Here is a 57,671-nt window from a genome sequence, read left to right on the forward strand (position 1 = left end):
TTTACGATTTATGTGATGAGTATGGCCTGTATGTTATTGATGAAACCAATTTAGAAACGCACGGAACATGGCAATACGGGCAAACAGAAGAGGGAGACACGGTGCCCGGCAGTAAGCCTGAATGGACGGCGAATGTATTGGATCGCTGCAACTCGATGTTTCAGCGCGATAAAAACCATCCATCCGTTATCATTTGGTCGCTTGGAAATGAATCGTTCGGAGGCGATAATTTTCTGAAAATGCATCAGTTTTTGAAAGAAAACGATCCGACTAGAATTGTTCATTATGAAGGGGTATTTCATTATCGGGCATCGGAAGCGGCATCGGACATTGAGAGTACGATGTATATTTCGCCTCAGCAGGTCGAGCAGTATGCCATTGAGGCGGAACAGTCAGGGAAACAGGCAAAGCCATATTTGTTATGTGAATACAGCCATTCCATGGGAAATTCAAACGGAAACCTTTACAAGTATACGGAATTGTTTGATAAGTATCCTATTTTGCAGGGCGGATTCATTTGGGATTGGAAAGATCAGGCACTAAGAGCAAAAACGGAGGATGGAATTGAATTTTTAGCATATGGCGGTGATTTTGGCGAAACTCCTAATGATGGGAATTTTTGCGGAAACGGTTTACTATTTGCGGACGGAGCCGTTTCTCCAAAAATTTATGAAGTGAAAAAATGCTACCAAAATGTTGAATTTTCCAATGCAAATTGGGATGAGGGAAAGATTTTCGTTAAGAACAAATTTTTATTTACAAACTTGCAAGAATTTGAATGCCGCTTTGAAATTGCTGAAGATGGAAAAGTGATCAAATCCGGTGCTGCCGAGATCAATCTCCCTCCCGGATCAGCCGGCGAAATTCAACTCGGGTTCAAGAAGGAAGATTTTAAACCTTTCAAAGGGGAGCTCATTGCAACTGTCAGCCTTCATTTAAAAGAGGGCAATTTATGGGCTGAAAAAGGGCATGAAATTGCATTTGAGCAGTTTATCCTTCAAAGGGCGCTTTGCGCAAAAAATAAGGAAGAGAAACGTGGTGGGCTGGATGTAAAGGAAACAGCTCAAGAGTTGATCATCATAGGGAAACATTTCTCGCTGCGTTTTGACAAGCAAAGCGGCGACCTTCAATCATATGTTTTGGAAGGGAAAGAATTATTCAAAACGTCTGTTTCGCCCAACTTTTGGCGAGCCATGACGGATAATGATAGAGGAAGCAAACTAGATGTCCGCAGTGCTGTTTGGCGAGAGGCCTCAAGCAACCGTGTTCTCGCTGCTTTTGAAGTGAAGCCATTGGATGGACAGATTAAGGTTTCCGTCACATATCGATTGCCGGCCGCAAACGAGTCGAAGTGCAGTCTTTGCTATACGATCAATCAAGCGGGCGAGGTGGAGGTGAATTATCAATTGGTTCCCGGCGAGAACTTGCCGGAAATCCCGGAAATCGGCGTCATGTTTTCGCTGCCTTCTCATTTTGCAAACATTGAATGGTATGGAAAAGGCCCCCATGAAAATTATATTGATAGAGAAAGAGGCGCTAAAATCGGAATATACCGTGGAAAAGTAGAAAATCAGTACACACCTTATTTAAAACCGCAAGAATGCGGCAATAAAACGGGTGTAAGGTGGGCGGCCGTCACCGATGAAGAAGGAGTGGGATTGAAAATTTCCGGGCTTCCAACCATCGAATTCAATGCCCTGCCGTTTACGCCATTTGAACTGGAAGAACATAGCCATTCATACAAACTGCCGAAAAGCACCAAAACGGTCATTCGCGTAAATTACCGGCAAATGGGTGTCGGAGGAGATGACAGCTGGGGGCAAAAAACACATCCTGAATTCACACTTTATGCAAACCAAGCATATGCGTATTCCTTTATCATCACACCTGTTAGAAAAAGCAAATGACTGTAAATTAAATGAATGGATCTGGCAAAATGCGATATTTAAGCTTTCCTTTAGGATGCCTTCATTCTAAAATTCTTTTAGGATGGAGGCAACTGATTTTTTCTTGGCATCTTTGGGGCTGTCCAAAAAGGGGCTTTTTCACAGAAAAAATTAGAAACCTTAATATATCAAGATTTCTAGAACAAAAAAGGGGGCGCCATAAGTCCAAAAATTGACTTATGAGACAGCCCCTGCTAATAAAATCGATATTTGCCGTTGTAATTCCATTATGAAATTCTGGATTTAATTTTCACTTTTTCCTTCCACCTGCCTTGCTTACTTCGCTTTCATCCGTTTTGATTTCTTCTTGCTTGTTTTTGCTCGTATCACTTGCTTTTAATTTGAATTGGGTTTTTTTGATCCCTTTCTATCTTCCTTTAAACGCTTCGGCATTGGGGATGGCCAAGTCCTAATTATTGTGTAAAATCATACTTCCAGGCCAGTAAACCTAAATTCCCGGCCAATCCAACCGCTTCCTTATTACACAAAATTCAGCTCTTAATCCCAACTCTACAACCCAACCAAATGCTTTAATAGCTTTTAGTGTTCTGCCTACGACTCCTGAAGCATGAGCTACATCGTCTTGAGCTATTGAAATTCCTCTGTAGTCGCAGCATACTGAATAAAGTCTCTAGTATTTTCTACAGTACTAGGGGCTCCTTCAATTTCTATATATTCTAGTAGAGATTCAGGTGTTTCGTTTGTTACCTGATTATTAACTACTGCTGTATTATCATTTTCAGCAGCAAAAGTAGATGAGAGAGGTGTAAAAGTAGTACACAAAATAGAAAATGAAGTTGCAAAAATTACTGTTTTCATAAAAGTTTTATTTTTTATATTGAAAGCTCCCCCAAAGTTATAGTATTTTATTTAATGTATTATATTACCAAATAAACATATATTATCCAATACATAAATTTACTAAAAAGGGGAATTTTTCATATGATAAAAAAAGAAAAAGATAGAAATAAATATTCTGTTTCAGATCACATCTTTGCAATAACAGTTGTATCCTTTATGTGCTTAACCATTATCTCGTTGCCTTTCCTACTTTTTTATTCAGTAATGCATCTTATTTCGTTGACAACCGATGTCCGTATTAATTCGTTTGGAACCTTTTCTTCTATCAAAATTATCCTAAAATTTTTTATAACTACTTTAGTCATAACAGGGGTGGTAGATACGATTTTTTCTATAATCTTGAACTGCTCGAAAGGAATTCTTGGTTTTCTTTCTGAAGCGCTTCTGATGCTTGCCTTTTTCTTTTTTTATGTTTTGATTTATTCTCTTGTGTTTAATGAAATTGTAATGACAGATAAAGGTCGTCTTTATGTTTCCTTATTTTTGTTCCTCATGTATTTATCTATTCATGTAGTATATATTGGGTCAAAACGGCTTTATGAATTAATAGTAAAAAAGTAACATATTAACAGTATTTTATCTCCTTACAAATAGACAATAAAAGAAACACATTTGATACACTGTTCTGGAACCCGATCTGAGAGGGATTTGATTTTCATTGTGCTGATTTAACAACAAACGGAGGGAAAAACATGTAGATTGTAATAACTAATATAATAAGTTCAAGTTGTTCACTCATTAATTCTCTAAAAATAATAAGAAGATAGTATTTGCCTTGCCAATATAGAAACTAAAAAAGACACCTAAACAGTGTCTCTTCTTCTTTGTAAACCTCAATCCGTAAAGCAAAAGCCAGCTTATAAAATGCCTTCTCAAGGATACGATAAAATGTCGCCTCGCTAATTCCCATTTCATTGTAAATATCATAATCACGTGGTTCCTCTAAAGACATATTTCGTTTAATATTACTTCTCTTTCGATTGCATTGAGTTTATTTACCTCACGGCGTATTCTCTCCATGTACTCGTCTCTTTCACGCTCAAAGTCCACTTTCTTGATCGCCATACTTTCCGTAGACGAGTGAAACACATTTGTCTGCGACGGCGGCACGAGAGAGTACGTTTGCGTCACGCGTGGGAGATACTCGTTATAATGATCTTGCCGTTTGAAAAATACATTTTCCCCTTCTCAAGCACCGTTGTTGCAGCTGTATCAACGCAAATGCCTTGTAACAAGTTTTTCACCTTCTCTTACAGTTTCGCTATACTGTTTATCAACATTAAATCAACATTTAACATTTCTTCTGGAACACATTCACAAAGCTCTAACCATACTGTTTCTTTGATGCTAGTATAATTCCATGGACACATCTAAGTTAAATTTTCATATAATTGACCTTAATAAAAAATGAAAGGATGTGTCCTTGGGTAACCATGGTACTGGGAAAAATTTAATGAAGACTCCAAAAAAATGGTTGTTGTCTTTACAACACTGGCAGCTCTGTGAAAGATTTATGCAGCGAATATGGCGCATCAGATATATCAATCTACAGATGGGTTAAGCAATAATCCCCCATCGATTTGGAAGATGGAACATCTGTCACTCCGGATGATGTTGTAAGCAGCAAAAAGAAATCCGTCGTCTTCAGGAGGAAAATGACATTTTAAAAAAGGCTATGGCCATATTCGCAAAAAAGTAAGTCAAGACGAGCTTATTTCTGTGATTGATCAACATAAAGACCAGTATTTCATTAAAATGCTTTGCAATGTGTTCGAAATACCTAGAAGTACGTACTATCCACCGCTTCAACATGTTGAGTCGAATCGTTACCGGGAAAACAAGGAATGAACCGACAAAATCATAGAAATTCATACAAAAAGCAAACAACGCTATAATGCTCCCAAAATCCATAGCACTCTTCAAAAAAAAGCTATTTGGTGAGCCTAAAAAGAGTCTAGTGTTTGATGGAAAAAGATGGAATTCGTTCAATCATTTCAAAAAAATACCGTCCATATTCAAGTAATCAAAGAGTGAAAGAACGAGAAAATCTATTAGAACAGGATTTTTCGACAAATTCCATTAATGAAAAATGGGTATCAGATATTACTTCTATCCATACAGTGAAAGAACTGTTGATGTTATATCTGCATTCTAAAAAGGTTATTGGTTATTCCTTTTCGCAGACGACACAATGGATCTGGTGATTCAAGCTTTAGCAAATGCGTATGACACTCAAACTCCGTTATCATTCATATTGACCTAGGTTCTCAATATACAAGCGAAGAATTTACTAAGTATGTTCAATTCAAAGGCATGAATATGGGCAGGTACTTAATTAAAAAATTAACTTTTTTGTGTCCAAAAATTTGACTTAGATCCAGAGTAATGACAAATGCTATTAATTCAGATAATCCAAAATTGTTTTATAAAAATAATTACATGCTTCATCTTCTGATTTAAATTTCTTTAATTGTGATTTCACACCACGTTCACTATAATAAACTTCCCAAATATTATCTTCTTTATTTAAACAAAATACCTCATTAGGTAATCCACCATTTAAGTTATATAAATCCTTTGGAACATTAGCATTAATTAACAATTGTTGCAATTCATTTTTTTTCATACGTCTTTCCTACCCTTCCAAGTATTCCTTACCTATTCATTTTTTTACTGGTTGGTTAAGTTCGTACTGAATACCGAGACCTGGTTCATTAAACCATGGAGCAATTTTACCTGCCTTAACTTCTATTGTTTTTTAACTACATAAACTTTATATGGGTTTAAATACGTTTCAGGAGCTAATGCACGCATTTCATATGTACCATACGGTGAAACAAACGTTCCACCCTCATATCCAAATTTATCAATAATTGTGCCAGGCTTTAATATCATGGTTTCGGGTTCACTCAAACATTTATTCTTATGTTCTTAATGGAAAAACTTTTACTTCAACATCCTCGCTCTCAGATAATTTGGAAGTGTTGACTGTCACATAATATGTTCCCGTTTTATCTATAGCTATATGAAATTTCTCTTTAAATCTTTGATTAGGCTTGATTTCGTCTTTTTATAAAACTCTGTTTGAGGTTTGATCTTTTGAATAAATCACTTCGCCTCTTTTATCCTTTATAACGACGATTCTATTTTTGGTTTACTATGAATGAAAGTTGTTTCAGCTCCGTTATTTCTAAAAGTTGAAATGATCGTTTTTTGACTAAAAATTAGAGATTTATAGTCTGATCCTTTATTTGATGGGACAGACTATTTTTTCGTTTGTAAGTCATAGATTTCCTGTAATCTAAAACTATATATTTATCAGCTGGCTGAAAACGTGCGCTTATCCCATTTTGTTTCATTAACATATAACATTTCGTTACAATGCGCACTTGCTTTTATTACGGTATTTCCTCTGAGACACTGAACCCCTTTTTCTCTTTTCATTGGTTCGTTTCCTCGTTACTTCGTACTTTTTTTATATGTCTTTTGGCTTACAGCCGCCCTTGAAAGCATGTAAGACTTTCTTTCATTTCGGCAGTTCCAAGCTGTTTCCGCCGTTTAGTCCTCTCATGCACCCCTTTTCAATTTTAAGTGAAAAACTGTGTATTAAATAAAAGGTAATAACATTTTACACTAAAAGCATTGAGATTAGATCAAAAGGAGGAGATCGTAATGAGTGACTCATGGCTTGAATTAGAAGGAAAGGTGGCGATTGTAACAGGTGGTGCTTCTGGGATTGGATTACATATCACAAACGAACTGATCCGAAATGGGGCAAAAGTTGTTGTAGCCGATTTAAATGGAGAAAAAGGGCCGCAAGATAATGGTTCTTATTTTCTAAAATGTGACGTTACAAAAAAAGAAAGCGTTGACAAAATGGTGGCTGAAACCGTAAAATTATTCGGCTCAGTGGATATTTTAGTAAATAATGCCGGAGTCAACCTGCCAAGACTGTTAGTCGATGTCAAAGGTGAAAAACCTGAATACGAGTTGAATGAGAAAGATTTTGACTTTATGGTAGCTGTCAATCAAAAAGGTCCTTACCTTTGTGCACAAGCGTCTGCCAAGGAAATGATTAAACAAAATAAAGGAGTTATTATCAATATTGCTTCCGAAGCCGGACAGGAAGGATCATCTGGCCAAAGCTGCTATGCTGCGACAAAGGGAGCATTAATAGCTTTTACTCGCTCGTGGGCGAAAGAACTCGGCAAATACAATATCCGGGTTGTTGCGGTGGCGCCTGGCATCAACGAACCGACAGGCTTGACGTCAGAGGCTTATAATGAAGCGCTTGCTTATACTCGAGGCGTCTCAGTTGATCAATTGTCAACGGATTACAGCAATTCCATTCCTCTTGGGCGTCCGGGAAAATTAAAGGAAATAGCCGATTTAGTTTCTTACTTGGCTTCAGACCGTGCAAGTTATATTACAGGTACGACAGTTAATATTTCTGGAGGCAAATCCCGCGGTTAAGATCACAGAAGCCTAAAAAATGGTTCTATAACGAAATATCACAAAATTCCAATCACTACCTTTGACTGATAGACGAAACTATGTCACTTTATTTTTACGTAAAAGGTGGTGAATACTGTTGGATTTTACAATTGATAGCCGTGTTGTTCAAATGCTAGAAACGTTTCAAAAAAAATCTTATTGTTCTTTGGATTATCTTGCCAACTCATTGGGGGTCAGCACGAGAACAATCCGCAATTATATTAAGCAGTTAAACAGCGAACTGAATGGAATTGCAGCCATCAAAAACGAAAAGGGAAAAGGCTACCATTTGTTTATTGAAGATGGCCATATGTTTGATGATTTCATTGAAACCGTTTCTAAGAAGAAAAACATGCTGGATTCATCACAAAGGCGTATCGCTTTTATCATTGATCGATTAATCAACAGCAAAGGAAGGAATACGCTGGATGAACTCGCTTTTGACATGAATCTGGGGAGAACAACTCTTGTAAAGGAAATAAAAAAAGCTACCGTAGCGTTGGAATCTTACAATTTAGCCATTCATGGAAAACCGAACAGCGGGATGATCCTGAAAGGAAATGAACTGGATATCCGTTTTTTTATATTAGATAACGTCTATGACTATTTATACGGGGATTACCCGCTGGATGAAGATATTAAAGAAGAAATAATGAAGATTGCCAATCACTACAATTTAGAGTCTACCACCCAAAAAAAGTTAATGCAATTTATTATTGTCATGTTGGATCGTTTTATAAAAAATCATCCTCTTACGGAATTGGATGAAAAATATAACAAACTATTAAATACGCAGGACTATTCGATTGCTTCAGAAATCGTTTCCGCAATCGAACGGCATTTGCCGGTTGAAATTTCACAACCTGAAATACTGTTTATAACATTGCCGATCGCGGGAAGAAGAACGCCGACAAACATTCGAACAATTGCAGATATTACAATTTCCGATGATATTAAACGTCTCTTGGACTTAATAATCGAACAAGTAGGGTTTGATAAAAGCATTATTTTCGAAAATGAAACATTTTTCAAAGATATTCTGTATCATTTAACATTTATGCTGAACCGCTTGATGTTTGATGTGCGTTTGAAAAATCCGCAGCTGGCTGATGTGAAGGAGAAGTATCCTGTCGCCTTTAAATTGGCCGAAATTGCCGGGCAAGTAATTGAGAAAGAGTATGGACTGAAGGTTCCTGAAGATGAGCTTGGCTACCTATCCTTGTATTTCGGAGTATTCATTGCCCAACATGATGAAATAACGAGAGCTTTAAAAAAAGTTGCGGTCATTTGCGGAACCGGGCGGGGATCTGCCAAATTAGTCTCTATTCAACTGCAGCGCATATTAAATCCAAATACTCAAATTGATATTTACTCTGAAATTGAAATTTCAAAAGAGCTTTTGAATCAATACGATATGGTCTTTTCAACAGTAAAGCTTCATTTTGCAATTGATCCACCTGTCATCATAATTAACGAAATCTTTGACGAAGCGAGTGTTTCTAGGCAAATAGAAAAGATGACCTATCGGAAAAAATTTAAAATGAAAGATTTTGGCAATCACCGTTCAATTTTAAAACTTTTACTCAACAAAGATAAATTCTTCGTCTTAGATACAAATAAAGGCTACCACGAAAATGTGAATGATATGATCGACGTTTTAGTCAAGAAAGGCTATTTGGACGAAGGGTTTAAAGAGAGGCTGAGAGAAAGGGAAGAGAAAGGATCAATGGTTTTTGACCGGTATATATCCTTGCCGCATACAGTTAACTACAAGTCCAATCAGATTGAAATGGCGATCGGTGTTTTTCCTGAAAAAGCAGTGGTTGACGGGAAGGAAATCAAGCTTGTCTTTCTGTTGGGAATACCGGAAAAAGCCGATAATGATGCAAGCCTCCTGATTAAAATTTACGATGAAATCATCAAAATCGCCTCTGATCAGAAACAGGTAGAGGAATTGGCCGATGCAGCCAGCTACGAAGATTTTACAAAATGCCTCGAACAAGCAAGCAGTTCATCATCAATCTTAGGGATGTGATAGGATGCAATTGATCATCATTATGCTTTTTATAGCAGGAGCATTTATCGTGCAATTGGCATTAGGTTATTTTCAAATTAAACATTTTGCCAAAGCGTATATAGAGCTGCGAAAGATTGGAAAAGTGGCAATCGGAAAGCGCCCCGGCAGAATTCGGGCGGGCACCATTGTATTATTTGCCGTTTCCGACAGCGGGAAGATTCTGAAAGCAATGAAAATACAAGGGGTTACAGTTTTAGCGAAAGTTCGGGAATTGAAAGGCTTTACGGGCAAAAATATAAAGACGCTTGGAGAAGCCGATATGGCTCATTGCAACAAACTATTGAAATCAGCTATTTTGGATGCGGTCAGCAATTATAAGATTATTATGAGCGGCGGGGAAATTCCCGAAAAGCCGAGTATCTTTAAACGAATCATGATGCAGGCAGAAAACATTGTTTCGGTAAAAAAATCATGAAGAGGTGAGGAACGTGGATATTATTGTTACGATTGCTGAAGGTTTTATGAATTTGTTTAAAACTGGCGCAGAAACATTTATTTCGTGGATGCAAAGCATTGTTCCACTTGTGTTGCTATTGATGGTTTGTATGAATACATTCATTCAGCTTATTGGAGAAAAGCGGGTCAATAAACTTGCAATGGCATCTTCTAAAATCCCGTTGTTAAGATATTTAGTCTTGCCGCTTGTCGGTTCCTTTATGCTAGGGAACCCAATGGCGTTGTCATTAGGACGTTTTTTGCCGGAAAGATATAAACCGAGCTATTTCGCTTCAGGTGCATATTTTTGCCATACCAGCAACGGTTTATTTCCACATATAAACCCAGGGGAATTATTTATTTGGCTCGGTATTGCGGCTGGAATTGAGAAACTAGGTTTAAGCACTGCAGAATTGGCTGTCCGTTATTTCCTTGTCGGTCTCGTAATGAACTTCTTCGCAGGCTGGATTACAGATTTTACAACTAAAATAGTAGAAAAACAACAAAATATTAAATTGAAAACAGAAGTAACGTTACATCATCGTTAGAAAAGGAGGAGGAATAGGAAATGGCTAAATATCGGTCGATAAAAATTGTGAAGGGCAGCGGCGGTTTTGGCGGGCCGCTCATCATTACACCGACGGAAAAAAGAAATAAAATTGTTTATATTACCGGAGGAGCAAAGCCTGAAATTGTAGACAAAATTGCTGAACTGACAGGTGCCGAGCCGGTCAACGGTTTTAAAACATCAGTACCGGATGAAGAGATTGCGCTTGCAATTATTGATTGCGGCGGTACATTACGCTGCGGCATCTATCCGCAAAAACGCATTCCAACTGTCAATATTATGCCAACAGGAAAAAGCGGACCGTTGGCTCAATATATTACGGAAGATATTTACGTTTCAGATGTGGGGTTGGATCAAATTCAGCCCGTTGAAGAGAGTGCTAGAGAGGCGGCTCCGGCTGAAGAAAAAATTCCGGAAGAAAAACCTGAAAGAGAGTTTAAATATAGCAGTGATAAAAAGATTTCTGAAACAATGGCAGCAAGCTCCAATAAAAACTTACTAACGAAAATTGGACTTGGCGCAGGAAAAGTCATTAGCACGTTCTATCAAGCAGGACGTGAAGCAGTGCAAACAATGATTAACACGATTATTCCGTTCATGGCTTTTGTATCATTGCTGATTGGAATTATTCAAGGTTCAGGAATCGGAAACGTATTTGCCAAGATCATGTCGCCGCTGGCTGGCGATATATGGGGATTGCTCTTAATCGGGTTTATCTGTTCATTGCCATTTTTATCACCTTTACTTGGACCTGGAGCAGTAATCGCTCAGATTATCGGGACGCTGATTGGAGTGGAAATTGGCAAAGGGAATATCCCGCCAAACTTGGCGCTGCCAGCATTGTTTGCCATCAATACGCAAAACGCCTGTGACTTTATACCTGTAGGTTTAGGACTTGCAGAAGCAGAACCTGAAACAGTAGAGGTCGGTGTACCGTCCGTCCTTTATTCAAGATTCTTAATCGGGGTTCCAAGGGTGTTTGTCGCTTGGCTGGCAAGCTTCGGACTTTATGATTCGTAAATTTGTAATTATAACATCATGAGTTTTGCAAAAATCTGACATATGGGAGGGAAGGCACAACCGTAACAGGTTTGTGCCGACTTTATGACAATCATTTATAAGAATAAAATAAAAGGAATCGGAACAATGGCCGATCATTTTTTGAAAGAGAAAATGATTATTTTATTTGGCAATGAAGCACCGCAGGATCTGAAAGATTTTTGTTATGTCATTGATGTCGTAAAGGCGGAAGGAGTCATTCAAGCTGGACAGAAGCTTTATATTAATAATGAAAAATTTGAGATCACGTCTGTCGGCGATGCTGTGCAAAGAAACTTAACAACATTGGGGCATATTACTTTGCGCTTTGACGGATCGACAACACCGGAACTGCCGGGCACTTTGTACTTGGAAAATAAAGATATCCCTGAAATTGGATTGAATACCGAAATAAAGATTGCAAGTGAATAAAAATTTTGATATTTTCCATTCATCATTGGCTATTCATCCGACTTTTTTCAAATAGGAGGGGAAAAATGAGACTCTATATAGATTCAGCAAACGTAAAAAAAATTACTTACATAAATGAATATTTCCCGATAGCAGGTGTTACCACCAATCCATCCATTGTTACAAAAGAACAACGCCCTTACTTAGATTTGCTTAAAGAAATTAGGCAAATCATCGGCGATGAAAAAGAATTGTTTGTGCAAGTTATTGGCCAAACAGCTGAGGAAATGGTGGAAGAGGCACGATTTATCAATAACCGGCTAAGCGGGAATGTCGTTGTAAAAATCCCTGTAACTGTTGAGGGTATAAAAGCGATAAAGCTGCTTTCTGTGGAAAATCTTCCCACGCTCGCGACAACCATTTACACTCCTTTTCAAGGCCTGATCGCTGCCTTAGCTGGTGCGAAATATGTAGCGCCATATGTAAATCGAATCGATAATTTAGCCGGCAATGGCGTAAAGGTTGTTGCAGAAATTGCAGAATTATTTGCAGCTTATGGCCTCTCAACGGAAATTGTCGCAGCTAGTTTTAAAAATGTTCAGCAAATACATGATGCCTGTCTTGCGGGAGCCCAAACAGTCACCGTTGAACCTGATCTGATCGAAAAATTGATTGCTTTTCCTGCTACTTCAATAGATGTTTTAAAATTTAAAGAGGAATGGCAGAGAGCCTATGGAATGGACAATAAAACTTTATTAGACGGCTAAGAGCAGGAAATACAAAAGCAAAAAGGAATTGCCTGCAATGATTTTTATTGATTTTAAAAAAGCAGGGATAAATCAAATATTTTAGCAGCAGCTTTGGTTTGCACGAAACCCTCCGAAGCGTAAGCGCGCAAATAGAAGCAATGAACAAACACCCCCTGAATCGAAGTTTTAATTTTGATTTACGGGGGTGTTTGTTTTTGACAAAAAAGAAAAGTTAAAAACAGCCGAGGTGAGATAGGGGAGTTTAAAAATCAAGGAAATAACGAAATGAGCCGGTTGCTCATAAAAAATAGTTATTCGTATACGGGAAAATTAAAAACACACCGTCTGTTTGTGATAATCTGGAGGATGTATTCCCGAACGTCCTCGATTTTTTTATTTCTTTGTTTCTATACCACGACATAGAATGTCTGGATGCAGTTTTAACACTCTACAAAATAAAATAAATACAGGCTGCTCTCATCTTTCTCCAATTAAATTGTATCTAGGTTAGGCAATTTCAATTAAAACATTTGATTCTGAGCATGCGAACTGAAGTGATTCTGCAGGCATTGCATCTGTAATAATACGATCTGCTTGGCTCAAATCGGCGAATGAGAATAGAGATTTAACGCCAAATTTGCTGTGGTCAACAACAATATTAACTTCGTTGGTACAACTGATGACAAGTTTTTTGATCTCCGTTTCGTAATTGTTTGAATTGCTGTACCCATGAACATCTGACACACCTGAAGCTCCTAAAAATGCACGATCAAAGGCCATTGTCGACAATGTTGCATAAGCGATTGGACCAACCATTGATGCGGTTGAGTTCATCAAGATACCACCGGTCAACAAGGTAGTTACACCTTTGTCTAGTAATTCCGCTGCTACGTTGAGAGCGTTGGTTACTACCGTAATTTGTTTTGAAGGAGACAAGTGCCTTGCAATTTGTAAAGTAGTGCTTCCTCCGTCAATAAAGATAGATTCGCCATCACGAATCAGTTCAGCCGCTTTCTTCCCAATACGAACTTTTTCTTCATAATGAATACTGTTTCGTAATCGGATTGTATCCTCTTTGACAACAAGGATAGCTCCGCCAAAAGTTCGTTTAAGTAGACCCATTTTTTCCATTTTCTCTAAGTCTCGTCGTATTGTCATTTCAGTAACTCCAAAGTGTTCACTAAGATCTGTAATCTTTACTTCAAAATTCTTTTCCAACATCTTAAAAATTTTTTGTTGACGTTTGTTCATTTGACTCGACTTGTTATACATAACCTCACCCTTGTTTATTTCTTACATATTATTTTAACAAACAAATTGAAAAAAATTTAATAGTGGGTATTTAATGGATTAGATCCAATTGATAATTTCCATTTTTGTTACTGACAAGAGGCTGTGGAAAGCTTTCATAATCTCTTTTATTTTTTTGGTGGAAATCAGAAACATATTCTAGAAATACTTTTTTGTTTATCTATCGTCTTAGGACGAATTTTTTTACATACTCATTTAACCTTATAATTTGGTTTTGTTAAAATATACAACCATTTTGTTTTGTCTAAACAATTAAATGTTTATAAATAACCTTTTTAGTATAAATTTTAACATTGTAGCACATCCAAATCTTTCTTAAACATTTAATTTACTAATAAAAACAAGTGGATTATATGGATTTGTTTTTTACTGTTGAAATTATTGTTAAAATTATCAAAACTTATTGACTATTGTTATTTTTTAAATTATATTATGTTTAAAAATAACATTTTGTGTTTGAAGAGGAGTGAGATAATGTCTAAAGCGGTGATTAGAAAAATACTGTATACGTGGTGTTGAATTATAATGATGTCCAATGGCCACATGGGCTTCTAAATGAGAAATTAGGAGACCGACAGGCAATGCCCAGTTGAATTAAATAGGTTAAGAAATTTGCAATTAAGTTTATTTAAAAAAATGTAAGCGTTTTAATAAAGTTGCTTAAAAGCAAAAATTTTGGGGATGGAAAGTTAAAAGGGGGAAAATAAATGAAAAAATTATTTTTTTTGTTGGTGATTGCAATATTTTCATTTAGCCTTTCAGCTTGTAATACTACTTCATCTGGAGGAGATAGTTCGAGTAAAGATTCTGAGGACAAACAGCTTGTTTTTGGCTATACATGTATGACAATGAATAACCCTTTCTTTCAAGTTTTGGAAGAATCGATACGGAAAGAAGTTGAAAAACGCGGTGATAAGTTGATTACAATGGATCCTGCAATGGATGTTTCTTTACAGATCAATCAAATTGAAGATATGATCACGCAAGGAATAGATGCCATTTTTTTAAACCCTGTTGACTGGGAAGGAATTCGGCCGGCATTAGAAATGTTGAAAGAAGCTGATATACCAATTATTAATTTTGATACCGAAGTAAAGGATTTTGATTATGTTACAGCCTATGTTGGCTCTGATAATAAAAATGCTGGAAAAGTAGTAGGTGAAGATTTGGTTAAACGATTCCCTGACGGTGGCAAAATTGCCATTCTTGATAGTCCAACAATGAATTCAATAAATGACAGGGTTGCCGGGTTTTTAGAAGCGATTGAAGGAAAAAATTTTGAAATCGTTGCCCAACAAGATGCAAAAGGGGATTTGCAGACGGCGTTAAATAAAACAGAAGATATCCTTAGAGCACATCCGGATATTATGGCCATTATGGGCGGAAATGATCCTACAGCTTTAGGAGCTTTGGCAGCCGTTAAAGCTGCAAATTTAAAAGATATTGTCATTTATGGAGTAGACGGTTCGCCAGATGCGAAAAAAGAAATTGCTTCCGGTGGTCAACTAGTGGGAACTGGGGCTCAATCACCTATTCAAATAGGTGTGAAATCGGCTGAGGTTGCTTATAAAGTGATGAACGATGAAAAATTTGAAAAAAGAACACCAGTCGAAACATTCTTAATTAATAAAGATAATGTTGATCAATATGGCGTGGATGGTTGGCAATAAATGAAACAAGAGAATAGGATGATCTACGTTCTAACGGGCTAGATCATCCTATTATGTAATGATCGGGGTGAAAGCATGAATGGGAAACTGTTAGAAATGAGAAATATAGCAAAGCAGTTTTCAGGTGTCTATGCATTGAAAAATGCCTTTTTTGAACTGGAAAAAGGTGAAGTTCATGCGCTGCTGGGGGAAAACGGAGCCGGCAAATCGACTTTAATGAAAATCCTTGGAGGCATCTATAGTGCTGATGAAGGGGAAATCGTGATAGAAGGAAAACCTGTTCAAATAAAAGATGTCAAAGATGCACACAAAAACGGGATTAGCATTATTCATCAAGAAATTGTACTAGTTCCTCATTTAACAGTAGCTGAAAATATTTTTCTAGGTAGGGAAATTTCAACAAAGACTGGCTGGATTCATACAAAAGAAATGTTTGAAAGTGCTCAGCTGTTTCTTGATAGTTTTAACATTCATATCGATGCCAAAACACCCATCCATAAATTAACAGTTGCTCAGCAACAAATTGTTGAGATTATCAAAGCGGTGAAATTTGAAGCTAAGATCATTGTAATGGATGAACCAACGTCTTCTTTATCAGAAAAAGAAGTCGAGTTTCTATTTGAAATCATTAAAAATTTAAAAAAACATGGTGTTGGGATTATTTATATTTCTCATAGAATGAGTGAATTGTTTGCGATTTCAGACCGGATTACTGTTATGCGAGATGGCACGTATATCGGAACGGTAAAAACAAACAACACAAACATTGATGAATTAATTGCCATGATGGTTGGGCGTGAATTAAAAAATTTCTATATAAGAGATTATTTGCCTCCTGGAAAACCAATCTTAGAAGTTCGACATCTTTCCAAGAAAAACATGTTAGAAAATATAAATTTTTCATTGAAAAAAGGGGAGATTCTTGGCTTTGCTGGATTAGTTGGCGCTGGCAGATCCGAACTGATGAAATGCATTTTTGGATTAGATACATTTGAAAAAGGGGAAATATTGATTAACGGAAAGAAAACCAACCATAAAAGTCCTAGAGATGCAATCAAAAATCAAATCGTTTATGTTCCAGAAAACAGAAAAGAAGAAGGATTATTTTTAAACAATACGGTGACGTACAATACGACCATTAATATCCTCAACCAAATAATCAAATTTTTGAAAGTAGATTATAAATTTGAGAAAAGCGTTGTAAATAAGTATATTAATTATCTTTCAATTAAAACATCAAGTTCAGAGCAGACAGTAATTAATTTAAGCGGAGGAAACCAACAAAAAGTATTGATTTCTAAATGGCTTGCAACGAAACCTAAAGTGTTAATCTTAGATGAACCGACGAGAGGCGTCGATGTTGGCGCCAAAGCAGAAATTTATTCCATTATGAACAGGCTAGTAAAAGAAGGTGTTGCTATCATCATGGTATCTTCAGAGTTGCCGGAAATTATTAATATGAGTGATCGTGTTGTGATAATGTGCAATGGAAAAATTGCTGGAATTTTAGAGAGAAAAGAAGCAACTCAAGAAAAGATCATGTACTATGCCACTGGAGGGGAATAATATGTTGCCTTCGTTAAACTACAGGATGGATTCAAAAAATACAATGACCAATAACCCTGTTACAAGATATATAAAAGATAATATAGGAATATTGATAGGTTTTGTTTTATTATGTGTTATAATTGCCATTTTAAATCCTAATTTTTTAACAACTCAAAACTTATTAAATGTTTTAAGACAAACATCTACAAACTTATATATTGCGATTGCAATGACAATGATTATTATCATTGGGGGAATTGATTTATCCGTAGGATCTATCATTGCTGTCTCCGGAGTAGTGACGACAAGTTTAATTGCATTTGAAGGAACGCCTGTCTGGCTGGCTGTTATCATTGGATTGCTTGTAGGGATGATTTTCGGTTTCTTTAATGGTTTTGTCGTCTCAAATACTTGGATTCCGCCATTTATTGTTACACTGGCAACAATGAATATCGCTAGAGGAATTGCTTATGTTTACACTGATGGAAAACCTGTCAGAGTTGTCTCCGATTCCTTTAACTATATTGGATCAGGCTATATTGGAGGTGTTTTGCCTACGCCAGTTTTGTATTTAATAGTCATTTTGGTCATTTCTGCTGTCATTATGAACAAAACTAAGCTAGGCAGATATATGTACGCTGTAGGCGGAAATATACAAGCAGCAAGATTTTCGGGAATTAATATTAAAAAAGTGCAACTTTTTGTCTATACATTTAGTGGTTTAATGGCTGGATTTGCTGGCATTGTATTATCCTCAAGGATGTTTTCCGGCCAACCAACTGCAGGGATGGGTGCTGAACTGGATGCAATTGCTGCAGTAGTATTAGGTGGTACGAGTTTTGCTGGCGGGTCAGGCCGAATTGGCGGCACGGTGATAGGTGCTCTCATTATAGGTGTTTTAAGCAATGGACTAAATTTATTAGGTGTTAATTCTTTTTGGCAATACATTGTAAAGGGGTTTGTTATCCTGATTGCAGTTTATGCAGATGAAATCAAGAAAAGAAAAAAAGAATCATAAATAACCTTCATCCGTTATTCCTTTGAATGGAGGGATTATTTTAGTGAAAGGTATTGCTATTGCCGGCACCATAGCAGTAGATACAATTAAAAGAGTCAAAGGTTTTCCGAAAAAATCTGAACTCTCGTCAATTACGAGTGTGCAACAATCAATTGGGGGAGCAGTATCAAATTGTTCAGTTGCATTGTCAAAAATTGATAAAAAATTGCCAATCGAAATAGTAACGTTAATAGGAAATGATGAAAGAGGCAATTTTATAAGGAGATATTTTCGAAGATTCAAAAATATATCTATGGACAACGTGCAATATATTGGGGAGACGCCTTTTACAGATGTAATATCTGATGAAGTCGATAATAGCCGAACTTTTTTTACTTATAAAGGGAATTCAGTACTATTTGATGAACAAGTTTTAAAGATAGAAAACTTGAAATCGGATATTTTACATGTCGCTTATTTATTATTGCTGGATGCATTGGATCAGGAAGATGAAAAATATGGAACAAAATTAGCGAAATTGTTAAAAGAAGCTCAGGATTCAGGAATAAAAACTTCAATTGATATTGTGAGTGAGAATAGTGATCGATATCAAAAGGTTGTTCCGCCTAGTTTAAAGTTTACAAATTATTGCGTTATTAATGAAATAGAAGCAGGAAGAACGGTCGGAATAGATTTGCGAAATTTAAATGGTGAATTGCGGACGAATCGTATGAAAGAGGTACTGGATCAATTAAAAAGGTTTGGTGTGAAAGATTGGGTTATTATTCATTCACCTGAAGGAAGTTTTGGATATGACGGCAATCAATATTATAGTATTCCTTCCCTTTTAATAGAAAAGCGTTTAATAAAGGGAACAGTAGGCGCAGGAGATGCATATGTGTCTGGAATTCTGTACGGAGCTTTAAATGGTTTTTCTATTGAACACTCTATGGAAATTGCAACAGCTGCTGCGGCATCATCATTACTTGCAGAAGACAGTACATCAGGTATCAAAAGTTATGAGGAATTGATATTGATGTATCAAGAGGTTCCAAAAAGATCAAAAATGGACATTTAATGTGATAAGGGAAGGTGTGATTACTGGAATGTTAGTTACATTAAAAGAAGTATTACAAGATGCAGAAAAAAACCAGTATGCTGTTGGTGCTTTTAATGTTCCGACATTCGAATCGTTAAGGGCAGCATTAGACGCTGCAGAGGAATTGCAGACTCCTATTATTTTAGCTCATGCAGAAGTTCATAGCAGTGTAATGCCTCTGGAATTTATTGGACCGATATTAGTCAATTGTGCGAAAAAAGCTAATGTACCTGTTGTTGTCCACTTAGATCATGGATCTGATATAAAGCTGATAGAACAGGCGATAAATCTTGGATTTACTTCTGTTATGATCGATGCTTCACATAAACCATATGATGAAAATGTGAAAACTGTTCAAGAAGTAGTGGAATTTGCTCATAAATTTAATGTTTCTGTTGAAGCTGAGTTAGGTGTTATTACTTCTTCGGGGATTGGTGGAGAAGAAACTGAAAACCATATAACTTCGGATTCTATTCTGACAGATCCTCATTTGGCTAAAGATTTTGTTGAAAAAACGAATATTGATGCACTCGCAGCCTCGATTGGAACAGTGCATGGAATTTATATGTCACAGCCAAACATTGATTATGAAAGAATAAAAACATTACACGATTTAACCAAAATACCTATTGTGATGCACGGTGGATCAGGATTAAGTAAAGAAGAATATTTGAAAACAATCGAATCAGGTGTCAGAAAAATTAATTATTATAGTTATTCTGCGAAGTATGCTGCAGAGGCTATCAAAGAATATATCAATAAAAACAATAATGTTTTTTATCATGAATTAACATTTATTGCGAAAAAAGTCATTGAACAAGATTTAAGAACAGTAATAAAAATTTTCCGAAATAATTAGATGATGGAAGGTGAAAAAATGACTTTTGAGGAATATTCTCGTGTGAAAAAAAGAGTACTAGATATGTTAGAAAAAGCCAATATTGTTCTGACCAACGAAGAGAAGGAAAATATGGAAATTGCTGATTTTGGTTTAGGGAAAATTGAGAATACAGGGTTGCAACTTATAACATATGTAAATACTCAAAAGGTATGCGCAAAAGAAATTGTATTGCTGCCAAATCAAACTTGTCCAGAGCATAAGCATCCGAAAAGAAAATTTGATGATGGCAAAGAGGAAACTTTTAGATGCAGATTTGGCACTGTTTATTTATATGTAGAAGGAGAAGAGACGAAAAATCGGGCTGTTCAACCGCCGGAAGGAGATGAACAATATTATACAGTATTTAAGGAAATCGTTTTGCATCCTGGTGAACAATATACGATTTTTCCGAATACCTTTCATTGGTTTAAAGCTGGAAAGGAGGGAGCAATTGTCACCGAATTTTCCACAAGGAGCACTGATGAAGAGGATGTATTTACGGATCCAAGAGTAAAAAGAATTCCGGAAAAAAGCTTATAGATGGATGTTTGGATTTAGAATGCCTCTGTTTACGTTAAGAGGAAGATTTTTGATTTATTGCGCATACTCAAATATATGGAAAGTTAAGTTCATATGATTGTGTAAAAGGAGAAATAGAAAAAGAGCCATGTTGCTTCCTATTTCGAAGGTAAACAGTGGAGAAAACAGCAGCAGGAGGAATGCAGCAATGGCTTAATTCATATTACCGTAAATAACCATTAGTATGGCATTAATTAAAAAAAATAGGTATGTCAAGAAAAATCCTTCTAAGTTTTGATACCTAATTGTTAAATAACAATATGGAATGATTTATCGGATACTCCCATTTTAATAAAAACGTACTGAAATGTTTCATCACCAGCTATCGCATGAAAGAAAGGCGTAATTTGTCTTAAATTATTTTGTTCCATATAGTCCAATAACATGTGGTAATCTATTTCCGTATTTTTTTCAAAATCGTCATATAAACAAATCGAGAGCATATTTTCAATAGCATAAAAGCTATGGAAATACATTTCTTTCATACCTTCCATACTATCCTCTTCAATAGGCATAAAGAACTCGGCATTTACCATTTCATCCATCGGCACGTTGTGAATTGAAGAAAAGGCGTATTCGATGGACTACCGGGTTTAGAGGAAGCCTTTAAGGCGGTTTATCCGAAAGCTGACGTACAGCGTTGTGTCGTTCACAAAGTCCGCAACACACTCAGCCGTGTACGGAAAAAAGACCAATTCGAAATGGCGGAAGATTTGAAACTCATTTATCGATCTCCGAATAAAACAATGGCACTGGAGATGTTTCAACAGTTTGAGTCAAAATGATCCAGAATATCCAAGAGAAGTTCAATCTTGGGTCAATGAGTTGGATGTCCTCCTTACATTTATGGATTATCCAGGCAGTATTCGAAGTGTAATTTACACGACCAATGCCATCGAACGAACGATCAAGGAGATTCGGAAACGTCTCAAGCCGATGACCAGTTTGAACAGTTTAGAAGCTGCGGAAAAAGTAGTGTATTTGACGATCAAAGACTTTAATAAGAAATGGGCAGAGCGAAAGTTGCTAGGATTTGCCGAAGCACAGGAAGTCCTCAGCGAATGTTTGAAAAACGTTACAATTAACCAAATACTGCAAATAAACAAAATAAGGGTATCTCCTTTTCCACACAAGAGACTGAATTTTCAGTCTCCTGTGTGGAAGAAACAGACCCTTTCTATTCTAAATCCATTTCAGAGATGCCCTATCTATCTTACATTACACAAAATTCTTGACGGTACCGAATTGCCGAAAAAGTTTATGAAGAAAAAATACTTATCTTAAAATCTTAAATATGAGAATAAAGAATTCAAACATAGGTTCCAAAAAAAGGAAAAATTTGAAATAATTCATTGGTGGGGATTCCCCATAATTCTTTAAAATGAAGCAAGTGGAGAAAAATAGGTCGTCTCTTTCCGCTTGCTTTTGTATGTTTTCGATTTTTTTCTGAAAGCAGCTGGCGTATGCCTGCAGTTTTCAGTATGTTGTGGGCTAATGCCACAATCCCAAATTCGACATGTACTTTGTCGGCCCCCGTAAAGAAAAGCTGCGGAACTGCCATTGCCTTTGTTGCGACTGAACACACTTTCTACTTGGTTTTCCACTGAGTGTAGCTGGCGGCTTTCTCTTCACATTCAAGGGCTGTTTTGCCATCGCTTTTATTTCTTCGAAGAATTATTCCAGTGAACTTGACGGTTTCCCTTTGCTTTCGTGCATTTCGCTTTTAATGGGCAAGCAATCTGTGGATATTCGTATATGTTAAAGCCTTGATCATAGCAAAACTGATTCTTAATATGATGGAATTATCCTCGTTCAATTTGTTGCCGCTACTAGTAATGAGACAGGCGTATCAAGCAATAATTGACAACATGGTAATTTCAGCAATACGAAAAAAATCGGGCGCCATTTTTTACGCCCGATTTTTTTTTATATCCATCCATTCAACCTTTTCCCATTCCTTTTAAAAATTGCAGCAGCATGGTGATCGAACGATTGATGTCCGGGTCTTTTAATGCGCCGATCAATTGGAAAATGGATGTTGTTTTGTCTTCGTTGATGCTTGCGGCAGCCTCCGCCATTCCTGCATCGAGCTTTTCCGTCATCAGCTTTAGTTTTTCAATGTCTATCGTTCCTAAAAGCATAAATAAATTTGCGGCATTTTTAAGAATATCGATATTCGGTTTTTTGCCAGCTTCTTTTATTACATTTTCCAGTATTTGGTGTCTGTTGCTTAAAAGAGCGTTGGCAATTTCCAAAAGACCAGAATCATGGAGTTTTCCTAAAAATGTTATTCCTTCTAATACGGCTTCTTTATTATCTGTAAGGGCTTGTTCAATTTCCGTTATAGCTTGTTTTCTTTTCTCCTCATTGGATATTTCCAGTTTTTTTATCGTAGTAATTGGTTTAGCCATGTACGTTCACCTTGCTTCCCGGAAAGGAATAATCATTTCGTTTCCATTTTTTCTCTACCTGTACACCTATTTGTGGGTTTCGTTTTCCGTTTCGATGGTTGTTCGGTCGAATTGGGGATTCACCTTTTTCTTCCAGAACCACCATTTTTACAGCCAGCTCTTTATAGGCTGGTGTGTTTGTTTCCCGATCCGTATGATTGCCTGTTAATCGGTTGATTGCTGTTTCGCCATTGTCATTTAAAGGAATAAAAATTTCATGTTTTTGTACGCGATCTGTAATGTGAACCCGCCCCTTTACAGAACCGTATTTCGAAATCAGTTTAACAAGGGCTCCTTCTTGAATGCCACGCTCTTTTGCCAATTGTTCGGAAACTTCGATAAATGCATTCGGGGTTTTGCGGCGGATTCCTTTTGATTTATAGGTCATATTGCCTTCATGGAAATGTTCCAGCAATCGGCCGTTATTGACATGGAGGTCATATTCTTCATCAACGTCATACAAGTAATCGACTTGAAGCGGATAAAGATTCGCTTTTCCATCGTCAAAAGGAAAACGTTCTTTATAAAGAAGCGGCGAATCAGTTCCATCTTTTGCAACGGGCCATTGCAGGCTTGAAAACCCTTCTAACCGGTCATAGGATACACCTGCAAAAAGTGGTGTAAGGGCTGCTGCTTCTTCCATAATTTCACCCGGATGTTTGTAATCCCAATTGAAGCCCAGTTCTCGAGCCAATAGACAGTAAATTTGCCAGTCTGGTTTTGAATCGCCAAGCGGTGGCAAAACTTCGTAAAGCCGTTGAATCCGCCGTTCCGTATTTGTAAAAGTCCCTTCTTTTTCAAGGCTGGGGCTTGCCGGCAGGACAACATCGGCATATTGGGCCGTTTTGGTTAAAAATAAGTCTTGCACAACGAAAAATTCCAATTTTTCAAAGCCGCTTGCCACATGATTGATATTGGCGTCTACAATCCCCATATCTTCACCTGTTACATACAGTGCCTTTAACGTTCCTTCGTGCATTGCTTTTACCATTTGGTGATTGTCTTTTCCGATCTTTTCCGGCAATGGAGAGCCCCACGCTTTTTCAAAACGTTTTCGCACCTCTCTATCCGCCACAGATTGATATCCGGGCAAATAGTTCGGCATGCTGCCAAAGTCGCTGCAGCCTTGAACATTGTTATGTCCTCGCAGTGGATAAGCCCCGGTTCCCGGTTTACCGTAATTTCCTGTCACTAATAATAAATTGGAGATCGCTGTACTTGTGTCGCTCCCGCGCTGTTGCTGTGTGACCCCCATTGCCCAGCAAATAACCATTGTTTTGGATTGGTGAATGGTTTCCGCCACTTTGATTAATGTTTCTTGGGAAATTCCCGTAACTTCTTCTGCATATTGCAATGTAAATGGTTCCAAACTTCTTCTGTATTGCTCAAACCCGTTGACCCGTTCTTTTAAAAATACTTCATCATGCCAATGGTGATCGATGATGTATTTAGTCACAGCCGACAGCCAAACGAGATCTGTTCCCGGTTTTGGCCTGACAAACATGTCCGCCCGTTCCGCCATTTCATGCTTCCGCAAATCAAAGACGAGAAGCTTCTGCCCGTGTAATTTTTGTGCCCGCTTGATTTTCGAAGCTAAAACCGGATGGGATTCCCCTGTATTAGCCCCAATTATGATGACGAGATCGGAAGAGGCGATATCTGAAAAAGATCCGGCATCTCCCCCGTACCCAACGGTTCGAAACAAGCCAATTGTGGCCGGTGACTGGCAATATCTTGAACAATTATCAACGTTGTTCGTTCCTATGACTTGCCGAGCAAATTTTTGCAGCAAGTAAGACTCTTCGTTCGTTGCTTTGGAAGATGCAATAAATCCTAATGCATCAGCACCGTGCTTTTCTTTTATTTCCTGAAAACGTTTGGCGACATATTGAATCGCTTCATCCCATTCCACTTCTTTAAAATAATCGCCTTCACGAATTAACGGTTTGGTCAGCCGCTCGTTGCTGTTTACATAATCCCAGCCAAATTTTCCTTTGACGCAGGTAGAAATTCCGTTTGCCGGTGATTCCGGCGTCGGCTCTACTTTTAATATGTTTCTTCCCTTTGTCCAAATATTAAAAGAACATCCAACCCCGCAATAAGTGCAAACGGTTTTTGTTTTTTTAATTCGCTCTTTCCGCAACAAAGCTTCTGTATCCGATACGGTCATTAATGTCCCGTAGCCGGTTTCCACTTCCTTCGTTAAATCAATCATGGATCGCAAAGTGCCCTGTTGAATGTTTGTTAAAAACCCCGCTTCCCCCAGCATCGATTTTTCCATTAATGCGTTGCAGGGGCAAACAGTGACACATTGGCCGCAGTTTACACAACTGGACTGATCAATCGGCACGTCATTGTCCCATACAACGCGCGGCACTTCCCGAGACCAGTCAATTGATAACGTTTCATTTACTTGAACATCCTGGCAAACTTCCACACAACGGCCGCATAAAATACATTGGTCCGGGTCATAGCGGTAAAACGATCCGGAAAAATCCGCTTCATACGGTTTGGCGCGGTAAGGAATCCTTTGATGTTCAATCCCCAGTGATTTTACAGTATTATGAATGACGCAATCCCCATTGTTGTTATCGCAAACTGTACAATATAATTCGTGGTTTTTTAAAATTTGATCCATCGCTGATTTCTGTGCTTCTTTTACTCGATCATTTTCTGTATTTACGACTAATCCGTCTTTAGGTTGAACACTGCAGGATCTTGTCAATTCCCCGTTTACTTCCACCACACAAGTATCACAAGTTTGAATCGGACCTAAACTTTCATGAAAACAAACATGCGGCACTTCTAATTGCTCGTCGAGAAGAGATTGCAAAAGTGTTTGATGCTTTTGAACCGTTCTTTTTTCACCGTTTAGCGTAATAGTTATTCTCCCCATACGATTTCCCCCTGTTATTTTGTAATCCGATGATGATGTGTATAAATGTTCATTTTGTTTTCACGCAAAAATCCTACTGTTGTGATGTTTAAATCATCCGCTAATTTTAGAGCTAAATCGGTTGGCGCCGATTTCGAAAGAAGGATGCCGCAGCCGATTTTAGCAACCTTTAAAACAACTTCAGAAGAAATTCTCCCGCTAAAAGCAATGATTTTATCCGTTAAAGTGATTTGATGAAGCAAACAGTAGCCATATAGTTTATCTAATGCATTATGGCGTCCAATATCAGAAAATGAAAACAGCAATTTTTCTCTTGTGCAAAGTGCTGCATTGTGAAGTCCGCCCGTCCTTTGAAAAGCACCGGACGATTCATGCAGCATCTCCATTAGACGAAAACAGAAAGCCTGTGAAACAGTTGTTGTTTTCATAATGGTTTTCGCCGTTTTGACGTCATTGTAAAAATAAAACTGCCGGCTTTTGCCGCAGCAAGAACCGATAAACCGCTTCGATAAAAACTGTTTTTGTCCTTGAACCGGTTTCTCCAATAGAACGTATGCAAATCCTTTGTCCTTATCAATTTGCAACGCTTTCAAATCTGTTCTCGTCCGAATCACACCTTCTGAAGCAAGAAATCCGAGAACCAGTTCCTCTATATGAGAAGGTGAACAAACCAATGTTGCAAATTCCTCATCATTGACGACAAGTGTAAGGGGATATTCCTTTGCTATTTCATCCATCACTTGTTCTGAATGATGGGGAAAAATCTTGACAACTTCCCGTTTACAAATCAAGTCGTTTTCCATTTTTTAATCCTGCCTTTATCAATTTACAAGATAGATTTCTGTGGAAACCGCTCCCATCCATCAGAATGGTTTAATTTTGGATAAAACAATTTTATCAAAAAATTTTGATTTTTGCGAATCAGGGGGATTGCTGTTTCTGTTTGGCACTTATTGATTTTATTCATCTGTGGAATGAGTTTATCTTTGCACTTGTGTTAATTGCCAGTCCTGAGAATAGAACATTGCCGCTTGGATTGTAAGACTTTTACGGAGAGTTTTCGGTGAATGTCCCCGGTTTAATGTCGGCCTTAACGTTGGCGAGCCTGCCGATGATTATTGTCTACCTGTTCTCGCAAGAATATGTTGTCAAAGGGTTAACAGGTGGGGCACTGAAGGGGTAAGGGTTTTATGGTTTATTTTTACGTGAAAATACTATCATGAATGCTTGATTTGTATAAGCTCAACCGCAAACAAATTTGGAGTCAAAAACGATACTTGCCCATGTTTGGAATATATAAAAATTGGGACATGAAGAGAATGAAAAGGAGAGCGGGCAAAGGATGTGCTCTCCTTTTTTATAAAAATATTTCTTCTCATTTTCCGCGGTTTTAGCGGTTCTCCTAAAAAACCCTCCTTTTCCAGCATACTCTCTCTATAGATATTTTTTTAATTTGTTGTCATAGAATCAAAAAATTCGACATAATTAGAGTTTTTTTGTCTTATTGTTGTAGAAAAATGTCGAAAGTGATAAATTATTTTATAGATAATAAAATAATTGAAGCTTTGCTATTTTTATCCTTTCGTAAAGCTGTTAATTTGCGGCAGTGCTTATCAAATTGGCAAAAAGAATCAATATGCAAATAAACAAGACGGGAACGTTCATATTTTTTGTACAGGGAAAACAAAGCGGGGAAAAGCGGTTATCGTAAGCATTTTAAAATGTATAGAAACGTTTTGCCTATTTTCATGAAAAGGAGAGAAAGAAAAATGGAGGGAAAATCGAAAACGCTGGCAAATGTTTCCCAAATGTTAAATCTTCCAAAGGTTCGGCGGGGTTTGCTTTTTAAAATGATTGTTGCTGTTTTAGCCAGCTTAATCATTAGTTCTCCACTTTCAGCTTATTTACACTCTGTTATCCAACAATATATTGCCGGAAGCATCGGGATGTATGTGAACACAATCGTATCCCTTTTGATTACAACAGCCATGATTACATTATTTGTTCGATGGATCATTTTGCGGCCGTTGATAAAAGTTGAACAAGCGATCAAAATGGCTGCGGATGGAGATTTGACGGTATCGATCGATCACTATTCAAAAGATGAAATTGGGCGGTTATCCAGTTCTTTTAATCTTATGATCGTGGATCTTAGAAGTTTGATAGAAAAAACAGCTAATGCATCCGTAAAAGTGGCAGATTACGCCAAACAGTTGAATTCTGTCGCGGACGAAAATAGGCAAGCGATTGAAGAAATTACAACATCCATTCAAGAAGTTGCTTCTGGAGCGGAAAAACAATCGCAAGGTGCAGCCGAATTAGTCCGCTCGGCAAAAGACATAGCAAAACAAGCGGAACAGTCAACACTATCGATTCAGTCGGTGGCTAATACGACCAATTTGACTAACCAGAAAGCGAAAAATGGCAATAATATGGTTGTGAAAACGATGAATCAAATGAAAGATATTGAAAAATCAGTCGGCCAGACATCAGAAATTATTTGTTCGCTTGAAATAAAATCCGGAAAAATTGGGGAAATAGTAGAGATTATTACAAAAATTGCCGATCAAACCAATTTATTGGCGCTGAATGCTTCGATAGAGGCTGCAAGAGTTGGAGAACATGGGAAAGGGTTTGCAGTTGTAGCGGATGAAGTCCGGAAGTTAGCTGAACAATCAGCGGATGCAGCTGATAATATCCGAGAAATCATTCATGATATTCAAGTTGAAACAAGCAGAGCAGTTCATTCAATGGAACAAGGAAGAGCCATTGTGAAAGACGGTTTAAATATGATGGACGAAACGGGCGAAAGCTTTAAAGAAATTGCGCACGATATTGAAGAAGTAACCCGGCAAACTCAAGAAGTTTCCGCCATCATCGAACAAGTAAATCAAAGTTCATTACAAATGGTCAAAATGATTGAACATATGTCTGTGATCGCAGAACAAGCTTCCGCAAACATTCAAACGATAAGCGCCTCAGTGGAAGAACAAAATGCTTCCATGACAGAAATATCGTCTTCAGTCAAAGTGTTGAATAAAATGTCCCAAGATTTGCAAGGAGATTTGAGTCAATTTAAATTTACGGAGAATGTTAACCACAGGTAAAATTGCCGATAAAAAACAGAAGGTTTTTTTTGAAGACGAAACTTATGTGATATAAATCATAACATTCGAATACTTTGTGATTTAAAAAAAGATGTCGGCATGAAATGCTTTGGACGGGAGAGCTGCTTGAAAATAGAAGAGAGCTTTTTCTTTGAGGGGTTTTTGGGGGGTGTTATACATGGAAAAATTTTTTCATCAGTTCGTAGAGTGGATGAATGAAAATCGGTTATTAGTTTTGAAAGTGACGTTTGAGAAAAGCGGTCGAAAAACGATTTACGGAAGATTGCTTCAGTTTGATCAAAAAGAAAAAAATTTGCTCGTATATGTGGATGACACCAAAACAATTGAGTGTTTTATGTTTAATCAAATTGATGATATTGTTCCTGCCAAAACTTCGTATGTAACAAATACTTTATAAAAACGGGTGTTTTGCCGGTTTAACTATATATATTGGCGGAATTCGAGCTCCTCGGATATGTCTGCTTCCTCTTAGAAGGTGGAGATATATCGGGGATTTTTTTGTTCTTTTTGGAGGTAGAGAGCAGCGGACAAAAGGAAAACGGAAAAATATGCAGTCAGTGTCTGGCGGCTGCCGTAACTTGGAATTCACATGGAAGCTTTCTATTGTTGGAAGCAATTTTTTTGTTCAAGCGTATTTTTATATTATAATAATTATAACCTAATAACTATTTAAAAGAGGTGTTTTCCATGTCTATTTACCAATTTGCAGCAGAAAAAGCAAACGGTGAGAAAATTTCTTTAGCAGAGTTTCGGGGAAAAGTACTCTTAGTGGTGAACACCGCTAGCAAGTGTCGATTTACATACCAATTTGAAGAGTTGCAAAAGCTTTATGAATCGTATCGAGAGTTGGGATTTGAAATTCTTGGCTTTCCATGCAACCAGTTTGACCAACAAGAACCGGGAACGAGTAAAGATGCCGCTTCGTTTTGCCAATTAAATTATGGCGTAACGTTTCCGATGTTTTCTAAAATCCTTGTAAACGGTAAGGAAGCTCACCCTTTATTCGATTATTTGAAACAGGCGGCGCCGTTCCGCGGATTTGATGAATCGAATATGGCGGAGAAGCTGTTAAAAATAAAATTGGCCAACGAATACCCTGAATGGCTCGTTGGTGATGATATTAAATGGAATTTCACAAAATTTTTAATTGATGAAAACGGCCAAGTGGTGAATCGGTATGAACCTTGGGATGAACCGCCCGATTTTGAACAGGATATTCAAAAATTGCTAAAAAACTAACGTTCCGGCCGAGTCGCATTTTTGTTCGGCCGGTTTATTTTTGCCGCCAAAAAATCGGTTGAAAACTTTTTTCCGTTATGGATGCAGCGTGACAAATCCATTTGCTTTTTGCAAATTAAATGAAAACGAACAAGAGCCTTTCTGTATTTTTTTTAACGAGAAATAAAAATTTCATTGAAACTATGTGTAAAATATTTCTCGGGACTATTTTCTGAAAAAAAAAGAGAAGGCGCTCTATTATAAATGTACGCTTGCTCGGCGAATGGCCTTCTCATGGAGAAAAATATATCAAAAATATACGAACTAATAAAGAATACAAAAAATCTGATTGAACTAGAGGAACGGATTCAGCGGTTAATGTATGAAGTCTTTACTGAATTGTTGGGGGAGGTATTCACACAAATGGATCAAAATCGAATGGTTAGTTCTTTTCCTATATGGTATAATTAGGAATCATTAGTATCCCTATTCGAGGTGGCGGTATGAAGATTCGTTGCTCTGCTTGTGGCGAATGGTTCAAGGAACAAGATCTCGTGTATTTGGATCAGCTGAACGGTTTGAAACATAAGTATTGTTACAGCGGTCACATAGATTTTATTCAAGACGCCGGAACATATAAAGAAATGCTCGAAAAATACGATTTTTTCCAAGAAGATGTTGTCCAATAAAATCTTTTAAAACAGACGGTCGTTTGCGAAAAATGGGATCGAATAAAAATCCTATTAGAAAAAGGAGCGGCAATTCATGTGAAGAGAGGAAAATGAGAGCAATGATTGAACTAAAATATTTTGAGCGTGCAGATTTCAAACAATTGATGGACTGGATTGATTCGCCGAAGCTACTGCTCCAATGGGTAGGAAACCAATTTGATTATCCGCTGACTGAAAGCCAGCTGGAAAAGTATATTGAGAATGCCAACTATCCTGAAGCCGGTATTTTTGTATATAAAGCGATACGAAAAGAAACGGGAAAGGCAATCGGCCATATTTCTTTAGGGAAAATTGATCGGAAACATAAATCGGCAAGAATCGGTAAGGTACTGGTTGGAAAGAAAAACTTGAGAGGACAAGGGATAGGTCAGAGGATGGTGCAAGAAGTACTGAAAATCGCCTTTGATCAGCTCCATTTACACAGAGTCAGCCTCGGCGTTTTTGATTTTAATACAACGGCAATGGCTTGTTATGAAAAAGTTGGTTTTCAGAAAGAGGGTTTGGCCAGAGATTGCAGCAAATTCGGGGACAAGTATTGGAGCTTGTGGGAGATGAGCATTTTGGAAAATGAGTGGCTGGAAAGACAGCAATCTTGAAATAAAAGGCGGAAGCAAAATCGAGTTGTTTCGTCCACGTATCTTCTTTAGGATTGTTTTCATTGTTAAAAATAAAAGCTGGATCGCTTCTTTCTATTTTTTTAAAAACTTTGTTTATAAAATAGACAAACTAAGATGATTTGTGCTATAATCTTCATAGAATTTTTTGTTTGCTTTACAGATGGCTTTTTTTATCTTGTCATTTTGTACTATGATAATTTAATAATGTGAGGAGGATTTTGAATGGCGTATTTCGAAAACGTTTCCAAAATTCAATATGAAGGCCCGAAATCGAAAAATCCGTTGGCATTTAAATTTTATAATCCGAATGAAACCGTTGGCGGCAAAACAATGGAAGAATGGCTCCGGTTCGGTGTCGCTTACTGGCATACTTTTACGTTTGAAGGAACTGATCCGTTTGGGCACGGGAATATGGTGAGGCCGTGGAGCAAATTCAAAGGGATGGATTTGGCCAAAGCGCGTGTTGAAGCGGCATTTGAGTTTTTTGAAAAATTAAATGTGCCATTTTTTTGCTTCCACGATGTGGATATTGCGCCGGAAGGAAGTTCATTAAAAGAAACAAATGAAAACTTGGATGTCATTGTCTCCATGATTGAAGACTATATGAAAACAAGCAAAACGAAACTGCTTTGGAATACAGCAAACATGTTCTCCCATCCTCGGTTCGTTCATGGAGCGGCTACTTCTTGCAATGCCGATGTCTTTGCCTATGCCGCCGCCAAAGTGAAAAAAGGATTGGAAATTGCGAAACGATTAAATGCGGAAAATTACGTTTTCTGGGGCGGCCGTGAAGGTTATGAATCTTTGTTAAATACCGATATGGAATTAGAACTAGACAATTTAGCGAGATTTTTCCATATGGCTGTGGAGTATGCGAAAGAAATTGATTTTACAGGCCAGTTTTTAATCGAACCGAAACCGAAAGAACCGACAAAACACCAATATGATTTTGATGTCGCAACCGGTCTGTCGTTTTTGCAAAAATATGAATTGCAAGATTTCTTTAAATTTAACATTGAGGCCAACCATGCGACATTAGCCGGACATACGTTTGAACACGAACTGAGAGTTGCACGGATCAATGGCATGCTCGGCTCTGTTGATGCCAACCAAGGAGATATGCTGCTTGGCTGGGATACAGATGAATTTCCGACGGATTTATATTCTACCACACTGGCAATGTATGAAATTATTCAAAATGACGGCCTCGGAAAAGGCGGCTTAAACTTTGATGCAAAAGTTAGAAGGGGATCATTTGAACCGGAGGATTTATTCCATGCCCATATTTCCGGAATGGACAGTTTTGCAGTCGGTTTAAAGGTGGCGCATCAACTCATTGAAGACAAAGTGATTGATAGCTTTATTGAAAAACGCTATAGCAGCTTTTCAGAAGGAATTGGCCGCGACATTGTGGAAGGAAGGGCTGATTTCCATACACTTGAAAAACATGCGCTTTCCTTAACGGAAATTAAAAATGAATCTGGAAGAGTCGAACAATTGAGAGCATTGATCAACCAATATTTACTGACGACATTTGCAAATTAGCCAATGACTGAAAAAAAGAAAAAAGCTGGACTCGTCATCAAATGGGTTCAGCTCTTTTTCGATACAAAAAAGAGTTTTGAAAAAAAGGAAGATGATTTATGAAATATGTAATCGGAATTGATTTGGGCACAAGTTCTGTGAAAGTTTTGTTAGTGAACCAAAAAGGTGCGGTCGTTCGTGAAACGGCCAAATCATATCCGTTGATTCAAGAGAAGTCCGGTTATAGTGAGCAAGATCCGGAAGAATGGGTGGAAAAGACAACATCGGCATTGTCAGAATTGGTTGCGTCATTTGACGGAGATCCAGCCGATATTGAAGGGATCAGTTTTTCCGGGCAAATGCACGGGCTTGTGATTTTAGACAAAAATAAACAACTGCTCAGGAAGGCCATTTTATGGAATGATACGAGAACAACGGAACAGTGCCGGCAAATCTACGAGATAGTCGGTAAAGAAAAGCTGCTTAACATAACCAAAAACGCAGCGCTTGAAGGTTTTACATTGCCAAAGCTTTTATGGGTTCAAAAGCATGAACCGAATATTTTTGAAAAAATCGATGTATTTCTGCTGCCAAAAGATTATTTGCGGTTCCGCCTGACAGGCCAGATCCATATGGATTATTCCGATGCAGCGGGCACGTTGTTGTTAGATATTTCTAATAAAAAATGGAGCACCGAAATTTGCGATCTTCTCCAAATTGATCCAGCCATTTGTCCTCCTTTAGTGGAATCAAGCGATTTTGTGGGGACGATCACAAAAGAGTTTGCTGAAAAAACCGGCTTAAAAGAAACGACAAAAGTTTTTGCCGGCGGAGCCGATAACGCATGCGGCGCAATTGGGGCAGGCATTTTGTCGAACGGGAAAACACTTTGCAGCATTGGCACATCCGGAGTTGTTCTTTCGTATGAGGAAAGCGGCGAAAAGGATTTTCGAGGGAAAGTGCATTATTTTAATCATGGAAAAGAGAATGCCTATTATACGATGGGAGTTACTTTAGCGGCAGGTTTTAGTTTAAGTTGGTTTAAAGAGGCTTTTGCCCAAAAAGAAAGCTATGACGATTTTTTGAGCGGAATTGAGGGGATCCCAGCTGGATGTGACGGGCTGCTGTTTACACCTTATCTTGTCGGCGAGCGGACGCCGCATCCTGATGCCGACATTCGCGGCAGTTTTATAGGAATTGATTCTTCACATACAAGAAAGCATTTTGTCCGCGCCGTTTTAGAAGGGATTACGTTTTCCCAAAATGAATCGATTGACATTTTCCGCCGGAACGGAAAAACGATCGATACCGTTGTGTCCATTGGCGGTGGGGCAAAAAATGAAACATGGCTGCAAATGCAAGCCGATATCTATAATGCCAAAATTGTGAAGTTGGCAAGTGAACAAGGTCCCGGCATGGGAGCCGCGATGCTGGCTGCTTATGGATGCGGCTGGTTTAGCAGCCTTGATGAATGTGCGGACGAATTTTTAGAAGAAGTAAAAGTTTACGAACCGAATCAGGAAAATGTAGAAACATATCATCAATTGTTTGCTGTTTATCAAGAAATATATGGACAAACAAAAGAATTGAACGCCAAATTAAAAAGTTTTCGAAAATAATTTTCGGTCAACAACAACTCCTCCTTTCTCGAGTATGTTTTGGGTTCAATCAGAGAAATACCCCTTCTTTTTTCTAGCGGTCCAACAACATGCTTTACACAAAATTTTATGCATCATCACGGTTTGCCGTAAAAAAATGTTTGAGGTGAAGAAAATGCCAAAAATTAAAAATCCGATTTTAACCGGTTTTCATCCAGACCCGAGTATTTGCCGCGTAGGGGAAGATTATTATATTGCCGTTTCAACTTTTGAATGGTTTCCGGGAGTGAGAATTTTCCATTCGAAAGATTTGAAGAATTGGCGTCTGGCCAGCAGACCGTTAAACCGCTTGAGTCAGCTGAATATGCTGGGAAATCCGGATTCAGGCGGAATTTGGGCGCCGCATTTATCGTATGCTGATGGGAAGTTCTGGCTGATTTATACAGATGTAAAAGTGACGGAAGGCCGATGGAAAGATTGCCATAATTATCTTGTTACTTGTGAAACGATTGATGGCGAGTGGTCTGATCCTATTTATTTAAATAGTTCCGGCTTCGATCCATCATTGTTCCATGATGATGATGGAAAGAAATATTTAGTCAACATGTATTGGGATCATCGGGTCGGAAACCATAATTTTTACGGGATTGTACTTCAAGAATACAGTCCGGTTGAACAAAAGCTTGTAGGGAAAAAAGAAATCATTTATAAGGGAACAGATTTAAAACTGACAGAAGGGCCGCATTTATATAAATTCAACGGATACTATTATTTGTTGACGGCAGAAGGTGGAACCCGGTATGAACATGCGGCGATGATTGCACGCTCCAAACATCTTTGGGGGCCGTATGAAGGACATCCGGATAACCCTTTGATTACTTCGTGGCCGTACCCCCGCAATCCATTGCAAAAAGCAGGGCATGCTTCCATTGTTCAAACACATACAGACGAGTGGTTTCTCGTTCATTTAACAGGTCGGCCGCTGCCGAAAAACAACGAGCCGCTGCTTGAACATCGCGGTTATTGCCCTTTGGGTCGGGAAACGGCCATTCAAAGGTTGGAATGGAAAAATGATTGGCCGTATGTTGTAGGCGGGAACCAGCCTTCCGTTGAGATCGAGGGGCCAAATATGAAAGAAGTGAAATGGGAAAAAGAGTTTCCTGAAAAAGATGACTTTGATTCCGAAGCCCTTAATCCCCATTTTCAGACGCTGCGCATTCCGTTGGGAAAAGACATTTTATCTTTAACAGACAATCCCGGCCATTTGCGCCTTTATGGAAGAGAATCCCTAACGTCCAAATTTACTCAAGCATTTGTCGCAAGGCGCTGGCAGCATTTCAATTTTACAGCGGAAACGAAGCTTGCGTTCAGACCGGAAACTTTTCAGCAATCGGCCGGATTGGTGAATTATTATAATACGCAAAATTGGACATCTCTGCAAATATCATGGAATGAGGAAAAAGGAAGAATCTTGGAGCTAATGAGCTGTGATCATTTTACATTTGATCAGCCGTTAAGAGGCAATGAAATTGTCGTGCCGGATGATGTGGAATATGTTTATTTAAGAGTCGATGTAAAAACAACGATATACCATTATTCCTATTCATTTGATGGAGAAAACTGGACGCAAATACCAATTCCATTTTATTCTTATAAATTATCCGATGATTACATTCAAGGAGGCGGGTTTTTTACAGGCGCTTTCGTCGGGATGCAATGCCAAGACACATCCGGAGAAAGGAAACACGCTGATTTTGATTATTTTGTTTACAAGCCTGCGGGAGAAAACGATTAATCACACGTTTATCAAAAAGTATGTTGGAAGCGCGCATCATCTGCGGTTTATTTCTTGCAAAGGAAACGGGCTCTAGCTTTAGCGATCTCGTTTCTGTCGGCGATTATCTTCTTTTAAGAAAGGTTAGTGCAAAAGCAGTCTATGCCGGATAGTTTACTAGTATGGATGTCCAACCTTTTGATTGTTGAGAAACAGGGAGTATTCTCCGGTCTAGTATGTATGAAGGCTAATCGGAGGCTCCCTTTTTTTATTGTGTTTGTCCATTGCGGAATTTTGCCGGGCTGCTGTTTTGGGCAAAACAGTTTTTAAACTGAATAGGGAATGAAGCTTCTCTTTTGTTTATCCCATTGAAATATGGGTTAAACTGGAAGATGTAAAGGGGATGAATCTGGATAAATCGAGATATGTATGACGAAGGAGAATCTTATGGCTGCTAAAATGAACAATTCAAATCAATTTATTCCCTCTGTCTGCTTTGCGCGCAATATATGGTCTGGTATATTATTGGGCATTGGTTTTATCGCCTTTGTAGATGAAGCCGTTTTTCATCAAATTTTGCATTGGCACCATTTTTACGACAAATCGACAACGGATATCGGCCTCGTATCGGATGGCATATTTCATGCCTTCAGTTGGTTTGCAACCATTGGGTCATTGTTTATGTTTGCCGACCTCAGGCGGCGAAACGCATTGCACCTCGTCTTGTGGGGAGGAGGAGTGTTTCTTGGAGCAGGAGCCTTTCAACTATACGATGGGATTGTCCAGCACAAAATGATGCGGATACATCAAATTCGTTACAACGTCAATATTCTCCTTTATGACTTAATATGGAACATTGCAGCGGCCGTCATGATTTTCATTGGAATGATTTTCATCTTTCAGGCCAAACAGAGGATGACAAAAAATAGGGAGAAGCCAATCAAATGAATCACCACCACATCATTCACAATATCGAAGCGTTTATTCAGTTTTGTTGGGCGCTTTCGTTTGGATTGTTATGGCTTCTTTATCTGTTTGCTGCAATGTCTGCAAGAATCCGTCATAAAAAATGGCCTTTCTTCCGTATCGTCTTTTGGACTTTAGGGATGATCTCAGCCGTCTTGGCCATTACCGGGCCTCTTGCAAAGCAAGCCCATCTCGATTTCAAGGCGCACATGATCGTTCATTTGCTTCTCGGGATGCTAGCCCCGCTTTTTATGGTTCTTGCCGCCCCGATGACGCTTCTTTTCAGAACCCTCAATGTGAAAACAGCAAGAAAATTATCAGTTGTGTTAAGGAGCAAGTATGTTAGGATTGTTAGCCATCCGATTGCAGCATCTTTTCTCAATATCGGCGGGCTGTGGGTGCTTTATACAACCGATTTATATGCGGAAATGCATGCCAACATTTTTCTCCATTTGTTTGTGCACATTCACGTTTTCCTAGCAGGCTACGTTTTTACGGCCTCATTTCTTTCTATCGATCCGACACCTCATCGATTCGGCTTCATATTTCGGGCAATCGTCTTTGTGCTGGCCGCTGCCTGCCACAGCATATTGTCCAAATACATTTATGCACATCCGCCCAGCGGCGTAAGTGAAGAGCAGGCCCAACTTGGCGGAATGTTGATGTATTACGGAGGAGATGCCGTTGATATCGTGATGATCATTATTCTTTGTTATCAGTGGTATAAAGCTTCCTGGCCGAGGTCATTGTCCGTTCTTCCGAAAATTCATTAGTTGGCTCGTTTTGTTTTCAAAAATTTTGCTTATCGGATTTCATGGAAAATGAAAATAAGAAGAAGTAATGATCATATCCCTCTTGTGCAGGAGGTGTAAAAAAGGACACACTGCTATTTGTCAATGTAGGGTCAAGTGCAAACATTGGCCTCTTTCTTTTATTTGGAAGGATCGTTTGTTGTATTGTGTTTGCAACTGTTTACCGGCTTGACGGTCACCTGCTGAACTTCTCTTGATGATGCTGCTCTTTTTAATGCAATGGTTCTCAATATTGTGGGAGTGATCGGCGAATATATTGGCAAAATTTAGATTAAAGCAAAAAATCGACCGTTATATATTCTGAAGGATAGCCTAAGGGTGAAACGGCAGAGTGAAAAGGTATCGAATTATGCGGAAAATGAAAGAAAATATGGTGATCGCCTTAAGGTTTTGTACTGTTGGAGCAAGTAATACCCTTGTCGATTTCGGGGTGTTTTTTCTTCTTATTACTATAGGGATCCAATATCTTTTAGCGCAAATTTGTTCCTATGCTGCGGGTATGGCAAACAGCTATGTATGGAACAGAGTTTGGACGTTTCAAGTAAAACAACAAGCTGATCTCAAAGAGATGTTTCGATTTATCGTTTTAAACGCTGCAGCGTCTGTCTTCACTTTTCTTCTCCTATATTTCCTTCAGGAAAGCAGGGGATTGTCTCTCTTTTCCAGTAAAGTGGCGGCTACTATTGGCGGTATGGCCATTACCTTTATCGGAAGCCGCCTCTGGGTATTTAAGGATGAAGTCAATAAAGAAGTGGGCTAAAATGAAATCAGCAGTGGTGAGACAAGATTCTTGCCGGCAGCGAAAGCCCGGCCCAAAGAATATGGCTCGTTGCTAATGAGCCAGTAATTCAAAATTTTGGAGAAAGATTCAGCTTGCATAAAAAGCTTCATCATTGGCAAACGCCTATTGAATATCTGGAGTTGGAATGTTTTGAAATGGGAAAGTTTAATATTTTCCATTACTCTGACCATTGTCAACAGGATCATCTCGGCCAGAATGAGCGATTGAGAGAAGGCTATCCATGTTGTGTGAACGGGTTTATTGGCGGAGAACCATTGCCATCAGGGGTTATGGCATCAGAAAAATTTAGATTTATGACGCAATTCAAAGAAAGGATGAATGTTCATGAATATTACGAAAATTGTCGATTTATCAATGCCAATTGGCGTTGACACACCCGTTTACCCGGGAGATCCAACGATCAACATTGAGCAAGCGGCTTCTTTTGAAAAAGACGGTTTTTGCGTCAGCCGGATAAAATTCGGTTCCCACTCCGGAACACATGTTGATGCTCCGTTTCATATAAATGCATTCGGAAAAACGATAGATGAAATGGATCTTTCATATTTTGTGGGAACAGGGGTGTTAATTGATGTTACAGGAAAAAAACCGGAGGAAAGAATTACCCTCAAGGATGTTGAACCATATTTGCATAAGCTAAAACAGCGGACGATTGCCTTGTTTTATACAGGCTGGTCGAAGTATTACGGCGATCCGCTGTATTTCCGGCATCCGTATTTAGATGCTGAGATGGTTCAAGCTTTGCTTGATCAAGGTGTACGAACATTTTTTATTGATGCTTTAAACATTGATCCGCCAACTGGCGAACATTTGCAAGCACATCAATGCATTACAAAGGAAAATGGCATCATCGGTGAAAACTTTATCAACTTTGATCAAATTACGTTTGAAGACCCGTTCATCGTTGCCTTGCCCCTGAAAATGCCGGGATTGGACGGATCGCCTGTCCGAGCGGTAGCGATGAAAACGGAATAGCCATAGTATTGGACGAATCCGAATCGCAAAATGAGGCAGTGTGAATGGCGCTGTCAGCTGTTCGAGTGTGGAAATCATTTCGGCAATAACTTCGTCTAGGTCATGAAAGTGTCTGTCATCGGGAATGGATGAATTTGATCCTGTAGTTTGCCTTTGTGCAGAACAATAGAAGATTAGGAAAATAAAGGATCGATGCAAAAGAATATTTATTCCCGTTTCCCAAGGCTTTAGGGTTTTCAAAAAGAGAAGATTTAGATATGGAAGATCAAGTTGCGGTCAGCCATGGCTTCAGTCTTTTTACGAACAGAAATGTTATTATTTTCTGATAGGCAATATTCTGAAGTAATACCTGTTTATTTTAGTTGATAGAATGGATAAGAATTCCAGCTTGAAAGTGTAAACAAATGATATTGCTTCCCAAATGTCTTAGGGCAGTCAAGGGTTTTTTTGTTTTCACAAGCTTACAATGTTTTTTAAATTTGTACAGTGTCCCGTGTAAAATTCTCTACTCGACTTCAAAGGATTCTGTCCGAAATCTTTCATCAGCCTGTCGCTGCCTGTTTCCCAGCGATTTCAGGAAACAGGCAGAACAGGTGTTTTTTTTTATGTCAGTTCGGCGATCCGTGGCTTTCAAAAATTTAAACGTTTGCCTCTATTTTTTCATCCAACTCTCTGTTGCCTTTATCTTTTACAGCCCAAATGGCAATTGAACTGATGAGAGCTGCTAAAATAATATAATTGGCAACGGGAATATAAGAATTATTAAATTTTGCCAATAAAGCGGTTGCAATTAATGGAGCAGTTCCCCCGGCTACGGCAGCACCAAGTTGATAACCTAATGATATGCCGGTATACCGAACTTTGGCAGAAAAAATTTCCGACATCATTGTACCGAGAACAGCATTTACAGATCCCCAAATAATACCAAGGCCAATGACGGTTGCCAAAATTAATAAAAACACAGAATTTTGCTGCAGCATCCAAAAATACGGGTATGCATATAGAATGGTCAACATAATGCCGCCTATATAAATTGTTTTTCTTCCGATGCGGTCTGAAAGGCTTCCGACTATTGGAATAATGATGGTTGCGACAATGGATCCGATGAGTACGGCCGTTAATGCATCCGTATTGTCAAAATTCAGAATAGTCGTTGCATAGGAAACAATGAAAGTTCCGAAAATGTAAAATGGTCCGGTTTCCACGACTTTGGACCCCATTGCAATCAAAACCTCTTTCCAATGGTAGCGAAGAGTATCCACTAATGGAATTTTGGAAACTTCCCCCTTCTGTTGAGCTTTTTTGAACGCTGGTGTTTCGTCAATTCCTTTGCGGATCCATAATCCGAAAATAACGAGCAATGCGCTTAATAGAAACGGAATTCGCCAACCCCATGACATAAACTGTTCGTCAGGCATAAGCGACAGAACGGAAAGAGCAAGCGTTCCTAAAATTAATCCTAAAGAAATCCCCATTTGCGGTATACTTCCAAATAAACCTCGATTGTTTTTTGAAGCATATTCAACTGCTAGTAAAACAGAACCTCCCCATTCGCCTCCAAGGGCCAACCCTTGTATAAACCGCAAGCAAGTCATGTTGAAATTCCCATTAAACTAAGAGTTAAGACCAATGTTTTTTTTCTGCCCAAGCGGTCGCCGATATGGCTGAAAATGATGCCGCCGACAGGCCTGAGGAAAAACGCCAAAGCAAAAGAAGTGTAAGCAATTAATAGACCAACTGTAGGATTGTCGCTAACAAAAAATAATTGATTAAAAACCAATGAAGCTACTGTCCCATATAAAAAATAATCAAACCATTCAATGGCACTTCCTACTAAACTTGCAATTAATATTCTCCATTTCCCTTTGTCCATAAATTTCTCCCTTTCTTTTAAAGTAATATTTCAAAAAAGTTTATTTAAAACGCTTTCATATTTTTGTAAAGATTTTGTTTTATCGTTCTATCTCCCCCTTTTGAAAAGTATGCACAATCATAACTGGTTAACAGGTCATCTGATGACCTGTTAATCTTATACTTGCACGTTTATATTAACATAAAACATTTTTTGTACAAAGCTTTCTTTTTGGAGTTTGGCCTTTTTTCCTATTAACTAATATCTATAGATCCATCGATTTTTAGAAGAATGGTCATCCTTCATGGATAATTAGGGAGTTTTCCGAATGTTTCAACTATGCTGCTTAATCATACCGTTATTGAATGATCTTTCTAACGTCAGGTCAGTTTGCTTGAAACAATTTAATACTCGTTTGCTTTCCAAATGGAACCGCGCTTGGCAGCGGAATATTCAGCGCAGGAGAGCTTTGAAAACAATGCATTCGCCTTTTACCTAAAACCGAAAACTATGGTAAAATAAATTAAACATTTTGGAAGGAGGTAATGGAACATGGCTGCTGTGTCGGATATGACAGTAATCGGGAAAAAATTGCCGGGATTTGTACTTCCAGATGTTGTATCCGGGAATGATGTTTCATTGGAAGAAGAAAAATCGGACGTTGCCAATGTGGTGATGTTTATATGCAATCATTGCCCATACGTGAAGCATGTCCGTGAGCAACTAGTGGAGCTGGCAAACGATTATTTGCCAAAAGGAGTTAAGTTTTTTGCGATTAACTCCAATGATGCGGAGGCCTATCCTGATGATTCACCTGAAAAAATGAAAGAAGTGGCCAAAGAGTTTCATTTTCCGTTCCCCTATTTATATGATGAAAGCCAACAGGTGGCAAAAGATTATAAAGCCCAATGCACACCCGATTTCTATATATTGGATCGTCATTTTACATGCGTCTATCACGGCCAGCTTGATGGCGCCCGTCCATCCAATGATGTACCTGTCACCGGGGAATCGCTTCGTTCTGCCTTGGATGCGATATTAAAAGGCGAAGAATTAAAAATTGAACAAAAACCGAGCATGGGCTGCAGCATTAAATGGAAATAACCTGTCAACAAGCCTGGGTTGAAGGATTCAGCTCAGGTACCCCTTTGCGAATCAACTGCCATAGTTTTTGAGCCGGTATAAATACAGGCGCTCCACTCTGCTTTTCACTAAAATACTCTATTGTTAGAACTGCTCAATTGGCCGTATCTGTCACTGCAAGACTGATTTTTTCCATCCCTTTAGCCAATGTGCAATTGATCATCTGAATGTGATATACAATCGAACTCGTTGTTTGCTTGAATCCCATTTTAATGATAAAAGCTGCTTTGTTGCAAAAGTGTTCATCACATTGTCAGCGATTGTGATGAAATAACTGTCCAATTTCCCCAATATTTCAAATATAGAAAAAAAGATGCCGGCAAAAAGCCTTACGTCCGCTTTTAAAATTATGAAAAAAAATAATTGCTGTTATAATGACAAGTAATATGTTAATTATGTCGCTAAATGGTTGCTTTAGGTAACAAATTTCTTCAATAAATTACAAATGATTACATAATTCGTGTGAATATGGTACTATAAAATTAAAACTAAACAACGGTGGTTAGAAGAAAATGAACAAATTGACTAGTCTAGCCATAAAGATTGAAAAAGAACGCGAATATATGATGACTTTGGCAAATAAATACGGATACATGTCCGAAGCCGTGCTGAAAACAAGCCAAGAACTGGACAAGCTGATTCATGAGTATCAAAAGGAACTGAAGGATAAACGTGCTTAAATGCCTTCTTTCGAAAATAAGCAAAACGGGAAACATCCTTATATGTTTTATTTTTGCATGATTATGAAAATTAAAAAGATCGGAAGCGGATCATTTTTTTTGGACGCTGGGCAATTGTATAATAGATACAGATTCTTTCACTAGGAGGCCGAAAATGCAGGGGGAGACGATGCATCCAAAAATAGGAAAAATTGTGGAAAATATCGAAAAAGTAATGGTGGGAAAACGCGATCTATCGATTTTAAGTTTGGCAGCATTGCTTGCAGAAGGGCATGTTTTATTAGAGGACATTCCCGGCGTTGGAAAAACTATGATGGTAAAGACATTAGCTAAATCTGTCGGAGCTGATTTTAAAAGAATACAATTTACACCTGATTTGCTGCCATCCGACGTAACAGGAGTTTCTATCTTCAATCCGAAAAACCTTGAATTTGAATTTCGTCCCGGTCCGATTATGGGAAACATTATTCTGGCCGACGAAATCAACCGCACTTCGCCAAAGACACAGTCGGCTTTGTTGGAAGGGATGGAGGAAGGAAGCGTTACCGTTGATGGAATTACGATGCCGCTGGAAAAACCGTTTTTTGTTATGGCGACGCAAAATCCGATTGAGTATGAAGGAACATATCCTTTGCCAGAAGCCCAATTGGATCGGTTTTTAATCAAACTGAAAATGGGGTATCCCTCATTTCCCGATGAAATAGAAATTCTTGCAAGAGCTGAAAAAGGGGAGCCGTTGAACAGATTGGAAAAAGTGATTGAAAAGGAAGAGCTCCTTGCGTTCCAAGAGGAAATCAAAAACGTTTACGTTGATGATACGATTAAACAGTATATCGTGGGAATCGTTAATGAAACACGGAACCACCCTTCCGTTTACTTGGGCGTCAGCCCGCGGGGATCGATTGCGCTTATGAAAATATCCCAAGCTTATGCCTTTATTCATGCGAGAGATTATGTCATCCCTGATGACGTTCAATATTTGGCGGCATATGTTTTGCCTCATCGCCTAATCTTAACATCAGAGGCACGTTATGAAGGAAAAAAAGCGGAACTGATCATAAAGGAAATATTGAATAACTTCCCAGTGCCCATTGCGAGGTCGTTGTGAAGCATATGAAAGTACGGTTGAAAAACATTCAATTTGTTTGGAAGATCATTTTTTTGCTGCTGCTATTGATCGCCACATTTTCATACGCAATGTTTCAAGGGGGATTTGTCAGCTGGTATTTGTTTTATGCCTTTATGCCTTTTTCCCTTTACTCTCTTGCCTTAGCTTTTTATCCTCTTCATTCGTTTCAGATTCGCCGCACGTTCAACAAGGGTGAATTTTCAGCTGGCGACCAATTTGTTTGCACAATCGAATTGACACGAAAATTTGCTTTTCCTCTTTTTTATCTTTTTGTTGAAGATGTATTGCCGGATCGTCTCGAAAATTCTTGTCCGGGATCGGCAAAAACGATCATGTTTCCTTGGTGGAAGAGGAACTTCTCCTTTCAGTATTCCCTTGATTCTCTGCCGCGCGGCAATCATCAATTGACAAGCGTTCGCGTAAGAACTGGAGATATTCTAGGGTTTGTTGAAAGAGAATATGTTTACACAGTGGAAGATCAATTTTTGGTCTATCCTTCCTATTATCCTTTTCAATATAAGCAAAAAGAGAGTTCGTTTGAACAAGAAACAGGAGTGGAACATCGGCATTACAACAAAAATGCCACGATGGCAGTCGGTGTCAGAGAATATGAACCGGGAGACAAATTGTCTTGGATTGACTGGAAAGCAACGGCGAGACGCAATTCGATGATGACGAAAGAATTTGAAAAACTGAACAGCCGAAATGTCGTATGCATCATGGATCGGTCAAACTCAACTTCCTTTGAATCGCTCGTCACTTTTGCGGCATCAATCGTGAGGGCTGTTCTTAAAAGCGGTTCAAAGCTTTGGTTTGTATCAATTGGAAAAGCAACGGAAACCTTTCCCGTTACGAGAAATGAAGATCAGTGGAATAAGATTTTTTATCACTTGGCGGTCACTGATTGCGACGGGCAAGATGAATTTCTGGACAAACTGCCGGAGGAAGTGAAACAATGGGCGAAAAATGCTTCCGTGATGATTATAACAAGCCGCATCACGCCATCGTTCGTCGAAAAGATGGAGCAGCTGCCAAAATTCCGTCATATCACTGTTTGGTATATAAGAGAAAAAGGGAAAAAGGAAAGAGATGCCCTTGCCCTTATTGAAAATTTGCGGAGGCGCTGGATTACCGTTCATACCGTCTATGATGGAAAATTTCGAAATGCTTATGAGGAGGCGGAAAGCCGTTGAATAAGCAGCGGGTGGCAACGTTTATTTTATATTTGTTTTCCTTTTTCTTGTTATGGGAATGGTTAAGACCATTAGAGGAATCGACGGACACAGAATATACATTCATTTTTGTAATTTATATCGCTATTTCTCTTTTTCTGGCGTTTTTATCTGTGAAATGGTATATTTCATGTTCGGTCAAATTGTTTTATAGCTTATTTTTTATTCAGCAGCTGTTTTATAACGGGTCTTTCCTCAGTGTTCAATGGCTGAACGAGTTTATGAAAGACATCTTGTATAACATGGATTTAATGTTTCAAGCCTTTTTTTCCGGGATGACGCCGCCTTTTCGGACATTTCTTTTTTTTATTCTGTTGTGGCTGCTCGTTTATTTACTGAACTATTGGGTTATTCAAAGAAGAAGAGTTTTATTGTTTTTAATTTTGACCATCACCTATGTGGCGGTTTTGGATACTTTTTCACCTTATGATGCATCTTTTGCCATCGTGCGACTAGCTGTGCTCGGTTTTTTTATGTTGGGGTTTCTTTACTTGGAAAGAATGGCTCTCTCAGAAAACATCCAGCCGAACTTCAGCGCTTATTGGAAATGGATTGTTCCGTTGTTTGGGATGATTTTGGCATCATCCATTATTGGCTGGCTTGCTCCGAAAGCAGCCCCTCAATGGCCCGACCCGGTTCCATATATAGTAAAATACAAAGCCGATCAAGAAGAGGAAGCTTTGTCCGGCAATAATGTAAGAAAAATCGGATATAGCCCAAATGATGAGCGGCTGGGCGGACCATTTGTTCCGAATGACGCACTGGTAATGAAAGCCATCGTACAGGAACCTCATTATTGGCGTGTTGAATCAAAAGATGTTTATACTGGTAAAGGATGGGTGAGCAGCAACGACGATTTTATTGTTTCGGATGGTAATGTGAGCGAAGAATTGCAATGGATTCATGAATCGGTTCCAGCAGAGGAGCGAACGGCAACTGTCGAAATCGCAAAAGAATATCCTTATCAACATGTCATGTATCCATTAGGCCTCAAGGAGATTTCTGGAGTAGCCCACCAGTACCGAATAAATGAGGCAACCGAGTCGATTTATCCAAATGCCAATGAGGCAAGCGGACGCTTTTTCGATTATATGGTACGCTATAGCGAACCGTCGTTTGAAATTGAAAAATTGCAAGCAGTTACTTCTAACGAAGGCATGCCAAGAGAAATGATTGCACGGTATACTCAGCTGCCTGAAACTCTCCCGGCAAGGGTTAAACAGTTGGCGCAAGAGATTACGAAGAATGAACGCAACTTTTATGATAAAGCAAAGGCAATTGAAGAATACTTTGCCACACAGCCGTTTTTTTATGAAACGGAGGACGTAGCGGTTCCGGACGAACATGAGGATTATGTTGACCAATTTTTGTTTGAAACAAAAAAGGGCTATTGCGACAACTTTTCCACATCCATGGTTGTTCTCCTCCGATCTGTCGGCATTCCTGCCCGTTGGGTAAAAGGATATACAGCCGGGCAGTTTGTAGAGACAACAAATGACGGCTTGGACGTGTATAAAGTGACAAGCAACAATGCCCATTCATGGGTGGAAGTTTATTTTCCGGGAATCGGCTGGGTTCCTTTTGAACCGACGATCGGATTTACAAACCCGCAGCCGTTCACTTATGAAAACGAAGAAGAGGAAGCTGCTAGTGCAATTGATCAAAACCTAGAGGATCTACAGCCGCAGGAACCAGAAAACCAAGAGGAAAATGAAAAAAAACAGGAAGCCGGGCAAAAGAAAAATAGCTCTTTTGCTTTCAGCAAACTATGGATTCCCGTTATAGCAGGCGCCGTCTCGCTTTGCCTAGTCGTTATCATCTTTCGAACAAGAAAAAAATGGGCATCGTTTTGGATCATTGCCCGCTATAAACATAAAAAAGATCAAGATGTTTTTTTGCAAGCGTACAGGGCTTTGCTGAAACATTTGGAAAGATGCGGCTACAGTTTGAAAAAGGGGCAGACATTAAGAGAATATGCTAAGCAAATAGACAGGGCTTTTGGCACAAACGCTATGTCTCACTTGACATCCATTTATGAACGAGCGTTGTACCGCAAAGACGACCCGAGCGAAGAGTGGGAAGAATCAAAAGAATTATGGGAAAATTTAATCAAAAAAACAACTTCTTGACCATGCCATGTTCCCTTGATATGATAAGAAAAAATTCATAGTGGGAGACCTTCGTATATACTCGATAATATGGTTCGAGAGTTTCTACCGGGCTGCCGTAAACAACCCGACTATGAAGGCAGAAGTTTAGATTTTGCTAGAATTCTGCCTTTTTGTCTTTTTTGTTTCAGCAGAATTCTATTTTTTTGCCGTTTTCTTCAGCCTTTTTAACTAAACAAAGGGATGAGAGCGTGGGTTGAAATTTTTGCTCCGCAGCAGCCGTTTCAAACAACGAAATCTAGACAAAATGAAGATCCGGTTCACTGGATCCATCACAATAAATGAGGTGAACATGTTGGAGAGCGTCCAAGAGATGATTTTAGTATTAGATTTTGGAAGCCAATATAACCAATTAATTACAAGACGTATCCGGGAATTCGGCGTGTACAGCGAACTGCATCCTCATACTTTGACGGTCGAAGAGATCAAAAGAATGAATCCGAAAGGAATTATTTTGTCTGGTGGCCCAAACAGCGTATATGACGAGAAGTCTTTTCGCTGCGACGAGCAGATTTTTCAACTTGGGGTTCCGGTTTTAGGGATTTGCTATGGGATGCAATTAACGACGCATATGCTCGGAGGAAAAGTAGAAAAAGCAAAACATCGGGAATATGGAAAAGCGACTTTGCAAGTGAAAGAAGGATCGCCGTTATTTGAAGGTTTGCCTGATGAACAAATCGTTTGGATGAGCCACGGAGATTTAGTGGCTGATATACCGGATGGATTTCAAGTTGCTGCGACGAGTCCTTCTTGTCCGTATGCTGCCATCAGCAACGAGGAACGGAATATTTACGGGGTTCAATTCCATCCTGAAGTGCGGCATACGGAATTTGGGAACGAGCTGTTAAAAAATTTCGTTTTCCGCATTTGTGGCTGTACGAAATCGTGGACGATGGAAAACTTTATTGAAATGCAAATGGAGAACATCCGCAAAACGGTTGGAAATAAAAAAGTGCTATGCGCGCTAAGCGGCGGTGTTGATTCATCCGTAGTTGCCGTCTTAATTCATAAAGCGATCGGCAAACAGTTAACATGCATTTTTGTGGATCACGGCCTCCTCCGCAAAGGGGAAGCGGAGAGCGTCATGAAAACATTTAGCGAAGGCTTTCACATGAATGTCATTAAAGTGGATGCGAAAGACCGCTTTTTAGAAAAATTAAAAGGCGTCACAGACCCGGAAAAGAAAAGAAAAATCATTGGCAACGAGTTTATCTACGTTTTTGATGATGAAGCGGCAAAATTGGAAGGCATTGAATTTCTTGCCCAAGGAACGCTTTATACAGACATTATCGAAAGCGGCACGCAGACGGCGCAAACGATCAAATCGCATCACAATGTGGGCGGCCTTCCAGAGGACATGAAATTTCAATTGATTGAACCGCTGAATACCCTCTTTAAAGACGAAGTTCGCGCACTTGGAACAGAGTTGGGCATTCCAGATGAAATTGTGTGGCGCCAGCCGTTCCCTGGTCCCGGGTTGGCCATACGAATTTTAGGCGAAGTAACAGAAGAAAAGCTGGAGATCGTTCGGGAGTCTGACGCCATCTTGCGGGAAGAAATCAAAAAAGCTGGATTGGATCGGGATATTTGGCAATATTTCACTGTTTTGCCCAACATCCGCAGCGTCGGTGTGATGGGCGATGCCCGCACGTACGATCATACGATTGGAATCCGCGCCGTTACTTCGATTGACGGCATGACATCGGATTGGGCGCGCATTCCGTGGGAAGTGCTGGAAGTGATCTCTACACGGATTGTGAATGAAGTGCCTCACGTAAACCGGGTGGTCTACGATATTACAAGCAAGCCGCCGGCGACGATTGAATGGGAGTAAATCTGACGAATTGATAATAACTCATCAGCATTTTTGTATAATAAAAAATACAAGCATCCTCGTATAATTTCGGGAATATGGCCCGAAAGTTTCTACCAAGCTACCGTAAATAGCTTGACTACGAGGTGTTGGCGGTTCGATGAGTAAAGGGGCATCGCTTGCTCCGCATCGGGCTGCCGGCTACCTCAATGTCAAGCGCATCCTTGTAAATGGAGCGCTTATTTTTTTGACCAAAGTTTTTTAAGAGCCATTTGTTTTTTCAACAATTGATGTTTGTAGTAGGAGGACTTAATATGAAAAAATATTTTCAATTTGATGAGCTTGGCACCAATTACCGCAGGGAAGTGATTGGCGGAATTACAACTTTCCTTTCTATGGCCTATATTTTGTTTGTGAATCCATCAACGCTCTCATTAAGTTCCGTCGCTGATTTTCCAAATGAGCTGAGAATGGATCAAGGAGCCGTCTTCACTGCAACAGCGTTGGCTGCAGCCATCGGAACCCTCATCATGGGGATTGTGGCGCGGTATCCGGTCGCCCTTGCTCCGGGGATGGGTTTGAACGCGTTCTTTGCTTTTACTGTCGTTTTGACATATGGCATCCCTTGGGAAACTGCTCTTTCAGGCGTCCTTGTTTCGGGGATCTTTCTTGTCTTATTAACGCTCAGCGGGCTGCGGGAAAAAATCATTGATTCCATTCCGACGGAGCTAAAACATGCTGTCGGTGCGGGAATCGGATTGTTTATCACATTTGTCGGCTTTCAAAATGCAGGCATCATTGTCAATGATGACGCCGTTCTTGTCGGGCTGGGGGATTTGCGGAATGGAAATACCCTTTTATCCATTTTTGGACTGATTGTTACGGTTATTTTAATGGTTCGGCAAGTGAAAGGCGGCGTGTTTTACGGCATGCTGATAACGGCCATTATTGGAATGATTTTCGGCCTTGTTCCAATACCTGATAAAATTGTTGGCGAAATTCCGAGCTTGGCGCCGACGTTTGGAGTGGCTTTTCAACATTTAGGAGATATTTTTTCTGTACAAATGCTTGTCGTGATTTTAACGTTTATCTTTGTTGACTTTTTCGATACGGCAGGAACGTTGGTGGCGGTTGCCAATCAAGCAGGGCTGTTGAAAGACAATAAACTTCCGCGAATCGGGAAGGCTTTGGTCTCTGATTCAATGGGAACAGTGGTCGGAGCAATTTTAGGAACGTCTTCTACAACTTCTTATGTAGAGTCATCAGCAGGGGTTGCAGCAGGTGCGCGGACAGGCTTTTCTTCCATCATAACGGCGGGCTGTTTTCTTTTGGCTTTATTCTTCTCGCCGCTCTTGAGCGTCATCACATCTTCTGTTACGGCTCCAGCGCTCATTATCGTCGGGGCTTTGATGGTATCGTCTTTAGGGCAAATACAATGGGAACGGTTTGAAATTGCTGTTCCAGCGTTCTTAATTTTGATTTCGATGCCGTTGACTTACAGCATCGCAACGGGCATTGCCATTGGCTTTATTTTCTATCCGATCACGATGATTTTGAAAGGAAAAGCGAAAGAGATTCATCCGATTATGTATGGATTATCTGTCATATTTTTGCTTTATTTTATCTTTCTTGCCAATTAGCCAACATACGAAGGGGAAGGATCAGACTGAATGTTGTCTGATCCTTTTTCTTTTTTTTTTTTCGGAAATTAGCGGAAACAAAACATATCCTGATGCAGGGGGTGCCCTAAACACGAACGTTCAGGATTAAAAGAAAAATAACGTTCGATTTTAACGTTGACAGGAAAGGCGTTCATTGTTAAGATGGAGTTGAAAACAGCATAAGAAGACAAAACCTCATATAATGTTGGGAATATGGCCCAAGAGTCTCTACCCAGCGACCGTAAATCGCTGGACTATGAGGGAAAGTAATTGTGAGTTTTTAACTGAGCATACACCATTTGTTTGCCCGGTTTTTGTGTTACTTTCTCTTTTGCGTAGAGAAAATACAGAAGCGGGTTTTTTTTATGCCTTTCATATATTGTAAGATTTTTGAACATACAGCGATAAAGGTGTTATCACCTTTTCTATAAAATTTACTGTTTTTTGATGACCGAATAGGGGGGAGCGTCAATATGAAGCCTGTTGTTGGTGTCATAATGGGAAGCACATCTGATTGGGAAACGATGAAACATGCATGCAGCATTTTAGATGAACTTGCCATTCCTTATGAAAAAAAAGTTGTTTCCGCACACCGCACACCGGATTGGATGTTTGAATATGCAAGCACAGCCCGGGATCGGGGGATTAAAGTCATCATCGCCGGAGCTGGCGGAGCTGCACACTTGCCCGGAATGGTCGCAGCCAAAACCACGCTTCCTGTTATTGGTGTACCGGTGAAGACGAGCACGCTCAATGGTCTTGATTCGCTGCTTTCAATTGTGCAAATGCCGGGCGGCGTCCCTGTTGCAACAGTGGCGATCGGCAAAGCGGGAGCCGTTAATGCCGGATTGCTGGCAGCGCAAATTTTATCTGTCACGGATGAAGCGGTTCAGCAAAAGCTTGAACATAGAAGAATAAGCATCCGGAATGATGTGATGGAAAGCAGTGATCAACTTGTATAAAAAACTTTTGCCGCCAAGCACGATTGGCATTATCGGAGGCGGACAGCTTGGCCGTTTTATGGCTATCGCTGCCAAAAACATGGGGTATCGGGTAGCGGTGTTGGACCCAACGCCGAATTCCCCATGCGGGCAGGTGAGCGACATCGAGATCACAGCCCGATACGATGATATAAAGGCGATTCAAGAACTGGCGAAGGTAAGTGATTGTATAACGTATGAATTTGAGAATATTGACTACGAATCGTTAACTTGGCTTGAAGAAAACGCCTATTTGCCGCAAGGAAGCAAGCTGCTAGCCATTACCCAAGACAGGCAAACGGAAAAGGAAGCGATTGAACTCACCGGGGCAAAAGTTGCTCCATATAAGGTAATTGAATCAGAAGAAGATTTGCAACAAGCGTTAGCCGCCATAGGCATTCCAAGCGTTTTAAAAACATGCCGGGGAGGGTATGACGGAAAGGGGCAATTGGTAATCAAACAAGAGGGTGCTGTTGAAGAAGCGAAAGAATTATTAAAGCACGGACGTTGTGTATTGGAAAAATGGATTCCGTTTGAAAAGGAAATTTCCGTCATTGTCACTAGAAGTGTCACAGGCGAAATCAGCACGCTGCCGGTTGCGGAAAACATTCACGTTCACAATATATTGCATGAAAGCATTGTTCCTGCGAGAATTCCCGGCACATTAAAAGAACTAGCAGTGGAAAGAGCCACTACGCTTGCTTCAAAGCTGGGGCTTGTGGGAACATTAGCCGTTGAAATGTTTGTCGCAAAAGATGAGATTTTTATTAATGAACTGGCTCCTCGTCCACATAACTCAGGCCACTATTCGCTGGATTTATGTGAGACGTCTCAATTTGAACAACATATCCGGGCGATTTGCGGTCTCCCACTTGGAAACACAAAGCTCATTCACCAAGGAATTATGGTGAACATTTTAGGACAGCATCTTGAGCCGGTTTTGCAGCAATATTCATTGCTGGAAAAGGGGAAATTGTATTTATACGGAAAACACGAAGCCAAACCCAACCGAAAAATGGGCCACATTACCTTTTTCAGCGAGAAAATAGAAGAGACTTTAAAATGGATCGATTCAACTAAAATTTGGGAATTATAACGGCGGATTTTTGAAAGCGAAACATCACATTCGCATTGACCATGCAAAAAAGCAATATGAAAAACCAATAGGGGGTTGCACTGAATGATTGAACGATACACTCGGCCTGAAATGGGAGCTATTTGGACGGAAGAAAATCGATTTAAAGCTTGGCTGGAAGTGGAGCTTTTGGCATGTGAAGCATGGCAGAAGCTTGGCGTTATTCCTGAAGAGGATGTCAAAAGGCTTCGTGAAAGAGCATCCTTTAACATTGACAGGATTAAGGAAATTGAAGAACAAACAAGACATGATGTCGTCGCCTTTACCCGTGCTGTATCGGAATCGCTTGGCGAAGAACGAAAATGGGTTCATTACGGGTTGACCTCCACCGATGTCGTCGACACTGCTTTATCTTATTTGCTAAAACAAGCAAATGAAATTTTGCAAAAGGATCTTGAACATTTTATCGCCATCTTAAAAGAGAAAGCGTTAGAACATAAGTATACCGTCATGATGGGACGGACTCACGGAGTGCACGCAGAGCCGACAACGTTCGGTTTGAAATTGGCGCTTTGGCATCAAGAAATGATGCGCAATTTAGAACGTTTTAAGCGGGCAAGAGAGGAAATTGAGGTTGGAAAAATATCCGGAGCGGTCGGAACATACGCCAACATCGATCCGTTTGTGGAACAGTATGTTTGCGAAAAACTCGGATTAAAACCGGCGCCGATTTCAACGCAGACGCTTCAGCGCGATCGCCATGCCGAGTACATGGCGACACTTGCGCTCATTGCCACATCAATTGAAAAATTTGCTGTCGAAATTCGCGGTTTGCAAAAAAGCGAAACGCGAGAAGTCGAAGAGTATTTTGCAAAAGGACAAAAAGGTTCATCCGCCATGCCGCATAAACGGAATCCAATCGGCTCAGAAAACATGACGGGAATGGCAAGAGTTGTTCGTGGAATGATGTTGACAGCTTACGAAAATGTTCCATTATGGCATGAACGCGACATCTCGCATTCGTCGGCAGAGCGAATCATTTTGCCTGATGCAACGATCGCCCTGAACTACATGTTAAATCGCTTCGGCAATATTGTGAAAAACTTGACCGTTTTCCCGGAAAATATGAAGCGCAACATGGAGAAAACGTTAGGATTGATTTACTCGCAACGAGTTTTGCTTGCTCTTATCAATAAAGGAATGACCCGAGAGGATGCATACGATTTGGTTCAACCTAAGGCAATGGAAGCTTGGGAAAAGCAAGTTCCGTTCAGACAGCTCATTGAAACAGAAGAGCGGATTACATCAAAGCTTTCAAAAGAAGAAATCGATGACTGTTTTGATTATAACTATCATTTAAAAAATGTCGATTATATTTTTAAACGCTGTGGTTTAGAGTAATGGATCGTTTCGTTGGAGCTCGGCTTGAGCCGGCTCCTTGAGATAAAATTGCCAATATTCCGCCATTAGGGAGGCTTTATGATGACTACAAAAAAAGGCACATTGCTTTATGAAGGAAAAGCGAAAAAAATTTATGAGACAGATGATCCTAACATTTTGCTCGTTGTTTACAAAGATTCCGCCACTGCTTTCAACGGAGAGAAAAAAGCGGAAATCCAAGGGAAAGGACAATTGAACAACGAAATTTCAAGCTTGCTGTTTGAAAAGCTGAATCAGCATGGCATTCCGAATCATTTTATTAGGAAAGTTTCTCCCTGCGAACAACTTGTGAAACGTGTGACGATCATTCCTCTTGAAGTCGTTGTGCGGAACGTTGTTGCAGGGAGCTTGGCAAAGAGATTGGGAATAGAAGAGGGAACAGAAATCAAAAAGCCTGTTATAGAGTTTTACTACAAAAATGATGATTTGGGAGACCCTTTGATCAACAACGCCCATATAGAATTGCTGAATCTTGCCGATCAAAAGCAGCTTGTTGAAATTGAGCGGTTGGCTCTTCTCGTAAATGATGTGTTATTAAAGCATTTCAATGAAAGAAATGTGAGATTGATAGATTTTAAACTTGAATTTGGTGTTCAGGAAGATGGAACGGTTCTTGTCGCCGATGAAATTTCCCCTGATACTTGCCGTTTATGGGATAAAGATACAAATCAAAAGCTCGATAAAGATGTGTTTCGCCGTGATATCGGCAGTTTGACAGAAGCATATGCAGAAATTTTAAAACGATTGGGAGGTACAGTTCCATGTACAAAGTAAAAGTTTATGTCACATTGCGCGAAAGTGTGTTGGATCCGCAAGGCAACGCAGTAAAAAATGCCCTCCATTCCATGGACTTCAACGAGGTGGAAGATGTTCGAATCGGCAAGTACATGGAGCTTGAAATCGGGGAAACGGATCGCAGCGTCGAAAAAATGGTTGATGAAATGTGCAAAAAGCTCTTAGCCAATCCTGTCATTGAAGACTACCGTTACGAAATAGAGGAGGTAGCCGCAAAGTGAAATTTGCCGTGATCGTTTTTCCTGGTTCCAACTGTGACGTCGATATGTATCATGCGATCAAGGATGAGCTTGGAGAAGAAGTGGAATACGTTTGGCATGATCATGATGATTTAAGCGGTTTTGACGGGATTCTTCTTCCGGGCGGATTCTCATACGGAGACTACTTGCGCAGCGGAGCGATCGCCCGTTTTGCCAATGTCATGAAAGAAGTTGTCAAAGCGGCGGAAGAAGGGAAGCCTGTGCTAGGCGTTTGCAACGGGTTCCAAATATTGCTTGAGGCCGGCCTTCTGCCGGGAGCAATGAAACGGAACGAAAATTTAAAATTTATTTGCCGCCCTGTGAAACTGAAAGTGGAAAATAATGAAACGATGTTTACAAATGAATACGAAAAAGGTGAAATCATTACGATCCCGATCGCTCATGGAGAAGGGAATTACTATTGTGATCAGGAAACGCTAGCATCATTGATTGAAAACAAGCAAATTGTGTTTACTTATGAAAACAATCCGAACGGAAGTATACACAACATCGCCGGCATCGTCAATAAGCGCGGGAATGTTCTCGGCATGATGCCGCACCCTGAGCGTGCTGTCAGCGAACTTTTAGGGAGCAGCGACGGTCTAAAGTTATTTCAATCGATTGTAAGAAGTTGGAGGGAAGCCCATGTCACGAATGCATGACCTTAGTCCAGAAATGATTAAACAGCAAAAAATTTATCAGCAAATGGGAGTAAGTGATGAGGAGTTCGCCCTTATTGAAAAGATTTTAGGACGCCTTCCGAACTATACGGAAATCGGCATTTTCTCCGTCATGTGGTCAGAGCATTGCAGCTACAAAAATTCAAAACCGGTATTGAAAAAGTTTCCGACAAAAGGAGAAAGAGTGCTACAAGGCCCTGGAGAAGGGGCTGGGATTGTGGACATTGGCGACAATCAAGCGGTCGTCTTTAAAATCGAAAGCCACAACCACCCTTCAGCAATCGAACCGTACCAAGGTGCGGCAACGGGAGTCGGCGGCATTATCCGTGACGTTTTCTCAATGGGCGCCAGACCGATTGCTCTTCTTAACTCTCTGCGCTTTGGGGAACTGAAAAATGCCCGCGTCAAATATTTGTTTGAAGAAGTTGTCGCCGGAATTGCAGGCTACGGGAACTGCATCGGCATCCCGACTGTCGGCGGTGAAGTGCAATTTGACCCTTCCTATGAAGGCAATCCGCTTGTGAATGCAATGTGTGTCGGCCTAATTGATCATAAAGATATTAAAAAAGGCCAGGCAACTGGTGTCGGCAATACGGTCATGTACGTTGGAGCGAAAACTGGGAGAGACGG

General features: G+C 39.4%; 51 protein-coding genes, 3 pseudogenes and 3 riboswitches (1 of these 57 running past the window's edge). Of the genes and pseudogenes, 44 read left to right on the plus strand and 10 right to left on the minus strand.

The features are described 5' to 3' along the window. On the plus strand, nucleotides 1-1,907 hold a 1,907-nt coding region (locus AC0KTX_RS05605), incomplete at its 5' end, for a beta-galactosidase small subunit-related protein (RefSeq protein ID WP_474251260.1). Nucleotides 1,908-2,534: 627 nt separating this feature from the next. Here AC0KTX_RS05605 and AC0KTX_RS05610 read toward each other — a convergent pair. Beyond that, a complete protein-coding gene (locus AC0KTX_RS05610; protein ID WP_474251261.1) occupies nucleotides 2,535-2,765 on the minus strand; it encodes a hypothetical protein in 231 nt (76 codons plus the stop codon). Between the two features lie 123 nt (nucleotides 2,766-2,888). On the opposite strand from AC0KTX_RS05610, the gene AC0KTX_RS05615 reads away from it, so the two are divergent. Then, entirely contained in the window at nucleotides 2,889-3,368 is a 480-nt protein-coding gene (locus tag AC0KTX_RS05615) for a hypothetical protein (RefSeq protein WP_474251262.1), read from the plus strand. Nucleotides 3,369-3,749: 381 nt separating this feature from the next. Here the strand turns inward: AC0KTX_RS05615 and AC0KTX_RS05620 are convergent, their stop codons facing one another. Beyond that, entirely contained in the window at nucleotides 3,750-3,938 is a 189-nt protein-coding gene (locus AC0KTX_RS05620; RefSeq protein WP_474251263.1) for an ArpU family phage packaging/lysis transcriptional regulator, read from the minus strand. Between the two features lie 830 nt (nucleotides 3,939-4,768). Here AC0KTX_RS05620 and AC0KTX_RS05625 point away from each other — a divergent pair. Next, nucleotides 4,769-5,011: a hypothetical protein gene (locus AC0KTX_RS05625; RefSeq protein WP_474251264.1), complete on the plus strand. Its 243-nt coding sequence runs from the start codon at nucleotides 4,769-4,771 to the stop codon at nucleotides 5,009-5,011. Nucleotides 5,012-5,205: 194 nt separating this feature from the next. Here AC0KTX_RS05625 and AC0KTX_RS05630 read toward each other — a convergent pair whose 3' ends face one another. Further along, entirely contained in the window at nucleotides 5,206-5,433 is a 228-nt protein-coding gene (locus AC0KTX_RS05630) for a hypothetical protein (protein ID WP_474251265.1), read from the minus strand. Between the two features lie 36 nt (nucleotides 5,434-5,469). Next, nucleotides 5,470-5,702: pseudogene (locus AC0KTX_RS05635) on the minus strand (TNT domain-containing protein). 777 nt (nucleotides 5,703-6,479) lie between these two features. Here AC0KTX_RS05635 and AC0KTX_RS05640 point away from each other — a divergent pair. The 7 genes from AC0KTX_RS05640 to AC0KTX_RS05670 all read left to right on the plus strand — a co-directional run bounded on the left by AC0KTX_RS05640 (nucleotide 6,480) and on the right by AC0KTX_RS05670 (nucleotide 12,597). Continuing rightward, nucleotides 6,480-7,280: an SDR family oxidoreductase gene (locus AC0KTX_RS05640; protein ID WP_474251266.1), complete on the plus strand. Its 801-nt coding sequence runs from the start codon at nucleotides 6,480-6,482 to the stop codon at nucleotides 7,278-7,280. 118 nt (nucleotides 7,281-7,398) lie between these two features. Further along, complete coding sequence (locus AC0KTX_RS05645; RefSeq protein WP_474251267.1) at nucleotides 7,399-9,336, plus strand: BglG family transcription antiterminator; 1,938 nt, start codon at nucleotides 7,399-7,401, stop codon at nucleotides 9,334-9,336. Nucleotides 9,337-9,340: 4 nt separating this feature from the next. After that, a complete protein-coding gene (locus tag AC0KTX_RS05650; protein ID WP_186439333.1) occupies nucleotides 9,341-9,793 on the plus strand; it encodes a transcriptional regulator GutM in 453 nt (150 codons plus the stop codon). 13 nt (nucleotides 9,794-9,806) lie between these two features. Next, on the plus strand, nucleotides 9,807-10,361 hold the full coding sequence (gene srlA, locus AC0KTX_RS05655) for a PTS glucitol/sorbitol transporter subunit IIC (RefSeq protein ID WP_474251268.1): 555 nt from the start codon (nucleotides 9,807-9,809) through the stop codon (nucleotides 10,359-10,361). Between the two features lie 20 nt (nucleotides 10,362-10,381). Next, nucleotides 10,382-11,401, plus strand: a complete 1,020-nt coding sequence (srlE, locus tag AC0KTX_RS05660) for a PTS glucitol/sorbitol transporter subunit IIB (protein ID WP_063388882.1) — start codon at nucleotides 10,382-10,384, stop codon at nucleotides 11,399-11,401. An 84-nt stretch (nucleotides 11,402-11,485) separates the two neighbouring features. Next, on the plus strand, nucleotides 11,486-11,851 hold the full coding sequence (locus AC0KTX_RS05665; protein ID WP_063388881.1) for a PTS glucitol/sorbitol transporter subunit IIA: 366 nt from the start codon (nucleotides 11,486-11,488) through the stop codon (nucleotides 11,849-11,851). Between the two features lie 65 nt (nucleotides 11,852-11,916). Next, complete coding sequence (locus tag AC0KTX_RS05670) at nucleotides 11,917-12,597, plus strand: transaldolase family protein (protein WP_474251269.1); 681 nt, start codon at nucleotides 11,917-11,919, stop codon at nucleotides 12,595-12,597. Nucleotides 12,598-13,086: 489 nt separating this feature from the next. Here the strand turns inward: AC0KTX_RS05670 and AC0KTX_RS05675 are convergent, their stop codons facing one another. After that, complete coding sequence (locus AC0KTX_RS05675; protein ID WP_474251270.1) at nucleotides 13,087-13,851, minus strand: DeoR/GlpR family DNA-binding transcription regulator; 765 nt, start codon at nucleotides 13,849-13,851, stop codon at nucleotides 13,087-13,089. 746 nt (nucleotides 13,852-14,597) lie between these two features. On the opposite strand from AC0KTX_RS05675, the gene AC0KTX_RS05680 reads away from it, so the two are divergent. The 6 genes from AC0KTX_RS05680 to AC0KTX_RS05705 all read left to right on the plus strand — a co-directional run bounded on the left by AC0KTX_RS05680 (nucleotide 14,598) and on the right by AC0KTX_RS05705 (nucleotide 20,624). Continuing rightward, the gene (locus AC0KTX_RS05680; RefSeq protein WP_474251271.1) at nucleotides 14,598-15,560 is read left to right on the plus strand and encodes a substrate-binding domain-containing protein; all 963 of its coding nucleotides are present in this window, start codon (nucleotides 14,598-14,600) and stop codon (nucleotides 15,558-15,560) included. 96 nt (nucleotides 15,561-15,656) lie between these two features. Further along, nucleotides 15,657-17,126 carry a sugar ABC transporter ATP-binding protein gene (locus AC0KTX_RS05685; protein WP_474251338.1) on the plus strand — a complete coding sequence of 490 codons (1,470 nt, stop codon included), beginning with the start codon at nucleotides 15,657-15,659 and terminating at the stop codon, nucleotides 17,124-17,126. Between the two features lies 1 nt (nucleotide 17,127). Next, nucleotides 17,128-18,126, plus strand: a complete 999-nt coding sequence (locus AC0KTX_RS05690; RefSeq protein ID WP_474251272.1) for an ABC transporter permease — start codon at nucleotides 17,128-17,130, stop codon at nucleotides 18,124-18,126. 43 nt (nucleotides 18,127-18,169) lie between these two features. Then, complete coding sequence (locus tag AC0KTX_RS05695; RefSeq protein WP_474251273.1) at nucleotides 18,170-19,183, plus strand: carbohydrate kinase family protein; 1,014 nt, start codon at nucleotides 18,170-18,172, stop codon at nucleotides 19,181-19,183. Nucleotides 19,184-19,211: 28 nt separating this feature from the next. After that, nucleotides 19,212-20,063, plus strand: a complete 852-nt coding sequence (locus AC0KTX_RS05700; protein ID WP_474251274.1) for a class II fructose-bisphosphate aldolase — start codon at nucleotides 19,212-19,214, stop codon at nucleotides 20,061-20,063. 18 nt (nucleotides 20,064-20,081) lie between these two features. Next, nucleotides 20,082-20,624 (plus strand): D-lyxose/D-mannose family sugar isomerase, encoded by a 543-nt coding sequence (locus AC0KTX_RS05705; RefSeq protein ID WP_474251275.1) that lies wholly within the window; start codon nucleotides 20,082-20,084, stop codon nucleotides 20,622-20,624. 287 nt (nucleotides 20,625-20,911) lie between these two features. Here AC0KTX_RS05705 and AC0KTX_RS05710 read toward each other — a convergent pair whose 3' ends face one another. Beyond that, nucleotides 20,912-21,214 carry a DUF5085 family protein gene (locus tag AC0KTX_RS05710; protein ID WP_474251276.1) on the minus strand — a complete coding sequence of 101 codons (303 nt, stop codon included), beginning with the start codon at nucleotides 21,212-21,214 and terminating at the stop codon, nucleotides 20,912-20,914. An 18-nt stretch (nucleotides 21,215-21,232) separates the two neighbouring features. Between AC0KTX_RS05710 and AC0KTX_RS05715 the strand changes: the two are divergent. Then, nucleotides 21,233-21,748, plus strand: a pseudogene (locus tag AC0KTX_RS05715) (IS256 family transposase); the annotation flags it as partial. 855 nt (nucleotides 21,749-22,603) lie between these two features. On the opposite strand, the gene AC0KTX_RS05720 reads toward AC0KTX_RS05715, so the two are convergent. From AC0KTX_RS05720 to fdhD, 3 genes are read right to left on the minus strand one after another with little or no spacing between them, the layout of a single operon-like run. Beyond that, nucleotides 22,604-23,074, minus strand: a complete 471-nt coding sequence (locus AC0KTX_RS05720) for a helical membrane plugin domain-containing protein (protein WP_474251277.1) — start codon at nucleotides 23,072-23,074, stop codon at nucleotides 22,604-22,606. After that, nucleotides 23,067-26,009, minus strand: coding sequence for a formate dehydrogenase subunit alpha (gene fdhF, locus AC0KTX_RS05725; RefSeq protein ID WP_474251278.1), 2,943 nt, complete (start codon nucleotides 26,007-26,009; stop codon nucleotides 23,067-23,069). The genes AC0KTX_RS05720 and fdhF overlap by 8 nt, the downstream gene beginning before the upstream one ends. Nucleotides 26,010-26,023: 14 nt before the next feature. Further along, nucleotides 26,024-26,812 (minus strand): formate dehydrogenase accessory sulfurtransferase FdhD, encoded by a 789-nt coding sequence (gene fdhD / locus AC0KTX_RS05730; protein ID WP_474251279.1) that lies wholly within the window; start codon nucleotides 26,810-26,812, stop codon nucleotides 26,024-26,026. 966 nt (nucleotides 26,813-27,778) lie between these two features. On the opposite strand from fdhD, the gene AC0KTX_RS05735 reads away from it, so the two are divergent. The 13 genes from AC0KTX_RS05735 to AC0KTX_RS05795 all read left to right on the plus strand — a co-directional run bounded on the left by AC0KTX_RS05735 (nucleotide 27,779) and on the right by AC0KTX_RS05795 (nucleotide 40,154). Continuing rightward, nucleotides 27,779-29,116 (plus strand): methyl-accepting chemotaxis protein, encoded by a 1,338-nt coding sequence (locus AC0KTX_RS05735; RefSeq protein WP_474251280.1) that lies wholly within the window; start codon nucleotides 27,779-27,781, stop codon nucleotides 29,114-29,116. A gap of 178 nt (nucleotides 29,117-29,294) precedes the next feature. Then, entirely contained in the window at nucleotides 29,295-29,534 is a 240-nt protein-coding gene (locus AC0KTX_RS05740) for a hypothetical protein (protein WP_474251281.1), read from the plus strand. A gap of 290 nt (nucleotides 29,535-29,824) precedes the next feature. Further along, complete coding sequence (locus tag AC0KTX_RS05745; RefSeq protein WP_474251282.1) at nucleotides 29,825-30,376, plus strand: glutathione peroxidase; 552 nt, start codon at nucleotides 29,825-29,827, stop codon at nucleotides 30,374-30,376. Nucleotides 30,377-30,858: 482 nt separating this feature from the next. Next, nucleotides 30,859-31,044: a hypothetical protein gene (locus tag AC0KTX_RS05750; protein ID WP_474251283.1), complete on the plus strand. Its 186-nt coding sequence runs from the start codon at nucleotides 30,859-30,861 to the stop codon at nucleotides 31,042-31,044. A gap of 101 nt (nucleotides 31,045-31,145) precedes the next feature. Then, nucleotides 31,146-31,682 carry a GNAT family N-acetyltransferase gene (locus tag AC0KTX_RS05755; RefSeq protein ID WP_474251284.1) on the plus strand — a complete coding sequence of 179 codons (537 nt, stop codon included), beginning with the start codon at nucleotides 31,146-31,148 and terminating at the stop codon, nucleotides 31,680-31,682. 243 nt (nucleotides 31,683-31,925) lie between these two features. Continuing rightward, a complete protein-coding gene (gene xylA, locus AC0KTX_RS05760) occupies nucleotides 31,926-33,248 on the plus strand; it encodes a xylose isomerase (RefSeq protein WP_474251285.1) in 1,323 nt (440 codons plus the stop codon). A gap of 98 nt (nucleotides 33,249-33,346) precedes the next feature. Beyond that, entirely contained in the window at nucleotides 33,347-34,846 is a 1,500-nt protein-coding gene (gene xylB / locus AC0KTX_RS05765) for a xylulokinase (protein WP_474251286.1), read from the plus strand. A gap of 154 nt (nucleotides 34,847-35,000) precedes the next feature. Continuing rightward, a complete protein-coding gene (locus AC0KTX_RS05770) occupies nucleotides 35,001-36,620 on the plus strand; it encodes a glycoside hydrolase family 43 protein (RefSeq protein ID WP_474251287.1) in 1,620 nt (539 codons plus the stop codon). 426 nt (nucleotides 36,621-37,046) lie between these two features. Then, nucleotides 37,047-37,547, plus strand: coding sequence for a DUF2243 domain-containing protein (locus AC0KTX_RS05775; RefSeq protein WP_474251288.1), 501 nt, complete (start codon nucleotides 37,047-37,049; stop codon nucleotides 37,545-37,547). Next, complete coding sequence (locus AC0KTX_RS05780) at nucleotides 37,544-38,338, plus strand: cytochrome c oxidase assembly protein (protein ID WP_474251289.1); 795 nt, start codon at nucleotides 37,544-37,546, stop codon at nucleotides 38,336-38,338. Before AC0KTX_RS05775 ends, AC0KTX_RS05780 begins: the two co-directional genes overlap by 4 nt. Before the next feature lie 388 nt (nucleotides 38,339-38,726). Further along, nucleotides 38,727-39,137, plus strand: coding sequence for a GtrA family protein (locus AC0KTX_RS05785; RefSeq protein WP_474251339.1), 411 nt, complete (start codon nucleotides 38,727-38,729; stop codon nucleotides 39,135-39,137). 113 nt (nucleotides 39,138-39,250) lie between these two features. Further along, nucleotides 39,251-39,550 (plus strand): hypothetical protein, encoded by a 300-nt coding sequence (locus AC0KTX_RS05790; protein WP_474251290.1) that lies wholly within the window; start codon nucleotides 39,251-39,253, stop codon nucleotides 39,548-39,550. Further along, nucleotides 39,504-40,154, plus strand: coding sequence for a cyclase family protein (locus AC0KTX_RS05795; protein WP_474251291.1), 651 nt, complete (start codon nucleotides 39,504-39,506; stop codon nucleotides 40,152-40,154). The genes AC0KTX_RS05790 and AC0KTX_RS05795 overlap by 47 nt, the downstream gene beginning before the upstream one ends. 638 nt (nucleotides 40,155-40,792) lie before the next feature. Here AC0KTX_RS05795 and AC0KTX_RS05800 read toward each other — a convergent pair. Beyond that, nucleotides 40,793-42,027, minus strand: a pseudogene (locus tag AC0KTX_RS05800) (MFS transporter). 531 nt (nucleotides 42,028-42,558) lie between these two features. Between AC0KTX_RS05800 and AC0KTX_RS05805 the strand changes: the two are divergent. From AC0KTX_RS05805 to purL, 14 genes are all read left to right on the plus strand, one after another. Then, nucleotides 42,559-43,110 (plus strand): thioredoxin family protein, encoded by a 552-nt coding sequence (locus AC0KTX_RS05805; protein WP_474251292.1) that lies wholly within the window; start codon nucleotides 42,559-42,561, stop codon nucleotides 43,108-43,110. Nucleotides 43,111-43,661: 551 nt separating this feature from the next. Next, nucleotides 43,662-43,829 carry a Spo0E family sporulation regulatory protein-aspartic acid phosphatase gene (locus AC0KTX_RS05810; protein ID WP_474251293.1) on the plus strand — a complete coding sequence of 56 codons (168 nt, stop codon included), beginning with the start codon at nucleotides 43,662-43,664 and terminating at the stop codon, nucleotides 43,827-43,829. Nucleotides 43,830-43,983: 154 nt separating this feature from the next. Beyond that, complete coding sequence (locus AC0KTX_RS05815; protein ID WP_474251294.1) at nucleotides 43,984-44,937, plus strand: AAA family ATPase; 954 nt, start codon at nucleotides 43,984-43,986, stop codon at nucleotides 44,935-44,937. A gap of 5 nt (nucleotides 44,938-44,942) precedes the next feature. Then, the gene (locus AC0KTX_RS05820) at nucleotides 44,943-46,151 is read left to right on the plus strand and encodes a DUF58 domain-containing protein (protein ID WP_474251340.1); all 1,209 of its coding nucleotides are present in this window, start codon (nucleotides 44,943-44,945) and stop codon (nucleotides 46,149-46,151) included. After that, nucleotides 46,148-48,319: a transglutaminase TgpA family protein gene (locus tag AC0KTX_RS05825; protein ID WP_474251295.1), complete on the plus strand. Its 2,172-nt coding sequence runs from the start codon at nucleotides 46,148-46,150 to the stop codon at nucleotides 48,317-48,319. The genes AC0KTX_RS05820 and AC0KTX_RS05825 overlap by 4 nt, the downstream gene beginning before the upstream one ends. Before the next feature lie 31 nt (nucleotides 48,320-48,350). Then, a riboswitch (purine riboswitch) is annotated at nucleotides 48,351-48,452 on the plus strand. A 198-nt stretch (nucleotides 48,453-48,650) separates the two neighbouring features. Next, nucleotides 48,651-50,192 (plus strand): glutamine-hydrolyzing GMP synthase, encoded by a 1,542-nt coding sequence (gene guaA / locus AC0KTX_RS05830; RefSeq protein ID WP_474251296.1) that lies wholly within the window; start codon nucleotides 48,651-48,653, stop codon nucleotides 50,190-50,192. Nucleotides 50,193-50,231: 39 nt separating this feature from the next. Further along, a riboswitch (purine riboswitch) is annotated at nucleotides 50,232-50,333 on the plus strand. A gap of 152 nt (nucleotides 50,334-50,485) precedes the next feature. Beyond that, nucleotides 50,486-51,811: an NCS2 family permease gene (locus tag AC0KTX_RS05835; RefSeq protein ID WP_474251297.1), complete on the plus strand. Its 1,326-nt coding sequence runs from the start codon at nucleotides 50,486-50,488 to the stop codon at nucleotides 51,809-51,811. A gap of 196 nt (nucleotides 51,812-52,007) precedes the next feature. Further along, nucleotides 52,008-52,109, plus strand: a riboswitch (purine riboswitch). A gap of 196 nt (nucleotides 52,110-52,305) precedes the next feature. Beyond that, the gene (gene purE / locus AC0KTX_RS05840; RefSeq protein WP_474251298.1) at nucleotides 52,306-52,794 is read left to right on the plus strand and encodes a 5-(carboxyamino)imidazole ribonucleotide mutase; all 489 of its coding nucleotides are present in this window, start codon (nucleotides 52,306-52,308) and stop codon (nucleotides 52,792-52,794) included. Continuing rightward, the gene (gene purK / locus AC0KTX_RS05845; protein ID WP_474251299.1) at nucleotides 52,787-53,908 is read left to right on the plus strand and encodes a 5-(carboxyamino)imidazole ribonucleotide synthase; all 1,122 of its coding nucleotides are present in this window, start codon (nucleotides 52,787-52,789) and stop codon (nucleotides 53,906-53,908) included. The genes purE and purK overlap by 8 nt, the downstream gene beginning before the upstream one ends. An 84-nt stretch (nucleotides 53,909-53,992) precedes the next feature. Continuing rightward, a complete protein-coding gene (purB, locus tag AC0KTX_RS05850; RefSeq protein ID WP_474251300.1) occupies nucleotides 53,993-55,288 on the plus strand; it encodes an adenylosuccinate lyase in 1,296 nt (431 codons plus the stop codon). 81 nt (nucleotides 55,289-55,369) lie between these two features. Beyond that, nucleotides 55,370-56,101: a phosphoribosylaminoimidazolesuccinocarboxamide synthase gene (gene purC, locus AC0KTX_RS05855; RefSeq protein ID WP_474251301.1), complete on the plus strand. Its 732-nt coding sequence runs from the start codon at nucleotides 55,370-55,372 to the stop codon at nucleotides 56,099-56,101. Further along, nucleotides 56,089-56,343, plus strand: a complete 255-nt coding sequence (gene purS / locus AC0KTX_RS05860) for a phosphoribosylformylglycinamidine synthase subunit PurS (protein WP_474251302.1) — start codon at nucleotides 56,089-56,091, stop codon at nucleotides 56,341-56,343. The genes purC and purS overlap by 13 nt, the downstream gene beginning before the upstream one ends. Beyond that, the gene (gene purQ / locus AC0KTX_RS05865; protein ID WP_474251303.1) at nucleotides 56,340-57,023 is read left to right on the plus strand and encodes a phosphoribosylformylglycinamidine synthase subunit PurQ; all 684 of its coding nucleotides are present in this window, start codon (nucleotides 56,340-56,342) and stop codon (nucleotides 57,021-57,023) included. The genes purS and purQ overlap by 4 nt, the downstream gene beginning before the upstream one ends. Continuing rightward, nucleotides 57,007-57,671, plus strand: partial view of a phosphoribosylformylglycinamidine synthase subunit PurL gene (purL, locus tag AC0KTX_RS05870; protein ID WP_474251304.1) — the beginning only. 1,552 nt of this gene lie beyond the right edge of the window; only the first 665 of its 2,217 coding nucleotides appear in the window; the start codon lies at nucleotides 57,007-57,009; the stop codon falls past the right edge of the window. Before purQ ends, purL begins: the two co-directional genes overlap by 17 nt.

Source organism: Aeribacillus sp. JST-2 (assembly GCF_056032925.1).

Coding starts and splice junctions, on each gene's coding strand:
- AC0KTX_RS05610 (WP_474251261.1), bottom strand. CDS start 2,765: ATGAAAACAGTAATTTTTGCAACTTCATTTTCTATTTTGTGTACTACT.
- AC0KTX_RS05615 (WP_474251262.1), top strand. CDS start 2,889: ATGATAAAAAAAGAAAAAGATAGAAATAAATATTCTGTTTCAGATCAC.
- AC0KTX_RS05630 (WP_474251265.1), bottom strand. CDS start 5,433: ATGAAAAAAAATGAATTGCAACAATTGTTAATTAATGCTAATGTTCCA.
- AC0KTX_RS05640 (WP_474251266.1), top strand. CDS start 6,480: ATGAGTGACTCATGGCTTGAATTAGAAGGAAAGGTGGCGATTGTAACA.
- AC0KTX_RS05650 (WP_186439333.1), top strand. CDS start 9,341: ATGCAATTGATCATCATTATGCTTTTTATAGCAGGAGCATTTATCGTG.
- srlE (WP_063388882.1), top strand. CDS start 10,382: ATGGCTAAATATCGGTCGATAAAAATTGTGAAGGGCAGCGGCGGTTTT.
- AC0KTX_RS05665 (WP_063388881.1), top strand. CDS start 11,486: ATGACAATCATTTATAAGAATAAAATAAAAGGAATCGGAACAATGGCC.
- AC0KTX_RS05670 (WP_474251269.1), top strand. CDS start 11,917: ATGAGACTCTATATAGATTCAGCAAACGTAAAAAAAATTACTTACATA.
- AC0KTX_RS05675 (WP_474251270.1), bottom strand. CDS start 13,851: ATGTATAACAAGTCGAGTCAAATGAACAAACGTCAACAAAAAATTTTT.
- AC0KTX_RS05680 (WP_474251271.1), top strand. CDS start 14,598: ATGAAAAAATTATTTTTTTTGTTGGTGATTGCAATATTTTCATTTAGC.
- AC0KTX_RS05685 (WP_474251338.1), top strand. CDS start 15,657: ATGAGAAATATAGCAAAGCAGTTTTCAGGTGTCTATGCATTGAAAAAT.
- AC0KTX_RS05690 (WP_474251272.1), top strand. CDS start 17,128: ATGTTGCCTTCGTTAAACTACAGGATGGATTCAAAAAATACAATGACC.
- AC0KTX_RS05700 (WP_474251274.1), top strand. CDS start 19,212: ATGTTAGTTACATTAAAAGAAGTATTACAAGATGCAGAAAAAAACCAG.
- AC0KTX_RS05705 (WP_474251275.1), top strand. CDS start 20,082: ATGACTTTTGAGGAATATTCTCGTGTGAAAAAAAGAGTACTAGATATG.
- AC0KTX_RS05720 (WP_474251277.1), bottom strand. CDS start 23,074: ATGGCTAAACCAATTACTACGATAAAAAAACTGGAAATATCCAATGAG.
- fdhF (WP_474251278.1), bottom strand. CDS start 26,009: ATGGGGAGAATAACTATTACGCTAAACGGTGAAAAAAGAACGGTTCAA.
- fdhD (WP_474251279.1), bottom strand. CDS start 26,812: ATGGAAAACGACTTGATTTGTAAACGGGAAGTTGTCAAGATTTTTCCC.
- AC0KTX_RS05735 (WP_474251280.1), top strand. CDS start 27,779: ATGGAGGGAAAATCGAAAACGCTGGCAAATGTTTCCCAAATGTTAAAT.
- AC0KTX_RS05740 (WP_474251281.1), top strand. CDS start 29,295: ATGGAAAAATTTTTTCATCAGTTCGTAGAGTGGATGAATGAAAATCGG.
- AC0KTX_RS05745 (WP_474251282.1), top strand. CDS start 29,825: ATGTCTATTTACCAATTTGCAGCAGAAAAAGCAAACGGTGAGAAAATT.
- AC0KTX_RS05750 (WP_474251283.1), top strand. CDS start 30,859: ATGAAGATTCGTTGCTCTGCTTGTGGCGAATGGTTCAAGGAACAAGAT.
- AC0KTX_RS05755 (WP_474251284.1), top strand. CDS start 31,146: ATGATTGAACTAAAATATTTTGAGCGTGCAGATTTCAAACAATTGATG.
- xylA (WP_474251285.1), top strand. CDS start 31,926: ATGGCGTATTTCGAAAACGTTTCCAAAATTCAATATGAAGGCCCGAAA.
- xylB (WP_474251286.1), top strand. CDS start 33,347: ATGAAATATGTAATCGGAATTGATTTGGGCACAAGTTCTGTGAAAGTT.
- AC0KTX_RS05770 (WP_474251287.1), top strand. CDS start 35,001: ATGCCAAAAATTAAAAATCCGATTTTAACCGGTTTTCATCCAGACCCG.
- AC0KTX_RS05775 (WP_474251288.1), top strand. CDS start 37,047: ATGGCTGCTAAAATGAACAATTCAAATCAATTTATTCCCTCTGTCTGC.
- AC0KTX_RS05780 (WP_474251289.1), top strand. CDS start 37,544: ATGAATCACCACCACATCATTCACAATATCGAAGCGTTTATTCAGTTT.
- AC0KTX_RS05785 (WP_474251339.1), top strand. CDS start 38,727: ATGCGGAAAATGAAAGAAAATATGGTGATCGCCTTAAGGTTTTGTACT.
- AC0KTX_RS05795 (WP_474251291.1), top strand. CDS start 39,504: ATGAATATTACGAAAATTGTCGATTTATCAATGCCAATTGGCGTTGAC.
- AC0KTX_RS05805 (WP_474251292.1), top strand. CDS start 42,559: ATGGCTGCTGTGTCGGATATGACAGTAATCGGGAAAAAATTGCCGGGA.
- AC0KTX_RS05810 (WP_474251293.1), top strand. CDS start 43,662: ATGAACAAATTGACTAGTCTAGCCATAAAGATTGAAAAAGAACGCGAA.
- AC0KTX_RS05815 (WP_474251294.1), top strand. CDS start 43,984: ATGCAGGGGGAGACGATGCATCCAAAAATAGGAAAAATTGTGGAAAAT.
- AC0KTX_RS05820 (WP_474251340.1), top strand. CDS start 44,943: ATGAAAGTACGGTTGAAAAACATTCAATTTGTTTGGAAGATCATTTTT.
- guaA (WP_474251296.1), top strand. CDS start 48,651: ATGTTGGAGAGCGTCCAAGAGATGATTTTAGTATTAGATTTTGGAAGC.
- AC0KTX_RS05835 (WP_474251297.1), top strand. CDS start 50,486: ATGAAAAAATATTTTCAATTTGATGAGCTTGGCACCAATTACCGCAGG.
- purE (WP_474251298.1), top strand. CDS start 52,306: ATGAAGCCTGTTGTTGGTGTCATAATGGGAAGCACATCTGATTGGGAA.
- purB (WP_474251300.1), top strand. CDS start 53,993: ATGATTGAACGATACACTCGGCCTGAAATGGGAGCTATTTGGACGGAA.
- purC (WP_474251301.1), top strand. CDS start 55,370: ATGACTACAAAAAAAGGCACATTGCTTTATGAAGGAAAAGCGAAAAAA.
- purS (WP_474251302.1), top strand. CDS start 56,089: ATGTACAAAGTAAAAGTTTATGTCACATTGCGCGAAAGTGTGTTGGAT.